Genomic DNA, 52232 nt, shown 5'->3' with positions numbered 1-52232 from the left:
CTGCGTGCCAAGGTCCGGGCGCAGATGCCCCATTGATCCACGTCATCCCGCGGCTTGTCCGTGGGACGCATGTCCAACGCCGCGCTCGCGGAACGATGGGTCCCGCGGACAAGCCGCGGGATGACGAGATCAGTTGGAATGGTTCGGAGCAGGACTCGACGGTCGGCGACTTCCCCGCCACGGTGCCCGCAAAAGCGGTATGGGGGCTGCGCATGGACGGGCGGACGGGATGAACCCGCGCATCTACGTCCTGACCCTGTGCACCTTTGCGTTCGGCTCGGCGGCGTTCATCTTTGCCGGCCTGCTGGAGAAGATGGCCGCGGATCTGGGCGTCTCGACGGCGGTCGCGGCACAGCTGCAGACCGCCTATGTCCTGACCTCGGCCCTGCTGGGGCCGGTGGCGGCGTGGATGCTGGGCCGGCTGGACCGCAAGTTCGTGGTGATCGCCGGCCTGGTCCTGAGCATCGCGCTGCACCTGGCGTGCAGCCTGGCGCCCAACTTCCAGACCCTGCTGGTGTTCCGCGCCTTTGCGGGCCTGGCGGGAGCCATGTCCGGCCCTGCGGCCAGCGTCGCGGCCGCCTCACTGGTCCCGATCGAGCGCCGCGGCTCGGCGCTGGCGATGGTCTCGGGCGGCATGACCCTGGCCTTTGTGGTCGGCATCCCGATCGGCAGCATCGTCGGCTCGATCTTCAACTGGCGCGCCACCTTCCTGGTCGCGGCCTCGCTCTCGGCGATCGCCCTGGTCGGCGTGGCCGTGTTCCTGCCCCGCGTGCCGGCGCCGCCCAAGCGTGAGCGGGGACGGCTGGAGATCGGCGGCATCTGGCCGCTGTACCTGACCAGCTTCCTGACCTTCGCCGCCAACATGACCCTGAACCTCTACATCGCCCCGATCGTGCGGGTGGGGACGGGCGTGACCGGGGCGGGCGTCGCCTTCTTCCAGGCGATGATCGGGATCGGGGCGGCGGCCGGTCTCTGGATTGGCGGTCGCGCCGCCGACCGCGGGGCCGGCAAGGCCTGGGTGCTGCAGGGGATCATGATCCAGGCCGCGGCCATGAGCCTGCACCTGGCCGCCACCCACCACCTGCTGCCGGCCGGCGCGCCCAGCGAAGGGCTCGTCGCCCTGGCCATCTTCCTGGCGGCGACGGCGCTGTTCTCGATCTCGCCGGTGACCCAGTCGCGGCTGATCCAGATGACCAATGGCGCGCCGGTGGCGCTGGCGCTCAACGGCTCGGTGTTCTCCATGGGCCAGGCCCTGGGCGCGACCCTGGGCGGCGTGGCGCTGGCCAGCTACGGCGTCCCGGCGATCCCGGCCGCGGCGCTGATGATGTCGGCGGTGGGCTTGTCGACCCTGATCTTCGTCTTCCCGCGCGCGCCTGTGATCTCGCCGGTCCTCAGCAGCGCGCGCTGAGGTCGGGTCGTCAGAGCAGTTTCGTGAGGCCAGCGCGTGCGGCCTTCAGGAACACGCTGGGCAGGCCGTCGAGGTCGCGGCGGGGGCTCCAGATCACGCCCGTCGCATCGCCTTCCGCGCGGAGCAGCCGCAGAGTCAGGGTGAAGTGGGTGAAGCCGTGCTCCACCTCGCCGACGGTTCGCCAGGCGGCGCTGGAGGGCGCGTCGCGGACGGCTTCGGCGTCGCTCCAGCGCTCGGCGCGCCAGTCCGAGGTGGGGAGCGCCAGCATGCCGCCCAGCAGGCCGCGGGGCGGGCGGCGGACCAGAGCCACCTCGTCGCCGCGGGTCAGGACATAGGCGACGCCATAGCGGTGCGGGCGCTCGGCCTTGGCGGTCCGGCGGGGATAGGTCTCCGGCGCGCCGGTCGTCAGGCCCGCGCAGTGCGCCGCGATCGGGCAGCGGTCGCACAGCGGCGCCTTGGGCCGGCAGACCGTGGCGCCCAGGTCCATCAGCGCCTGGGCCCAGTCCCCCGGACGGTGGTCGCGGACCAGGCCGGCGGCCAGCCGCTTCAGCTCCGGCTTGGCGTCGGGCAACGGCGCCTCGACGGCGAACAGCCGCGCCATCACCCGCTCCACATTGCCGTCCACCACATTGGTCGGCAGGTCGAAGGCGATCGCGCCAACCGCCGCCGCCGTATAGGCCCCGAGGCCGGGCAGGCCGCGCAGGGCCTCCTCGGTGTCCGGGAAGACGCCGCCGTAGTCCACGGCCACCGCGCGGGCGCAGGCCAGCAGGTTGCGGGCGCGGGCGTAGTAGCCGAGGCCCGCCCACGCGGCCATCACCTCGCCGTCGTCCTCGTCCGCCAGGTCGGTGACGGTGGGCCAGCGCGCGGTGAACTTCAGGAAGTAGGGCGTGGCGTGCGGCACCGTGGTCTGCTGCAGCATCACCTCCGACAGCCAGACCCGGTAGGGATCGGCCCGCACGCCGGCGGAATGATCGCGCGGGCCCAGCCGCCAGGGCAGGGACCGCGCGTTGGCGTCGTACCAGGCGAGCAACCGGGCGCGGAGGGTTTCGGGAGCCACACGCCCCGCCTACCACCGCGGGCGGCCGCGCGGTAGGGTGGGAGATGGTCCGCCAGCTTCCCAGCGCCGAGGACGCCGTCCGCATCCTGCGGACCAAGCGCACGCGGCCGCTGCCCCGGCCGCCACCGCCGGCGGGGCGGGCGCTGCGCGGCTACCTGAAGACCATGGACGCCCGTTTCAGCCAGGGCGCCGATGCGCTGGCGGTCCGCTGGCGCGAGATCGTCGGGCCGGAGATCGCCCGGCGCACCGAGCCGGTGAAGCTGGTGCGCAGCCGCAGCCGCGGGGCCTCGTCGCTGGAGATCCGCGTGGCGGGGCCGGCCGCGGCGATCATCCAGCACCAGGCCCATGAGATCCTGGCGCGGGTTAACCTGTTCCTGGGCGCCGAGGCGGTGCAGAAGCTGCGCATCGTCCAGGGCCCGCTGCGCCGGGTCGAACAGCCCCCGCCGAAGCGCCGCTCGGCCCCGCTGGACGCCGCCCTGGAAGCCCGCCTGGCCGCCGATCTCGCCGGGACCCCGGAGGGCAAGCTGAAGGACGCCCTGATGGCGCTCGGCCGTGGCGTCCTGCGCCGGCAGGTGTAGTTGACACATATCCGCCGCCGTCTCATCGGCTGCTGCGCCGGAGGCGTTCACGAAGGGTTTGCGCGCGCCTGAGGGAATCGCGCTTTAATTCCCCGTTCAGACTTGGATCACGCCTCGATGCCGACCCCCAGCTGCCGTGTCCCGATGGTCGCCGCCGCCCTTCTGGCCCTCGGCGCCGCGTCCCTGGCCGGACCCGTCTCGGCCGCCCCGACCGCTGTCGCCGCCGCCCGCGCGGCCTGGCCGTCGGCGCCTGGCGACATGAACCTGGGCAACCCCCGGGCGCCGGTGCATATCGTCGAATATCTGTCGCTGACCTGCCCGCACTGCGCGCACTTCAACGAGGAGGTCTATCCGGCGTTCAAGGCCAAATATATCGACACCGGCCGCGTCTATTACACGATCCGCGAGTTGCTGACCTCGCCGGCTCAGGTGGCGGCGGCCGGGTTCCTGCTGGCCCGCTGCGGCGACGGCTCGAAATATTTCACGATCGTCGACCAGGTGTTCAAGAGCCAGCCGCGCTGGCAGTCGGGACAGATTAAGCCGGTCTTCGTGGAGATCGCCAAGGCCAACGGCATCACCGAAGCCCAGTTCGAGGCCTGCGTCGCCGACGACAAGACCAACGCCGCCCTGGAAGGCCGCCTGCGCTACGCCACCGAGACCGACCACGTGACGGGCACTCCGACCTTCTTCATCAACGGGGTGCGGATGGACAACGCTCAGGTGCCCGCCCTGACCGAACTGGACGCGGCGATCGTCAGCGCGGCGCAGACCCGCCCGGCCGCCAAGCCCCCGGCCGCCAAACCCGCCGCCGTTAAGCCCAAGGGAGGCCACTGACCTCCGTGCACTTCCAGCGCCTCAGGCTCGCGGGCTTCAAGTCCTTCGTCGAACCGACCGAGTTCCGGATCGAGCCCGGGCTCACCGGGATCGTCGGGCCGAACGGCTGCGGCAAGTCGAACCTGCTGGAAGCCCTGCGCTGGGTGATGGGGGCCAACTCCGCCAAGGCGATGCGGGCCGGCGGCATGGACGACGTGATCTTCGCCGGCGCCGCCAACCGGCCGGGCCGCAACCACGCGGAAGTCTCGCTGACTATTGACAACGCCGACCGCCGCGCGCCGGCGGCGTTCAACGATCACCCGGTGATCGAGGTGATCCGCCGGATCGACAAGGGCGAGGGCTCTACCTACCGGATCAACGGCCGCGAAGTGCGGGCCCGCGACGTCCAGCTGCTGTTCGCCGACGCCTCGACCGGAGCCAGCTCGCCGGCCCTGGTGCGGCAAGGCCAGATCTCGGAGTTGATCGCCGCCAAGCCGCAGAACCGGCGGATGATCCTGGAGGAGGCGGCCGGCGTCTCCGGCCTGCATTCGCGGCGCCACGAGGCGGAGCTGCGGCTGCGGGCGGCGGAGGCAAACCTCAACCGCCTGCAGGACGTGGCCCAGGAGCTGGAGGCCAACCTGGGCCGGCTGAAGCGCGAAGCGCGCACCGCGGAGCGCTACAAGAAGCTTTCGGCCGAAATCCGGGCGCTGCAGGGCGCGGTGCTCTACGCCAGATGGGCCGAGGCCAGGGCGGCGGCGGAACGGCTGGTCGGCGAGACCCAGACCGCGATCCGCGCCGTCGAGGAGACCGCGCGCTCGGCGGCGGCGGCCACCACCCGGGCCGCCGGAGCGGACGCTGCGCTGAGGCCCCTGCGCGAAGCCGAGACCATCGCCGCGGCCATCCTGCACAAGCTGGCCATCGACAAGGACCGCCTGGACCGCGAGGCCGAGGCGCACGCCGCCGAGCTGGCCCGGCTGTCGGCCGACCTGCAGCGGATCGACGCCGATCGCGCCCGCGAGGCGCACATCACCGACGACGCCGGGGCGGCGCTGCAGAAGCTGGCCGACGACCTGGCGGCGCTGGCGGCCCAGATCGCCGCGGCCCCGGAGCGCGGGCCCGAGCTGGAAGCCGCGGCCCGCGCCGCCGACGCCGCCCGCGCCGCGGCCGACGCCGAGGTCGAGCGCCTGGCCTCGGAACTGGCCGCCCTGGAGGCCCAGCGCCGCGCCGCCGAGGCCCGGGTCGAGGAGGCCCGCACGCGCCTGTCGCGCACCCGCCGCGCCCTGGACCAGGCCAAGCATGAGCGGGAGGCCATCGGTCCGGCGCTCAATCCGCAGGCCGCCACCGCCAGGGTCGAACTGGCCGCCGCCGACGCCGCGCTCGCCGCTGCCCGCGCCGCGCTCGAGGCGGCCGAGGACGAGCGCTCCCAATCCACTGAGGCCGAGACCGCCGCCCGCGAGGCCGGCCGCAAGGTGGACGAACAGCTGGGCCGGCTGACCGCCGAGGCCCGCGCCCTGGCTGGCCTGGTCGCCCAGGCCAGGCGCGGCGGCTTCGCCCCGGCCCTCGACGCGGTCTCCCCGAAGCGCGGCTATGAGAAGGCGCTGGCCGCGGCGCTGGGCGATGACCTCGACGCCGCCCTCGACCCTGCCGCGCCATCCTTCTGGGGCGGGCGCGAGCCGCAGGCGCCGGCGTGGCCGCCGGGCGCGACGCCGCTGGGGCCACTGGTTAGGGCGCCGGCGGTGCTGGCCGCGCGGCTGGCATACGTCGCCCTGGTCGACCGGGCAGACGGCGACCGGCTGGCCAAGGGCCTGACGCCGGGGGGCCGGCTGGTGTCCAGGGAGGGCGACCTCTGGCGCTGGGACGGCTTCGTCGCCCGCGCCGATGCGCCGAAGCCCGCCGCGGTGCGGCTGGAGCAGAAGACCCGACTGGCCGAGGTCGAGGCTGAGATCGAGGGGCTGGCGCCCCGGGCCAAGGCGTCTCGCGACGTGGTTGAGGCCGCCGCGGCGCGCCTGCGCCAGGCCGAGGAGACGCTGCGCACGGCGCGCCGTGAGCCGCCGGCCCTGGAGCAGAAGGCCGCCCAGGCCCGCGCCGCCCTGGAACGCTTCGACCGCGAGGCCGCGCTGAAGGCCGCCCGCGCCGCGTCGCTCGACGACCTGATCGGCCGCTTCGATGTGGAGTTCGCCGAGCACGAGGGCCAATTGGCCGCGGTGGTCGCACAGGCCGGCGCCGACCAGGCCAGCGGCGACCTTTCGCTGCGCCTGCTGACCGCCCGCGCCGCCGCCGGACCGGCCCGCGAGGCCGCCGCCCAGGCCCGCGCGGCGCACGAGATGGAGATCCGCGAGCGCGCCGGCCGCGTCCGGCGGCTGGAGGCCCTGACCGGCGAGCACGCCGACTGGACCCGCCGCAGCGCCGCGGCCGCCCGACGCGTGGACCAGCTGTCCGACGCCCGCGCCGAGGCCCACGCCGCGCTCACCGCCGCCAAGGTCGCGCCGACCACGCTGGAGAGCCGCAAGGTCGCCCTGCTGGACGACCTGACCGCCGCCGAGGCTCGCCGCGCGAAGACCTCCGACGCCCTGGCCGCCGCCGAGCACGAGCGCGCCGAGGCCGACCGCGGCCTGCGCGCCGTGGAGGCGACCGCCTCCGAGGCCCGCGAGCTGCGCGCCAGCCTCTCGGCCCATTCCGAGGCCGCGGTCCAGCGCCTGGGCGAGGTCGCCGCCAGCATCCGCGAGGCCGCGCGGATGGAGCCGGAGGACCTGGCCAGGAAGCTGACCGAGGAGGCCGTCGCCATCCCCGCCGATGGCGCGGGCGCCGAGGCCCATCTGTTCAACCTGGAGCGCCAGCGCGCGGCGATCGGCCCGGTGAACCTGCGCGCCGAGGACGAAGCCGGCGAACTGGCCGCCCGGGTCGAGACCATGAACCTGGAGCGCGCCGACCTGACGGGCGCCATCGCGCGGCTGCGCCAGGGGATCGACGCGCTGAACGGCGAGGGCCGCGAGCGGCTGATCGCCGCCTTCCAGGTGATCAACGAACACTTCAAGACCCTGTTCGAGACCCTGTTCCAGGGTGGCCAGGCCGAGCTGCGGCTGGTCGAATCAGACGATCCGCTGGAGGCCGGCCTGGAGATCTATGCCTGCCCGCCCGGCAAGCGGATGGCGACCATGAGCCTGATGAGCGGCGGCGAGCAGGCGCTGACCGCCGCGGCCCTGATCTTCGCGGTGTTCCTGGCCCAGCCCTCGCCGATCTGCGTGCTGGACGAGGTCGACGCGCCGCTGGACGACGCCAACGTCGACCGGTTCTGCAACCTGCTGGACGAGATGTGCCGCCGCACCGAGACCCGCTTCATCGTCATCACCCACAACCCGGTGACCATGGCCCGCACCGACCGCCTGTTCGGCGTGACCATGGCCGAGCGGGGCGTCTCGCAGCTGGTGTCGGTGGACCTGCGGCAGGCCGAGGCGATGGCCGCGCAGTAGAGGTTCGGCGGACGCAATGTCGCGACCGTGATAAAACCTTCTTGATTCAAGGTGTTATACAACGCCCGCCCAACCTTGACGCACTGCGGTAGCGTCTATAGGTTCCGCGCGACCTGAAGCCCCCGCCGCGGCGGCTACGTCGCGGCCCGTTAGGCCCCCGACGATGCCGCAGCCGGACGAATCGCACGACGAGGCGCGCAAGCGGCTCACTGGGCGATTGGATGCGTTCGAGGCCGACCGTGCGCCCAAGACCAGCGCCGTGGCCCAGACCTTCTCGGGGGACGGGTTCCGCTTCCTCGGTGAAGTGGTTGGTGGGGTGCTGGGTGGCGCCGGCTTAGGCTGGCTCGCCGATCGCTTTGCGCACACGGAGCCTTTGGGCTTGATCGGCGGACTGCTGATCGGCACGGGGGGCTCGATCTATTACGCCGTGCGGAGCGCCGCGCGGCTGACGAAGACTGCAATGGACCAGGCGGGACCCCTCCCGCCGGTTCCCGACGACGACGAGAACGATTGAGGCCGAACCACATGGCGCAACAGCCCGCCATCGACCCGATGCACCAGTTCCTGATCCACAAGATCGTGGAGATTCCGCCGGTGAATCTCGGCGGCTTCATGCTGGACCTGTCGATCACCAATTCGATCCTGACGCTGATCATCGGCGCCGGGGTTGTGATGGCGTTCCTGGCGCTGACCGCGCGCGGCCAGATCGTGCCCAACCGCGCCCAGGCGGCAGCGGAGGCGCTCTACGGCATCATCGACACCACCCTGGTGACCCCGATAATCGGCCCCGGCGGACGGCCGTACATCCCGTTCATCTTCACCCTGTTCATGCTGATCCTGACGCTCAACCTGATGAGCGTGGTGCTGGCGTTGGGCAATATCGGCGGGCTGGAGTGGACCTTCACGGTGACCGCTCAGCTGGCGGTGACCGCGACGCTGGCGGTGATCACCTTCTTCAGTGTCTTCATCCTGGGCTTCATCAAGCACGGGCCGAAGTTCCTCGGAATCTTCTGGGTCCCGGGCATGGGCGTCATCGGCGGTATCCTGATGGTGTTCATCGAGATGATCTCCTACTTCGTGCGCCCGGTGACCCTGGCGATGCGTCTGTTCGGCAACATGCTGGGCGGCCACGTGGTGATGAGCCTGTTTGGCTCCTTCGTGGTCGGCCTGGGCATCTTCGCTCTATCCGGCGGCCTGGCCACCCTGGGCTGGCTGGGCTCGGGCCTGTCGCTGACCATGATCGTGGCGCTGACCGGCCTGGAGTTGGTGGTGGCGATCCTGCAGGCCTTCGTATTCGCCGCGCTCACCACCGTCTACCTCAACGAGGTCGTGAACTTCGGTCACGGCCACTAACCCAACGCAAATAAGCTCTCTAGAAGGACTATCGAAATGGACGTTCTCTCCGCGAAGATGATCGGCTCGGGCCTTGCCGCCATCGGCATGGCCGGCGCCGGGGTCGGCCTGGGCGTGCTGTTCGGCAACTATCTGCAAGCCGCCATCCGCAACCCCTCCGCCGCCGCCAGCCAGCAGACCATGCTGTTCCTCGGCATGGCGCTGACCGAGACCATGGGTCTGTTCGCCTTCGTCGTCTCGCTGCTGCTGCGTTTCGGCTAAGACCCCAAGCCAGGATCAGCGCCGATGGCGACCGAGACCTCAGCGTCCACCGAGGCGCCCGCCGCGTCCGGCGGCCTGCCGCAGTTCGATTTCCAGTGGTGGCCGGGCCAGATCGCCTGGGTGCTGGTCATCTTCGTCGTGCTGCTGGCGTTCATGCGCCTGTTCGCCGTGCCGAAGCTGGGCGGCACGATCGCGGCGCGTGAGGCCAAGATCTCCGGCGACGTGGCCCAGGCCCGCGCCTTGAAGGAAGAGGCCGACGCCCAGGCCGAAGCCGCAGCCGCCGAACGGGCTCAGGCCCGCGCCGCCGCGCAGAAGCTGGCCGGTGACGCGCGCAAGGCGGCCCGCGCCGGGATCGACCAGGCCCTGGCCGTCGAGGAAGCCCGCCTTGCCGAGGCCGCCGCCACCGCGGACGCGACGATCAATGCCGCCCGCGACCGCGCCATGGCCAATGTCGCCGGCATCGCCCGCGATACGGCAAGCGCGATCGTCGCCAAGCTGACCGGCAAGGCCGCGAGCGCGGCCGAACTGGCTCAGGCCAAGGGATAGTCGATGCCCGAACGTCTCGTTGAACTGATCACGGACGCCCACTTCTGGGTCGGTGTCGCCTTCCTGCTGTTCCTGATCGTGATGGTCGCGGTCGGCGTCCACAAGCTGGCCTGGAACGCCCTGGCCGAGAGTGGGCGCAAGGTGCAGGCCCAGCTGGACGAGGCGGCCCACCTGCGCGCCGAGGCCCAGACCCTGCTGGAGACCATCAAGGTCCAGCGCGCCGAGGCCGAGCGCCAGGCCGCCGAGATGCTGGCCGACGCCGAGGACGCCGCCCTGCGCCTGCAGGCCGACGCCAAGGTCAGGCTGGCCGAGCAGATCGCACGCCGCGGCCAGATGGCCGAACGCAAGATCGCCCAGGCCGAAGCCAAGGCCGAAGCCGACGTTCGCGCCGCCGCCGCCGACCTGGCCACCCAGCTCGCCGAACAGGTGCTGGCCAGACGCCTGGCCGGCGCCAAGTCCGACCCGCTGATCGACAAGGCCATCGGCCAGTTGGCGGGCAGGTTGCAGTAGAGCTTCCGATCGGCCCGCTCTCCCGCCACTCGCGGCGAGGTGGGTCAACGGTCAGGCGCGCGTTGGGGAACGCCGCGCCTTCGACCGGTCCACGAACCTCACGCCAGACGCGAAGATGTCCGGGTCGGTCCACTGGGGGACCTGGCCGGAGAGTCGCCTTCGCCGACGCCGTGGGGTTCGTGGACCATTCCCAAAAAATGCGATGTCATCCCGGGTTTCGCCGCAGGCGAAAGACCGGGACCCACGCCCCCCCCCGAGCCGGACAAGTTCAACCGAAGCTGCCCGAGCCATCGCCGAGCGTGCCCGTGGGTCCCGGTCTTGGGCTGCGCCCAAACCGGGATGACACCGTCGTTTTCTTCAGGTCGCCAGCCTCTCATGCGCGGGCAGCGCGCCGACCCGGCCATCAGCCCCCTCCGCTCAAGACCCTGCGCCGCGAAGCCCGCAGGCCCGCGCCGAGACCGCCCATGCCGACCATCGTCAGTATTCCTTTGTTATTGGCCGGGGTTTCTATCGCGGTATCAGTACATCCAATTCGCTTGTGAAACGCTCACGGCTTCGGCTATTTCGGTGACAGTTTACTTAATTGCTTCGGGCGCGGGCGTTGCTGCCCGTCAGACCCGAAATTAAGTAAACTGTCACCGAAATAGCGAAATGACCGCCGCACAGCCTGAACCCCTGGCGCGCGGCGCGACAGCCTTTCGGGCAGATGACGGGGTCTATTGCGAATCCAACTGCGTACGGACCCTGAGCGCCGCCCTTGCGGACGCCCTCGCTACCCCGCCGCCGCAGCCCACCGCCGCCCCGCCAAACGCCGCCGCAGCGCCTTCATCCACCGCAACCGCTTGGGCAGCAGCAGGCGCTCCACCCGCAGCGTCTGGTGGTAGAACAGCGACACCACCTCCGGGTCGCGGCGCAGGAGGCGGCGGATCGGGTAGAGGGTGCGGGGATAGGCCCGGTTCAGCCGCACGAACTGGCGGCGCGCCTTGAAGCTGTTGCGCAGCACGATCATCAGCCCGACCACGATAACCGGGATCCCGCCGGGGCCCGGAAGGGGGGCGATCAGGATGCCCAGGCCGATCACCGCGAAGCCCAGCACGACCAGGCCGAACCGGCGGATGCGGTTGGCCACCTCGCGGGCGAGGTCGTCCGTGGCGCGATACACGCGCAAAGAAGGCATGGCGAATGACACGGGGTTAGTCCTGGGGGCGCGCACGGCAGAGCGGGGAGGTTCCGCCGTCACCCACCTGATATGCTTACGTCCTTCAAACTCGTAAAGACCACCGCCGGTTAAATATCGATAACCTGGAGCTATTCGGCGGCCAATGGCGCCGGCGCCACACCGATGGGCTCCGGGCGCCACGTGAGCTTGGGCTTGCGCGCCGCCAGCGTCTCGTCCAGGCGGCGAAGTGGGGCCAGATAGGGCGCGCCCTTGAACCGCTCGGCGTCGCCCAGCCTGGCCGCCGCGGCCAGGGCGCTCAGCGCGTCGCAGAACCGGTCCAGCTCGCGCTTCGACTCGGTCTCGGTGGGTTCGATCAGCATCGCGCCGTGGACGACCAGCGGGAAGTACATGGTCATCGGGTGGAAGCCCTCGTCGATCATCGCCTTGGCGAAGTCGAGGGTGGTGACGCCGGTTCCCTCCAGCCAGGTGTCGTCGAATAGCGCCTCGTGCATGCACGGTCCGTCCGGGAACGCCGGGGTCATGATTCCAGTCATCCGCGCCTTGATGTAGTTGGCGTTGAGCACGGCGTCCTCGGCCACCTGGCGGAGGCCGTCGGCGCCGTGGCTGCGCATGTAGGCATAGGCGCGGACGAACATGCCCATCTGGCCCTGGAAGGCGGACATCCGGCCGAACGCCCGGGCGGCCTCGTCCTTGGCCTCCTCGACCAGGCGCAAGCCGTCGGGTCCGCTGACCACCCAGGGCGCCGGAGCGAAGGGGGCCAGGGCGGCGGACAGCACCACCGGCCCCGCGCCTGGCCCGCCACCGCCGTGCGGCGTGGAGAAGGTCTTGTGCAGGTTGATGTGCATGGCGTCGACGCCCAGGTCGCCGGGGCGGACGCGGCCGACGATGGCGTTGAAATTGGCCCCGTCACAGTAGAAGTACGCCCCGGCCCCGTGGGTCAGGCGGCCGATCTCGATCACGTCGCGTTCGAAGAGCCCACAAGTATTTGGATTCGTTATCATGATCGCGGCGACGTGGGGGCCGAGCTTGGCGGTCAGGTCGGCCAGGTCGACGCGGCCGTCGTCGGTCTGGGCGATCTCCTGGACCGAGTAGCCGACGAAGGCGGCGGTGGCAGGGTTGGTGCCGTGGGCGCTGGTAGGGACCAGTACGGTTCGGCGGTTGGCCTGGCCGGCGGCCTCGTGGGCGGCCTTGATGCAGAGCAGGCCGCAGAGCTCGCCGTGGGCGCCGGCCTTGGGGGTCAGGGCGACGGCGGGCATGCCGGTGAGCGTCTTCAGCCAGTGGGCCAGGCGGTCCATCAGCGCCAGGGCGCCCTGGGTGGTCGAGATCGGCGCCAGAGGGTGCAGTTCGGCGAAGCCGGCCAGGCGGGCGGCCTTCTCGTTGAGGCGCGGGTTGTGCTTCATGGTGCACGAGCCCAGCGGGTAGATGGCCAGGTCGATGGCGTGGTTCTTCTGGGAGAGGCGCACATAGTGGCGCATCGCCTCCGGCTCGGAGAGGCCGGGCAGCGGGATGCTCTCGCGGGTCAGGCCGGCCAGGTCCGAGGCGTCATGCTCGGCCGCGGGGATATCGACGCCGGTCTTGCTCCAGCCGCCCAGTTCGAAGATCAGCGGCTCGTCCTGCAGCAGGCCACGGGCGCCGGTGAGGGACTTAAAGCCGGTGTTGGCGGTGTCGCCCTCTGGCCGGGTGGGGCGGCCTATGGTCTGCAGGGTCATTGGCCGAGCCTCCGGGTGAGCGCGGCCCCAAGGGCGGCGATGTCGTCCGACGTGGTGGTTTCGGTGGCCGCCAGCAGCAGGACGTCGTCCAGGCCGGCGCGTGGGTCGAGGCGGGAATAGGGGACGCCCGCGACGACGCTATCGGCCAGCAGGGCCTCGACCAGGGCGGCGGCGGAGCCCGGGACCTTGACCGCGATCTCGTTGAAGAACCGCGGGGTCAGCACCTCCAGCCCGGCCCCCTCGACGGCGGCCTTCAGCTCGCGGGCGCGGCTGTGGTTCAGCAGGGCCAGTTCGCGCAGGCCTGTCCCGCCCAGCAGGGTCATGTGGATGGTGAACGCCAGCGCGCAGAGGCCGGAGTTGGTGCAGATGTTGGAGGTCGCCTTCTCGCGGCGGATATGCTGTTCGCGGGTCGAAAGCGTCAGCACATAGCCGCGCCGGCCGTCGGCGTCCTGGGTCTCGCCGCACAGGCGCCCCGGCATCTGCCGCAGCAACTTCTCGCGGCAGGCGAACAGGCCGACATAGGGGCCGCCATAGTTCAGCCCGTTGCCGATCGACTGGCCCTCGCCGACCGCGATGTCCGCGCCCATCTCGCCGGGCGACTTCAGCAGGCCGTAGGAGATCGCCTCGGTGGTCACCACGATCATCAGCGCGCCGGCCGCATGGGCTGCCTCGGCGATCCTGGTCACGTCGGTCACAACGCCGAACACATTCGGCGTCTGGACGACCACGCACGCCGTTTCGCCATCGATGGCCGCGATCACCGCCGCCTCGGCGTCGATCGCGGCGGCCTGGCGCACGATGGTCATGCCCTCGGCGTGGGCGATGGTCTGGGTGGTGGCGGCATAGTGCGGGTGCAGGCCGCCGGACAGGATGGCCTTCTCGCGCCGCGTCACCCGCTGCGCCATCATCACCGCCTCGGCGCACCCTGTGGAGCCGTCGTACATCGAGCAGTTGGCGACCTCGAGCCCGGTCAGCGCCGCCACCTGGGTTTGAAATTCAAAGAGAATCTGCAGCGTGCCTTGGGCGATCTCGGGCTGATAAGGGGTGTAGGAGGTGAGGAACTCCGAGCGCTGGATGAGGTGGTCGACGCTGGCCGGCACGTGGTGGCGATAGGCCCCGGCCCCGCAGAAGAACGGCCCCGCGCCGGCCGGGCGGTTGCGGGCGGCCAGCGCGGCCAGCTCACGCTCCACCTCCAGCTCACCGGCGTGCAGCGGCAGGTCGAACAGCTCGGCCTTCCGCGCCGCGGCGGGGACGTCGGCGAACAGGGCGTCGATATCGGGCGCCCCGATCACGCCCAGCATCTCGGCGCGGTCGTCGGCGGTGAGGGGGAGGTATCTCATGGGTGTCTATCCAACCGGACCGCAAGGTCGTGAGTTAAGGCGGCTCTGCCCTCTCTCCTCACCCGCTGGGGGAGGGGGACCGCGGAACGCGGTGAAGGGGGACGGCCGCCGCCGAAACCTATCCTGCAAGCCCCCTCCACCATGCTGTGCATGGTCCCCCTCCCCCTACGGGTGAGGAAAGCGGCCTCGGATGGCGCGAACGCGGGGGTCATTGGGTCTGCAGGAAGGTTTCGTAGGCGGCGCGGTCCATCAGGGCTTCGTATTCCGAGGCGTCGGCGACCTTGAGCTTGGCGAACCAGCCGCCGTTCTCGGGGTCGGCGTTGACGGTCTCCGGGGCGTCGCCCAGGACGGGGTTGGCGTCGACCACCTCGCCGCCGATCGGGGCGTAGACGTCCGAGGCCGCCTTGACGCTCTCGACCACGGCGAAGCTGTCGCCGGCCTTGACGGTCTTGCCGACCTCCGGGGTCTCGACGAACACCACGTCGCCCAGCTGTTCGGCGGCGTGGGCGCTGATGCCGATGGTGGCGATGTCCCCCTCGAGGACGACCCACTCGTGATCCTTGGTGAAGCGCATGGGGGAGCTCTCCTAGAGACGGGGAAGGGCGCCGCAGGCGCCGATGTTGTGAACCACTGAAAACACTGAAAACACTGAACAGGTCAGGGGCGCGCCACCTTCAGTGTCTTCAGTGGTTTGAATCCTGGGCGCCTGCGGCGCGTTCGATGGCGCCGTCATCCCACGTTCCTCACGTAGCGGTGCGGCACGAAGGGGGAGGTGACCACCTCGGCCGCCTGGGGCTTGCCGCGGACGATGACCTTGAGCGGCGTGCCGGGGGCCTTGCACGCGGGGGGCACGAAGGCGAGCGCGATGCCGCCCTTCAGCACCGGGGAATAGCCGCCGGAAGTGACTACCCCGACCACGGCGCCGGTGGCGTCGGCCACCTCGGCGCCCTCTCGGGCCGGGGCGCCTTCCAGCACCCGCAGGCAGACCTTCACGCGGGCGGGGTCCTCGGCCAGCTCCCGGGCAATCCGCGACGCGCCGGGGAAGTCGCGCTGTTCGCGGCGGTTCTTGTTGATGGCGAAGGTCAGGCCGGCCTCGACGGGGCTGACCGTCTCGTCCAGATCGTGGCCGTAGAGCGGCAGCCCGGCCTCCAGCCGCAGGGAATCGCGCGCCCCCAGGCCGATCGGCCGCACCCGCGGGTCCGACAGCAGGATGTTCCAGACGTCGTCGGCCGCCGCGGCGGGCACGGAGATCTCATAGCCGTCCTCGCCGGTGTAGCCGGAGCGCGAGACGATCAGGTCGACCCCGAAGGCGGTCATCAGCCGGATGTCCATGAACACCATCTGGGCGGCGGCCGGCGCATAGTGCTGGAAGACCGCCGCGGCCTCGGGACCCTGCAGGGCGATCAGCGCGCGGTTTTCCAGCCGCTCGATGGTGACCTGGCCGGCCAGTTCCTCATCAATGAGCCGGAAGTCGCCATCCTTGCAGGCGCCGTTGACCACCACGAACAGGCCGTCGTCGCCGGTCCCCAGCGCGGTCACCGGGCGGCCGGCCATCAGGTCGTCGACAATGCCGCCGGTGCGGTTCAGCAGCACGGAATACTTCTGCCGCCCGGGCTTCAGGCCGATGTAGTCGCCGGGCACAACCTCCTCGAACGCCGACAGCGGGGCGACCCCGCGCAGGCGCGCCTGGCCCATGTGGCTGACGTCGAAGATCCCCGCGTGCTCGCGGGTCCACAGGTGCTCCTTCATCACGCCGTCCGGGTACTGGACGGGCATGGAATAGCCGGCGAACGGCACCATGCGCGCGCCCAGCGCGATGTGCGCGGCGGTCAGCGGGGTGGTCTTGAGCGGGGTGTCGGTATCGGTGGGCAAGTGGGCGACCTTGGCTGACGACCGCGCGGGCCGGCAGGGCGGAACCCTGACGTCGCGCGCCCCCGCTGTCCTTGGACCTGAGAGATTCCGGACCCCGGGCGGGACCCTTGCTCCTTCGGCGCCCTGCGTACGCTTAAGAGCGAGGCAGAGACTTTCCAGCGTTCATCAGCCCGCGCGGTCCTTTTGCCTGAGCGTTTCCGGGGCGGTTGCGCCTTCGGCGCCGGAAGCTGAGTCCCGGCCTCTCCCGCGAGAGTTGGAGGGGTTGTGTTGGAGAGGGCGGGGGGAGTCAATCTGCAAGTGGGCGGGCTGCGGGCGGCGCCAGTAATTGTCCACGAACGACACGAGTGGGCGCGGCTCTGCGTTTGATCCTCGTGCTTCGGTGACGGTTCATGAAGTTGCGATGACCGCCAGGCTGCGGCGAAGCTTCGGGATAGCTTAGCAAGCTGTCACCGAAACTCGACCCACCCCTTCATCCCCTCCCCCTCCGTTCGCTGCGCTCATACGGGAGGGGAGAGGATTAGGTGGCTTGCGGCGGTCGGCGGGTGGTGCATCCATATGCCTAGCGGTGCGTTGAGCGCGCATGGCGAATGACCCGAACTTGAACCCCTCAGGGGACGGCGAGACGATCGAGGTGACCGCGGCGAGCGGCGGTCAGAAGACGGGCCACATCCGCTGGGTGCTGGTGATCGGCACCGTTCTGGCGATCGTCGCGGTGGTGATCGTCTGGCTGGTAAGCAGCGCGAGCGCGGTTTCCAACTGACGCGCTTCGAGCCGGCCGTTCAGCGCGGCCGTCCCGCCCCGGCGGGCCGGGTGGACGGCATTCGGGGACGGGAGCACCATTGCCGCGGCCCGGTAGTTGGCCGTTGATCCCCCGCCCTCAAGCCTGCCGGCCGCTGAGGCGTCAGCGCCCGCGAGACCCTGGGACTGCGGATCGTCAGTGACCTGTTCGCCGACCAGGACCTCGGGACCATCGCGCCGATCACCGCCCTGCTGGCGTCGCCGCTGCCCTACCTGTTGCTGCGCCGGCGCAAGATACGCACCTTCTACGGGCTGGATTTGCAGTCGGACGAGACTTAGACGCGGCTCATCGACGTCGCGAGCGCCATGGTGGCCGGCGCGCTATTGCGGTGACAGTTGCGTGCCGAAATCGCCGTCCAGGCCGGACGCCATAGGGCGGCATGACGGGATCTTCCCGTTTGCGGGTGGGGGAACTTCTGGGCTCGCGGCTCTCTCAGTCTGGCGCGACGATGCTCGCGCCATGGCTGGCGGCAAGGCCGCCTTGGGAGTTCGTCGCGACATGCAGATTACCAGACCCACCCAGGGGGCGAGCGCCCTCCCCAGCCTCGCGACCAAGGCGCAGCGCCTCGGCCTGGCGGCCGCGGCGCTGTTCGCCGGCGCGGCGATGACCGCAACCTCGGCCCAGGCGACGACCATCGTGGATCCGCGGGGCGACATCCTGGCGTCCTTCAACGCCACGACGGACCCGGTTCCGGACCTCGACGTGGTCTCGGCCAGCGCCACCTTCAACGCCACCGACATCATCCTGTCGGCGACCATGGCCGGGACCATCGGAACGACCGACGAAGGCTTCTACGTCTGGGGCATCGACCGGGGCGCCGGGACCGACCTGCTCGCCCACCCCACCAGCCTCACCGACACCACCCCGCCGGTCGGCCAGGGCGTGACCTTCGACAGCTTCATCACGATCCAGAACGACGGCACGGGCAACGTCGTCCTGCTGGGTCCGGCCGACCCGAGCAAGCCGCTGGATCCCGTGCCGGTGACCGGCTTCTTCAATCTGGATCCGGGTTCGGTGACCATCTCAGGCCGGACCATCAGGCTGACGATCAATCGCGCTCGATTCGCCGCCCAGGGCTTCATCCCCCAGGGCTTTGACGTCGCCGACTACGGCTACAATATGTGGCCGCGGTACCGCGACATCGTCAACAACGGCACCGTCGCCGACTTCGGACCCGACCACAGCACCTTCAAGGCCTCCGCCGCCGTGCCCGAGCCGGCCAGCTGGGCGCTGATGATCGCTGGCTTCGGCCTGGCGGGCGCCAGCCTGCGGTCCCGGCGCCGCGCGACCATGGTCTGAGGTTACGGACTAAGGTGACGGTTTGCTCGGTCGCATCCGGTGCATTGCTGGTGGGCGGCCGAATGCAATCGAGTGAGCTGTCACCGGAAGCTCCTTAACGCCCCGACGGCGCCTTCGCGTCGCTGGGCGCGGCGGGCGCGGGTTTCGGGAAGGTCTTGGCCAGGTAGTCGGAGATGGCGAGCTGGTCTTCCGGGGTCATCTCGGCGCCCGCCGATTGCATCTTGGCGATCTCATTGTCCCATTCGTCGGGTGTGTGGCGCGCGTAGGCGAACTGGGTGGCGTCATGGCAGGCCGTGCAGACCCGCACCACCGCGTCCTTGCCGGGACCGGCCGGAAGCGGGTCGTCGGGCGCCTGGGCCCAGACGGGGCCGACCAGGGACAGGCCGAGCGCCACCGCCGCCGCGACCATGGGGATCCGGAGGTTCATCCCACTAGGCCTTACCCCATGCGGCGGCCGACCGGAACCTGTGGGGCGGTCGGCCACAGCGGGCGCGGCCGTCCAAGTCCGGCCGCGCCCTTTTGTCCACAGTTCCTTAGGGCTGGGTCACCTTGGTGGTCGTGGTGACCTGGGCCGCGGGGGCGGCGGCCGGGTGCGTCGTGCGTCGCGTCACATGCGTCCGCGTCGAGCGATGGGCGCCTGCCTGCTGGGTGGTGACCGTGGTCTCGACCTGGGTCGGGAGCGCGGGCGCCGGCGGCGGCGTCATCGCCGCGGCGGCCGCGGCGTTGCGCGCGGCGGCGGCGTCAGCCGCCGAGTTGGCCGCGGACTGCTGGGCGGCCTCGGCGCGCAGGTTGGCGTCGGCGGCCTGCTGCTGGGCGACCGCGGCCTGCTGCTGGGACGTGGCGGCCTGTTGGCGCGCATCGGCGGCCTGATCGCGGGCGGCGGAGACGCCTTCCCTCTGCGCCGCCTGGGCGGAGGCGATGGTCGCGTCCTTGCGCTGCTGCACCCTGCCGATCGCGGTGTCGGCCAGGGCGGAAGCCCGGATGGCCTCCGCGATGGAGGGCGACTTGTGGCCGGCCGCCAGCGATTCCTTGGCGGTCGCCAGGGCGGCGCGGGCTTCGGCCGTCTCGCGCGGCGCCTCGGCGCCGGAGCCGATGGACTCGGCCGTGTGGATTTTGGCCTCTGCAGCCGCGATGGCTTCCTCCGCACGATCAGTCTTGCCAGCCTGGGCCGGCGTCGTGATGGCCAGGGCCAGGGCGCTCGAGGCGAGGAGCGATACGAAGAACGTTTTCCGAACCATGGTAGTCTCTCTTTCGATTGGCGTGGCGGTGGAACGGTCAAGCGCGGCAATTGTTGCATAGCGACCAGGGCGAGGACGCGCGATGCCGAAGACGATAGTCATCATAGGGTTCGGGCCCGGCGTTTCGACCGGCATGGCCGATTGGTTCGGCGCACGAGGCTTTTCCGTCGCGCTCGTCGCGCGAAACGCCGACCGCCTGGTCGAAGGCCTACAGGCGTTGAAAGCCAGAGGCGTCGTCGCCGCGGCCTTCCCGGCTGACGCGGGCGATCCCGCTGCCATCCGCGCCGCGATCGCGAAGGCGCGCGACGAACTCGGACAGATCACCGTGTTGCACTGGAATGCGTTCCGCGGCGTCGGCGCGGTCGACCTGGTCGCCGCGGACCCGGCCGCGGTGCGCAGCGTCTTCGATGTGGCGATCGTCGGGCTGCTGGCCGCTGTCCAGGAGTCGCTGCCGGACCTGAAGGCCTCCGGCGAGGGCGCTGTCCTCATCACCAACGGCGCGCTGGGGGACCTGTCGCCGATGATGGACCAGTTCGCCATCGGCCTGGATGCCGTGGGGGTGGCGCTCGGCAATGCCGCCAAGGACAAGCTGGCCGGGTTGCTGGCCGCGCGGTTGGCGGGTGAGGGGGTCTACGTCGGGGAGGTGATCATCGCCGGGGCCATCAAGGGTACGCCGACCGGCAACGACCTGGGCATCTCACCCTCAACCGTGGCGGAAGCGTTCTGGACGCTCTACCAGGCCAGGAGCGATCTGCGGGCGCGCGTCTCCTGACGGATGCGCGGCATCCGGATCAGTGCGCGGCGAGCAGCATCGGGCCCACGATCGGAATCGCCATCACGACGACAAAACCGAAACTCATTGCGGCCAAGCCGACCTTCATAACCATGGGGGAACTCCTTCGCTTCCGCGCCAAACTAGAGCCTCGATGGCCCCGCCGCACTGCCCGCTTTCGCAGAACTGTTATGCTCTTTCGGCAGGAGTGGCCGAGGGATCGGATGGCGCAAGCGTTGCCGCCCGCATCGCGGAAGCTTTGTCGGCGACTGGGGGGACGCTTGGGGGACGGCATGAAACGGATCTCTTGCGCGGTGCTGGCTGGCCTGGCGGTGGCGGTCGCCGGTGCGGGGAGGGCCCAGCCGCCGCGCCCGAAGCTTGACGACCCCGAGGGGAATATCGTCGAGGAGTTGGTGGTGACCGCCAAGGAGCGGGGGCCGGCGTGGTGGCGGGTCTCGGACGACGACACCACGGTCTACATCCTCGCGCTGCCCGACGCGGCCCTGCCCGCCGACCTGACGTGGGACATGGCCGGGCTGCAGCGACGGCTGAAGGGTTCCAACGCCCTGATCGGCGGCGGGCGGTCGTACAAGCTGGGGCTGGGCAACATCGGGCTGCTGTTCTCGCTTCGGCGATCCCTGCGCACCAAGGGCACGATGGAGGACGACCTGCCGGAGCCCGTGCGGGCGCGGTTCGTGGCCCTGCGCCAGGGCCTGGGCAAGGACCCGAAACACTATGCCGGCTGGGGGCCGATGGTGGCCGGGTTCATCCTGGTGGGCGACGCGCGCCTGGGCCCCCGCGGGCGTGACGCCGAGGAGGAGGTGCGCCGCGCAGCGCGCAGGTTGCGGGTGCGCGAACGGCGGCTGGAGGCGCATGACGCCGCGCCGTTCATCAAGGAATTCAAGGCCGGGCTGACGGACGACATCCAGGGCGCCTGCCTCGACGCGGCGATGGATGACGTGGAGGCCGGCCAAGCAGCGGCGGCCGAGGCGGCGCGAGGCTGGGCGCGGGGCGACGTGGCCGCCGCCCTGAAGGCGCCGCGCGGGTTCGAGAAGTGCTTCCTGGCGATCTCCGGCGGCGCAGCGGCGTGGAACCAGACCGTCGGCGACCAGGCCGCCGAAATCGCCGAGGCGCTGAAGACCCCGGGCAAGGCAGTGGCGATGGTGCGCCTGCGGCCGCTGATCGCCCGCGGCGGGGTGATCGAGCGCCTGGAGGCCATCGGGCTGGAGGTGGAGGGCCCGGCGGGGCGGTGAACAGGATTGGGTCAAACCTGCCCACGCCGATCGCCAAGCACCCGCTGATCCCGGCGAAGGCCGGGACCAGCGGATCGAGCAGGCCCGCCAGAAAGCCTTCGGCGGGCCAGCCTGTTTCAACGCCGAATCTGTACAGCCCCACGGACACCCCTACGCAGGCGTCGCCGTCCCAGTCAGCGTGAGAGACGGGCGGCCGCCAGCTCGCCGAACGCCTGCCGGAGCTCGCCCAGGTGGGACGCGAACTCGGCGGCGGGGTCGATCTCGCCGGAATTGGCTTCGATCCGCTCGCTGGAGAGCGTCAGCCCGGGCCTTGTCGGCAGGGGCGCCATATGCAGGCCCTCGCAGACCTGCTGCAACTGTGCTGCGCAACGGTCGCCGCCGTGTCCGCCGTAGGTGACGATCATCGCCGGCTTGCCGGCCCATTCCCGGTAGAGATGGTCGAGCGCGTTCTTCAGCGCGGCCGGATAGCCCCAATTGTACTGCGGGGTCACGAACACGAAGGCGTCGGCCGCGGCGATCTTCCGGCTCCAGGCGCGGGTGTGCTCGAACGCGTAGTCGCCAGCGTGCGGCACGCCCGGCTCGTCGTCCATGGGCAGCGGCCGATCCTTGAGGTCGACGACCTCGTAGGCGGCCTCGGTCGTCTCGCGCTCCGGCGTGGCGATACCCAGCAGTTCAGGCCGAGTTGGCGGCGATGGTGGGTTAGGCGCCGAAGTCATCCCGGAAGCGCTCGATCTGGTGCATCCGCTCATGCAGGACTGTGACGATGCCGATGTCACCGTTGGCCAGGGTATTCCAGTAGATGACGTGCGCTTCGTAGCGACAGAGGTAGCCATCGACGCCGAAGGCCGCCGGGATGGGGCGCCATGGGAACCGCTGCGCCGCGATGGCCTCGAACCGCGCGAACAGGCCGCGGATATAGCGCTCGGCCTGGCCCTCGCCCGAGGTCTCCAGCGTATAGCGGTAGATGTCGTCGATCCGGTGCGCTGCGACCGCCTGGACCCGCACGGCGCTCATGCCGACGGGCGCTGGTTCCGCCCGATCACGGTGTCGGCGTCGAGCGGCCGATAGCTGTCGTCAGGCGCGGCGAAGGCCTGCTGCAGTTCCGCCTTGAGACGTTCGAAGGCCTCGGCGTCGGCTCGGGCCATGTCGCGCCGGATCAGATCGCGGATGTACTCGCTGACGTTCTCGTAGGCTCCGCCATCACCGACATTGTCGGCGACGAAATCGCCGAGGCGTCCACTGACGCGAACGTTGAGGGTGGTTGTCCTGGGCACGTGGTGCGCTCCGGGCTGTGGCGTCCTAAACATAAGGAATATTGTGGACGCATCAACGTCAGAAGCGCTGACCTTATGGGGTGAATCCGCGGCCGGTGCGCGCCGCCGGCCCCCAAACCGAAATAGCCGCTACATCCGCTCCGGCGTAGCGATGCCCAGCAGGTCGAGGGCCCGTTCCAGCTGGCGCAGGGCGGCCGTGGCGAGGGTCAGGCGCGAGGCGCGGACGGCCGGCGCGGCGGTCATGATCGGGCAGGCGGCGTAGAAGCGCGAGAAGGCCTGGGAAAGGCGGTAGGCGTGTTCGGCCAGCGCGTTGGGGGCCTTCTTGTCGTAGGCCTCGGTGAGCGCCGCATCGAAGGCGTCGAGGGTCAGAACGAGGTCGCGCTCGGCAGGTTCGCTCACGTTGACGGGGCCGGCCTGGGCGCCTTCCTCGGCGGCGCGGCGCAGGAGGCTCTTCACCCGGACCGCCTGGTAAAGCAGGTAGGGGCCGGTCTTGCCCTCGAAGCTGGTGAAGCGGTCGAGGTCGAAGACGTAGGAGGTGCCGCGGAAGTTCTGCAGGTCGGCGAACTTCAGCGCCGCCACGGCGACCTTGCCGGCGATCTCCTCGAACTCGGCGGGCGGCAGGTCCTCGCCCAGGCCTGCCTCGCGCAGGCGCTCGCGGGCCTTCTCGCGGGTCAACTCGATCATGTCGTTCAACTTCAAAACACCGCCTTCGCGGGTCTTGAAGGGCTTGCCGTCGGTCCCGTTCATGGTGCCGAAGCCGATGTGCTCCAGCTGGCCCGGCGCGGCGTAGCCGGCCTGGATCGCGGCGCGGAAGACGATCTCGAAGTGGTCGGCCTGGCGCTGGTCGACGCAATAGATCACCAGGTCCGGCCCGAACGCGCGCTGGCGGTCCAGGATGGTAGCCAGGTCGGTGGTGCCGTACATGGCCGAGCCCTCGGAGGACACCACCAGCAGGGGCGGCAACTCGCGCTTGTCGCCATCCTGCACCACCCGGATGATCCGCGCGCCCTGGTCGTCCACCAGCAGCCCCTTGGCGTCCAGTTCGGCGACCATGGGCGCGATCAGGTGCTCGACGTCGCTCTCGCCCTTCCAGAGGTCGAAGTCGACGCCCAGCGCGTGGAAATCGCGCTCCAGGGCGACCTTGGTGACGGCGCGGAAGCGCTCCCAGAGTACGTAGTAGCCGGCCTGCTTCACCTGCAGGGCGGCGGTGATCTTGCGCGCCCGGTCGCGGTAGTCGGTGTCGGCCTTGCCGCGGGCGGCGGCTTGCGGATAGAGGCGGTCGAGGTCGGCCAGGTCGACGGTGTCGAACGCGCCGAGGTCCTCGCCGTGGACGCCGGCGTTCAGCCGCTCGACCACCGCGCGGACGGCGAAGTTCTCGTCCATCACCGCGCCGATCAGCAGGCCCATCTGGTAGCCCCAGTCGCCGAAGTGGGCGTCGCCGACCACCTCGTCGCCGCGGAAGCGGTAGATGCGCTTGATGGACTCGCCGATGATCGAGGCGCGCAGGTGGCCGACGTGCATCGGCTTGGCCACGTTGGGGCCGCCGTAGTCGACGATCACCCGCCGCGCGGTTGCCACCGTCTCGGCGCCCAGGCGCGGATCGGCGGCGATGGCGTTCGCGCGGTCGGAAAGGGTGGCGTCGGCCACCTTCAGATTGATGAACCCCGGCCCGGCGATCTCGATGGCGCTGAGCCGCGGGTCGCCGGCCAGCCGCTCGGCCACGGCGGTGGCGATCTCGCGCGGGTTCTTGCCCAGCCGCTTGGCCGCGGCCAGGGCGCCGTTGGACTGGAAGTCGGCGAGGTCGGGCCGGTCCGAGGGCGTCACCCGGCCCAGTTCGGGAGGCGCGCCAATGGCGGCGAAGGCGGCTTCCACCGCCTCGCCCAGCGCCCGCTTGAGGTCGCTCATGGGGTCGGGGCGTTGCTCGCCGTCTGGCCGACGTTCAGGCGGAACCGCTTACCCTCGCGGTTGAATTCCGCCATCTGCGGCGTCACGTCGAAGCCGATCAGCACCTCGAAGTTCGACCCCGAGGTGGCGATCGAGGCGCGCGGGATGACGATCTGGGCGATGTCCTCGGTCAGGTAGACGCGGTCCTGGCCTTCCGGGAAGGTCACCGGCAGCTCGAACGACTGCTTGGCCAGCACCTCCTTGTTCCGGTCGGTGACGGCGATCCAGTAGTGGTAGGTCTTCTGCCGGCCGGTGGCCTGCGGGCCTTTGCCGAGCTCGAACAGGACCTGCATGGTCACCTCGATCGGCTTGTCGTCCTTGTACTGGCAGCCGGCCGAGATGCCCTGGATCTCGCCCGACCAGCCGACGTTGGCGCTGGCCTCGCGGTTGTCCTTGAACTCCACGTAGCGGGCGGCGTCATACAGCGACTTCACGAACGGGCAGGGGCCGGCGTTGCGCAGGGCGGGCAGCGGCGCCTGGTTGTCGCCCCAGTCCTCCTTCTGCTTCTTCTTCTTGGCGGCGTCCGCCTCTTCCTTGCGCGCCTGGGCCTCGGGATCCTGCCCGCGGCCCTGGGCGTAGGACGCCGCGGGAATGGAGGTGGCGGCGGCCAGGAAGGCGGCGGCGACGAGCAGGTGTCGGCGCATGCGAGGCGTCCAGACAGGAAGGGCCGCGAGGACGTCGCGGAGTCAGGGTCTAAGTACAGCCTGACGACTATGGCTGCAACGCGGCCCTGGAGCGCGCCCCGATCGGAGCGGGCGCGTCGGTTCAAAAGAGGGGCGGGCATCCTTTTCGCCAAGCCGGTTCCCACTTTGGCGGGCTGCCCGCTGGCGCAAGGCGGGGTGCGGCACTAGGTTCCGGCCCATGTCGACCCGCCCGCCGCTCACCGTCATGCTCGCCAGCCCGCGCGGCTTCTGCGCCGGGGTGGACCGGGCGATCCAGATCGTCGAGCGGGCGATCGCGAAGTATGGCGCGCCGGTCTATGTGCGCCATGAGATCGTCCACAATCGCCATGTGGTCGACCGGCTGAAGGCGCTGGGCGCGGTGTTCGTCGAGGAGCTGTCGGAGTGCCCGCCGGACCGCCCGGTGGTGTTCTCCGCCCACGGGGTCCCCAAGTCGGTGCCGGTCGAGGCGCGGGCGCGCCGGATGCTCTACCTCGACGCCACCTGCCCGCTGGTCTCCAAGGTGCATGTGGAGGCCAGCCGCCACCACGACGCCGGGCGCGAGATCGTGCTGATCGGCCATGCCGGCCACCCCGAGGTGGTGGGCACCATGGGCCAGCTGCCGCAGGGGGCGGTGGCGCTGATCGAGACGGTGGCGGATGCCCAGGCTTTCCAGCCGCGCGATCCGGCCAATGTGGCGTTCGTCACCCAGACTACGCTGTCGGTGGACGACACGGCCGATATCGTCGACGCGCTGCAGGCCCGGTTCCCGGCCATCGCCGCGCCGCACAAGGAAGACATCTGCTACGCCACCACCAACCGCCAGGACGCGGTGAAGACCATCGCCGACCGGGCCGAGGTGCTGCTGGTGCTGGGCAGCGCCAATTCGTCCAACTCCGTCCGCCTGGCCGAGGTGGGTCGGCGCGCCGGGGCCAGGGCCTATCTGATCGACGACGCCGAGGGCCTGGATTTCGCCTGGCTGGAGGGCGTGGGCCGGATCGGGGTGACCGCCGGGGCCTCGGCGCCCGAGGTGCTGGTGGAGGGCGTGCTGGCGCGCCTGGCCGAGCGGTTCGACGTCTCGGTGGACGAGGTGGACGCCGCACGCGAGACGGTGAGGTTCAAGCTACCGCGGGTACTGGCAGGTTAGCGGCGCCGGAAGAATCCGACCGCCCGACTGTGCAGCCATAGCGTCAGCTGTTCGATGTTGACCTCGCGTCTCGCCACGGCGAGCATGATCTCGGTGGCGTCGTCATCGCTCGCCGTCAGCACGAGCCCGTTGTCGATAAGAAACTGGCCAAGCGCTATGAACGCGATCCGCTTGTTGCCATCGAAGAAGGTGGTTCGAGGCGATGCCGACCGCATATAGGTCGCTCCCAACTCCAGGACATCCTCGACGCCTTCGTACAGGCGCCGGTTGATCGGTCTCGCCAGAGCCGACTCCAGCAGCCCTTCATTGAACAGACCCGCGGCGCCGCCGGACGCGGCAACCACATCGTCGTAGAGCGCCAGCACAAGCGCCTTATCCAGCCAAACCGGTTCGACCATCGCCTTACTTTGCGAGGGCCTGGAAGGTTTTGTCGTAGCGTTCGAGGAATGTGCGACCCCGCTCGCGGCGGGCCTCGAACGACATGTCCCGGGCGCCGATGGTGAGCTCTCCGTCCTGGGAGACCTCGAAACCGGCTTCCTGACCTGCCAGCGCGCCCAACAGCTCCAGGGCTTCCGGGCTCAGGAGGATGGCAAGGCCTTCGTCAGTCTGCGCGATCTTGAGAAAAATCATCTGCGGCCTCCGGCATTTGCTCACCACGCAACCGACGGAACGTCTTGACGCCTTCACCCTGCCTCCCGCATCGGGGGCCCATGGCGGTCTATACGGATATCACCGACGACGAGCTGGCGACCCTGCTGGCCGATTTCGACCTGGGGGCGGCGGTGTCGTTCAAGGGGATCGCCGAGGGGGTAGAGAACTCCAACTTCCTGCTGGAGACCGAGACCGGGCGCTATTTCCTGACCGTCTACGAGAAGCGGGTGCGGGAAGCGGACCTGCCGTTCTTCCTGGGGCTCATGCGCTGGCTGGCCCAGCACGGCTTCCCCTGCGCGACGCCTATCGCCGACCGGCGCGGCGAGGTGCTGAAGCGGATGCGCGGCAAGCCCTGCGCGCTGGTGAGCTATCTCTCCGGCCTGTCGGTGCGGCGGCCCAGCGTCGCTCACTGCCGCGAGGGCGGCCAGAGCCTGGCGGCGCTGCACCTGGCCGGGGCGGGTTTCCCGATGCGCCGGGCCAACGACCTGGGCCAGGCGGCCTGGGCGCCGATGTTCGCCAGCCTGACGGGCGCGGCCGACGGGCTGAAGCCGGGCCTGGCCAAGGCGGTCGAGGGCGACCTGGAGCTGTTGCGAGCCGGATGGCCTGCGGGTCTGCCGGACGGCGTGATCCACGCGGACTATTTCCCGGACAACGTCTTCTTCCAGGCCGGCAAGTTCGCCGCCGCATTCGACTTCTATTTCGCCTGCACCGACGCGCTGGCCTACGACGTGGCGGTGGCGCTCAACGCCTGGTGCTTCGAGCCGGACGGCAGTTTCAACATCACCTCGGCGCGGGCCCTGGTGGGCGGCTACGAGAGCCTGCGGCCCTTGAGCGGCGCCGAGCGGGCGGCCCTGCCGATCCTGGCGCACGGGGCGGCGATGCGGTTCTTCCTGACCCGGCTGCACGACTGGGGCGCGACGCCGGCCGGGGCTCTGGTGAAGCCCAAGGACCCGCTGGAATATGAGCGCAAGCTGGCCGTGCATCGGTCCTCGCCGGACCTGGTGCTGTTCGGGGCCGGCGCATGACGCCGGGGGTGGTGATCTACACGGACGGCGCCTGCTCGGGGAACCCGGGGCCGGGGGGCTGGGGTGCGGTGCTGTTCCATGGCGACAAGCGCAAGGAGATCTGCGGCGGGGAGCTGGCCACCACCAACAACCGCATGGAGCTGATGGGTGCGATCCAGGCGCTGGAGGCGCTGACCAAGCCTTGCAAGGTCGAGCTGCACACCGACAGCCAGTATGTGATGAAAGGCATCTCGGAGTGGATCCACGCCTGGAAGCGCCGCGGCTGGACCACCGCCGACAAGAAGCCGGTGAAGAACGAGGATCTGTGGCGGCGCCTTGACGAAGCGCGCCTGCGTCACGACGTGCAATGGCGGTGGGTGAAGGGCCATGCGGGCCACGAGCACAACGAGCGGGCCGACGAGCTGGCGCGCCGCGGCTTGAAGGACGCACTGGAAGCCGCCGCGGGATGATGCTTCGACCTTGAAATTGACCGTTCAAGATTGAATGGTATCGTCTCTCCTGCCGGATGATTCGGAGGGTTGCGAGATGGCTGCAGTGATCGAGGACCATCCCGAGGTTCAGGTGTTCGACGAGATCAGCCTGATCGAGCACGGCGTGCGGATGGCGATCAGCCGCGCCCTGCCGGTGGGCCTGACCTATCCGCAGTACGAGGTGCTGAACCTGATCGCCCGACGCGGCCAGGACCTGACGCCGGCGGTAATCGCCGGGGCGCTGAAGATGACCCCGGGCGCCATCACCAACACCCTGCAGCGGCTGGAGGCCACCCGGCTGGTGTCGGTGGCGCCCTGCGGCGCCGATCGGCGCAAGAAGCGCGTGGGGCTGACCCCGGAAGGCCGCGAGGCCTATGCCCGCTCGATGGCCGCCATCCGGCCCAAGGTGGAGCGGCTGCGCGACGGCTTCACCCAGAAGGAATTCCGCGAGGCGCTGCCGTTCCTGCGGGCGCTGCGCATCTGGATGACCGAGCTGGCCTAAAGCCCCGCCACCTTCACCAGGTTGGTCCTGGGGATCGCTGCGGTGAAGGCGCCGCCGGTCTTGGCCTTGTCGCCGGCCAGGTCCGCCCAGGCGGCGGCGAAGGCCGTGGGGGTGGCGGACTTCGGGTCGCCGATCGCCAGGGTCCAGGCGCGCCCGGCCAGGGCCTTGGCGAGGGCGGCGCGCAGGTCGAGGTCGTCGGCGGGGGGGTCCTGCGGCGGTTTCAGCAGGGTGTGCAGCACCAGGGCGTCCGGACGGGGCGCCACCACGGCGAGGGACACGCCGGCCGGCTGGTCCTGCAAGGCCGCGGCCAGTCCGGCCAGGGCCATCCGCGACCGGGTGGTCCGCCGCTCGCCGCCGGCCCGGCCCGCGATCTCGCCGTTCGCCCGCACATAGGCCCAGCCGCCGTTGCGGTGCGCCGCATCGTGCGCCGCCGCGATCCAGATCCGCACTTGGCCTCAGTCCTTCCGGTGGAGGGCGACCATTCCACTGCCCGTCGGTCGCGACAAGTTTTGCCGGCCGCGGTTTGACAGAGCCCCGCGGCGGCTTCTACTGATCCACAATGTCATCCCCGTCGGCCCCCGCCGGCGGGGTTTTCCGTATCCGGCGCCGGGCCGGCGGGAGGCCGGGACATGAGCGCAACCGACAGCCTGGCCCTGGACGAGGGCTTCTTCCTAGAAGTGGGCGGCCTGGAGCAGTGGGTCACGGTGCGCGGGCGCGACGCCGGCAACCCGGCGCTCATGATCCTGCCGGGCGCCGGCGCGGGCTTGAGCGCCGTTGCGCCGTTCTTCGCGGCCTGGGAGGCCGATTTCACCCTGGTGCACTGGGACCAGCCCGGGGCCGGCTATACGGGGGCGACCAATCCCGGCGACCGCCAGCCGCTGACCTATGCCCGCCTGGCGCGCGACGGCCTGGCGGTGGCGCAGGCGGTGAAGGCCCGCTGCGGGCTGAAGCGGCTGGCGCTGCTGGCCACCTCCGGCGGGACGATCGTCGCGCTGAAGATGGCCCGGACGCGGCCGGAGCTGTTCAGCGCCTATATCGGCAACGGCCAGATCGTGACCCGGGCGCAGCAGGAGACCCTGAGCTACCGGATGGTCCTGGCGCGGGCCGAGCAGGCCGGGGACGGGACGGCCGTCGACGAGCTGACAGCGCTGGGCCCGCCGCCCTACGCCGACCCAATGGGCGACCTGATCAAGTCCGGCTATGCCAACGCCGCCACCGCGGCCGAGGGCGCGGCCTGGGCCGAGCTGATGGACCTGGCCCCACCGAGCCCCGGCGCCCGCCACGCCCCGCCGAACGCGCCAGCACTGGACACGGCGACGATGGCCTTTTCGGCCTACCGCGCGCTGCGCGGCGAGCTGGCCGCCTTCGATGCGCGCAAGCTGGGGCTGACCTTCGGGCTGCCGATGTATTTCATCCAGGGCGAGGCGGACGCCCACACGGTGTCCTCGGCGGTCGTCGCCTACGCCGCCGAGCTCGCGGCGCCCGACGTGGACCTGGCGCTCATCCCCGGCGAGGGGCATCTGTCGTTCTTCCTGCGCGCGGCGATGCTGGAGCGCCTGTTGGCGCTGCGGGACCGGCTGATGGGTTAGCGGCCATCCAGCAGGTTGCGGAATTCGTGGATGGCGATGGCCGCCGGCGAGCTGCGCTGGCGCCAGACCAGCAGGCCGACCGCGCCCAGGGTGACGCCCACGAAGGCCAGTGGACCGAACAGCCAGGCCGCCGCCGCCAGGGCGAAATAATAGCCCCGGACCCCGGCGCTGAACGAGCCCAGCGCCGGGTTCATCATCCGCGCCAGCACAGCGCCGAACGCCATCCGCTCGGGCTCCGGCAGGGGGTCGGGCGTCGCCCCCAGGGCGGCCAGGCAATAGTTGATCTGGCGGATCGCCCAGATGAAGTCGAGCAGGCCACGGGCCAGCGCCGCCAGCACCAGCGACAGCTGCAGCTCGAACAGCAGGCGCGAGGAGGTGTGCACCACCTCCAGCGCCGAGACCGAGGCGAAGGTGCGCTGGCCGCCGAACAGCGCCCCCGCCGCGCCGGCGATCAGGATCAGGTTGGAGGAGGCGAAGAACGAGCAGGAGTTCAGGGTCTGGCCCAGCAGCTGGCCGTCCATCAGCCGCACGTCGCGGCTGGTCATGTTCTGCATCCACACGGTGCGGATCACCGCCAGGTCGGTGTTCAGCACCCCGCCGCGCCGCTTGGCGAACGCGTGCAGCAGCGGCTCGTAGAACACCCAGGCGAAGATGAACACGGCCAGGGCCGCGATGTTCGGCACGCTCACGGCGTCAGTCCTCGAGGATCAGGCTCGTCTTGTTGGTGTCGCGGATGCGCAGGCTGATGACCAGGGCCACCGCCATGATCGCGGAGACATAGATGTAGAAGCCGGTCTCCACGTGCTGGGTCTTGAACCACAGGGCCACATATTCCGCCGTGCCGCCGAAGATGGTGTTGGCGATGGCGTAGGGCAGGGCCACGCCCATGGCGCGGATCGCTGTGGGGAACAGCTCGGACTTCACCACCGCGCTGACCGACGAATAGCCGGAGTGGATCAGGCACAGCGCGGTCGCCAGGCCGAAGGCCGGCAGGATGCTGGTCGAATGGGAGAGCGCCGACATGATCGGATAGGTCAGCGCCGTGCCCAGGGCGAAGGCGAAGATCAGGGTCGTGCGGCGGCCGAACCGGTCGGAGAGATGGCCCATCAGCGGCTGGGCGCACATGTAGACCAGCAGCGAACCGGCCGAGACCACGGTGGCCGCGTCCTTGGAGAAGTGGGCGGTGTTGACCAGGAATTTCGGCATGTAGGTGGTGTAAGTATAGAAGGCGAGCGAGCCGGCCGCGGTCAGGCCCGCCACCATCAGGGTCTCGCGCGGGTGCTTGCCCAGCAGCGGGGCGGCCAAGCTGAGCTGCCAGACGACCAGCACCGCCACCGACAGGCTGAGCGCGTTGGGATTGTCGCTGGCGAACAGGGCCGCGCAGATCGCCAGGGCGACGCCCAGCAGGATCATCACCCAGCGCATGTGGACGGGGTCCAGGCGGGCGCGGTCGGCGGCCTCGACCTTCACGAAGGAGGGGCTCTCCTCCAGGCGCCACTGCACCCAGAACACCGCGATGGCCAGGACGCCGCCGATGGCGAACGGGATGCGCCAGCCCCAGTCCTGCAGCTCGCCCTTGGTCAGGGTGTGTTGCAGCACCAGCAGAACCACGGTGGCGGCCAGCTGGCCCATCACCAAGGTCACGTACTGGAACGATGACCAGAAGCCGCGCCGGCTCTTGCCGGCCATCTCCGACATGTAGGTGGCGCTGGCACCGTATTCGCCGCCCACCGACAGGCCCTGCAGCACGCGGGCCAGCATCAGCGAGATGGGCGCCCAGACCCCGATGGTGGCGTAGCTGGGGATCAGGGCGATGGCGAACGAGCCCAGGCTCATCAGCGCCACGGCGAACGCCAGGGCCGCGCGGCGGCCGATCCGGTCGGCGTAGAAGCCCATGGCCCAGGCGCCGATCGGCCGCGCCAGGAAGCCCACCGCGAAGATCGCCGCGGCCTGCAGCAGCTGGGCGGTCTGGTCGCCCTTGGGGAAGAAATGGTCGGCGAAATAGAGGGTGAAGGCGGAATAGGCGAACCAGTCGTACCACTCGACAAGGTTGCCGGCCGAGCCGCCCAGGATCGCCTTGATCCGGCGCAGCGGGGTCAGGGGTCCGCCAGACCTCTGAACGCCCGCGCCGTGAACCGTCTCGCCGACCGCCATTCTTCCCCCGAACCGTTCGGGCGATGCTAGGCGATCCGAGCCGGACGCGTCGACGCTATATCCGTCCCAGCAGCACCAGGATGATCAGCACCACCACCACCAGGCCCAGGCCGCCGCTCGGGAAATAGCCCCAGTTGCGGGAGTGGCCCCAGGTCGGCAGGGCGCCGACCAGCAGCAGGATCAGCACGATAATTAGAATAGTGCCCATGGACGCGTTCCTCGTAGCTGCCCGACCTCGACCGTAGCCAACGTGTGCTGCCAGGCCGGGTTCCGGCGGCGGCCCGTCCCCGGCGCGGCGGCAGGATCAGTCGGCGGCGTCGGCCGTGTGCAGGTGCTCGTCACGGCGGGTCACCTGCAGGGCATACATCAGCCCGATCCAGCCGCCCTTGATGCGCGGCAGGGCGCTCAGCGCCACCACCAGCAGGGTGGTCAGCATGATCGGCAGCGAGATCTGCGGCGGGCTGCGCCAGATGATCGGGAAGAACAGCAGCGGCGCGATGATCAGGTGGCCGATCAGCAGGATGGTCAGATAGGCCGGCCCGTCGTCGGCCGGATAGTCGGCCAGCTCATGGTTGCAGTTGGCGCAGTGCGGCTCGACCTTCAGGTAGCGGCCATAGAGTCGCCCCTGGCCGCAGTTCGGGCAACGATGCGCCAGCCCCCGGCCGATGGAGCGGAACAGCGGATAGACGATCTCAGCCATGCCGCTCATATGGGCCTGCCGCGGCCCCGGCGAAAGGGCGTGCGCGGCTGGGCCGCGGTCGAGGCGGCGCGGCTACTGCTTGGCGGCCTTGGAGACCGTCTTGCCGGCCGACTGCGCGTCGCGCCCCACGCCGGCGATGGTGTTGCAGGCGGCGCCCAGCAGCATGGCGGAGGCGACGGCGAGGATGATCAGCTTGCGCATGGGAAGAGCCCTAGTCAGAAAGCGCCTAGGTCGGCTGAGCCAGGGCCGCCGTCAAGCTTGCCGCAGCGGCCGTTGACTGAAACGTTCGTTTCATGTAACGGTCGTTCCATGGATATGCCCCTGGATCGCCGCGCGGAGTTGCTCGCGCAGATCGTCACGGCGCTGCTGGACAACGGCGCGGGCGACCTGTCGCTGCGGCCGCTGGCCGAGCGGGTGGGCACCAGCGCGCGGCTGCTGATCTATCACTTCGGCTCCAAGGAGCAGCTGATCGCCTCGGCCCTGGCCGAGGTTCGCGGCCAGGTCGCCGCGTCGCTGAGCGCGCGAGCCGCGCGTGAGGCGCCGGAGTCCCAGCGCGGCCTGCTGACCATGTTCTGGGACTGGGCGACCGAGACCCCCAACCAGCGATACTTCCGGCTGCTGTTCGAGATCGACGGCCTGGCCATGTACGACCGGATCAGCTTCTCGGAAGAGGTCCGGCGGGCCAACAGCGCCGCGTGGACCACCCTGATCGACCGGGCCGCCGGGCGCTTGCCGCAAACCGGCGAACAGTCTGCCGCCCGGTCCACCCTGATCGTCTGCGCCATCAGCGGGCTGCTGCAGGAGTTCCTGTCCAGCGGCGATCGGCAGACGACAACGGCGGCGCTGTCCGCCCTGATCGCTCTCGTCGCCCCTGACGCGCCCGCGTCCCCTCACGTCCCAGGTTCCAGCCGATGACCGACGCTCCACTATCGAAGGGCTGGCAGGCAAAGTGGCCGCCATGAGATCTATGGCTCAGAGTGGCCGACGCCACCCGAACTTCCACCGATGACCGCGATCCTCGGCCAGCTGGTGCTGGCGATCCACCTCGTGGTGATCAACTTCAATATCGCGGGCCTGGTCCTGATCCCGCTGGGCGCCGCGCTGGGCTGGCGGTGGGTGCGGGTGCTTTGGTGGCGGCTGCTGCACCTCGCCTCGCTGGCGGTGGTGGCGCTGCAGGCCGCGCTGGGCCGCGCCTGCTTCCTCACCGATTGGCAGGATGCGCTCACCGGCAGCGGCGCCCACGACCCGCTGATCGTGCGCTGGGTCAACAGCGTCATCTACTGGCCCCTGCCGATGGGGGCGTTCACGGCGGGGTATCTGGCGGTGCTGGCCTATGTGGTGGCGCTGTGGTGGTTCGTGCGGCCGCAAGCGCGCATACTCGGTGAACAACGATCCGGGAACCGGGAGGAAAGACCATGACGGCTTCGAGCATTCGGGTTCGGGCGGCGGTCGCGGCGTGCGCGCTCGCCTGTGCGATGCTCGCCGGGGCGGCTGGGGCGGCGGGCTACAAGGCGCCCCGCAACGCCTTCGGCCAGCCCGACCTCTCCGGCGTCTGGACCAATGCCTCGATCACCCAGCTGGAGCGGCCGGCGCAGTTCAAGTCGCTGGTGATCACCCCCGCCCAGGCCGCGGCCATGGAGCAGGGCTATTCGCGGATGCGCACCTCCGACGCCGGGCCCACCGACCCGAACGCGCCCGCGCCGTCCAAGGGCAAGGACCCCGGCGGTTACAACGCCTTCTGGATCGATCCGGGCACGAAGGTGGGCGCCATCCGTGGCGAGCTCCGCTCCTCGTGGATCGTGGAGCCGGCGGACGGCAAGCTGCCCTACAGCCCCGAGGGCCGGCGGCTGTTCCAGGCCGAGGTGACCAAGATCCAGAGCAACTTCGACGGGCCCGAGGGCCGCCAGCTGGCCGAGCGCTGCCTGCTCGGCTTCGGTTCCACGGCCGGGCCGCCGATGCTGAACGTGCTCTACAATAACACCTACCAGATCCAGCAGGACCGCGATCACCTGGTGATCCTGGTGGAGATGAACCACGACGCGCGCATCGTGCGCCTGGGCGACCGCACCCATCCCAAGGCCGACATCCGCACCTGGATGGGCGATTCGGTCGGCTGGTGGGAGGGCGACGCCCTGGTGGTCGAGACCACCAACTTCAACCCGGGCGAACAGCTACGGCCGGGCATCCCGACCACCGTCTTCGTCTCCCAGGACGCCAGGGTGACGGAGCGCTTCACCCGTGTCTCGCCCACCCAGATCCTCTACGAATTCAAGGTCGAGGACCCCAAGGTCTATACCAAGACCTGGCGGGGCGAGATGCCGATCAACGCCGCCAAGGGTCCTGTCTATGAATACGCCTGCCACGAGGGGAACTACGCCCTGCCGGGTATCCTGCGCGGAGCCCGGGTGACCGAGGCGGCGGGCAAGAAGGTCGAGGCGGCGGACGTGGCGGAGTAGGGCCTCGCCTGACGCCGCGTCGGGGCGCCAGGATCCTCCCTCGATCGATCGGAGGACACGATGGCGGGACGGATGGACGGTAAGGTGGCCCTGATCACGGGCGGGGCCTCGGGGCTCGGCGCGGAGAGCGGCCGGCGGCTGGCGCGGGAGGGGGCCAAGGTGGTGCTCACCGACCTGGCCGAGGACGCCGGCCTGGCCCTCGCCGACGAGATCGCCGCGGCGGGCGGTACGGCGCACTTCCTGCCCCAGGACGTGACCGATGAGGGCCGCTGGACCGAGGTGGTCGCGGCCACGCTGGCGCGTTTCGGCAAAATCGACGTGCTGGTGAACAGCGCCGGCGTGGCCGCGGGCGGAGAGCCGATCCTGGAGGCGACGCTGGCGGCCTGGCGCCGCATCGTCGGCATCAACCTGGAGGGCACCTTCCTCGGCGTGAAGGCCGTGGCGCCGGCCATGGTGGCGGCCGGCCGCGGCTCGATCATCAACCTGTCGTCGATCCTGGGAAAGGTCGGCCTGCCCGGCGCGGCGGCCTACTGCGCCTCCAAGGGCGGAGTGCTGATGCTGACCAAGGCGGTCGCCCTGGAACTGGCGCCGCTGGGCGTGCGGGTGAACTCGGTCCACCCAGGCTTCATCGACACGCCCATGGTGGTGAACGCCTTCCGGGCTTCCGAAAACGAAAACGAGATGCGCGACAATATCACCTCCCGCCACGCCATGGCCCGCCTGGGCGTGCCCCGCGAGATCGCCGACGCGGTGCTGTTCCTGGCGTCGGACGAGTCAAGCTTCATGACCGGGTCGGAGCTGGTGGTGGATGGGGGCTACACGGCGGCTTGACTCCCACCGCCGCTCATCCCCGCGAAGGCGGGGACCCATGCGGCGTCTCGGTGCTGGCGCGGCGGGTCGAACGAGAATCGGCTTGGGTCACCGCATTCGCGGGGATGAGCGGGGTTTTGGTCGGCCGCGTGGCAAGCGCCGGTCCAGCCCGGGCACGACGATCCGGAGGAACTGGATTTCGGAATAGCGCCGCGCGGCGCTGTCCGTCCATAGATCTCACGGCAGGCAAACTGGCTGCCATGAGATCTATGGCTGGGCGTGGCCGCGACGCGGTTCAGGCCTAGATCCGGGAGGTCCGAGCCTCAGAAAACGCCGAACAACGTCAAGGTTGCCGGATGAGCGGGCCGATAGGTCCAGTCGCTTCGATCTCCGCCCTTGTACACCGCGACGCCGATTCGGAGGTTGCGAGGCACCTTCCCCGCGCGCTCCATATCTATGAGGTGAGCGACCGTCTCCGGCACGTGATCCGTATAGAGATAGACGTTGAAGTAGCCGCCGCCGACGTCATTTCCGTCCTCAAAGTAGAGGCCTTCACTCGCCTTGGCGATTTGTGACTCAGCGGCGAAGTAGGGGCCAGTACGGTCGGATGTCATGACCCATTGAGCGACGACCTGCGTGTCGCCGGGCCTAAGGCCGCGCTGCTCCGCCGCGTTAGGGGCGCAGCCGGCAAGCAGACCGGTCATCGGCGCCCACATGCGGCTTCGGACCGTCATCCCCATCCCCTAATCCGCGTCCATCTTCAACGCCGCGATGAACGCCTCCTGCGGGATGTCCACATTCCCGTACTGCCTCATCCGCTTCTTGCCCGCCTTCTGCTTGTCCAGCAGCTTGCGCTTGCGGCTTGCGTCGCCGCCGTAGCACTTGGCGGTGACGTCCTTGCGCAGCGCGCGGACGGTTTCTCTCGCAATGATCCGGCCGCCGATCGCCGCCTGGATCGGGATCTGGAACATGTGGGGGCTGATCAGCTCCTTCATCTTCTCGACCATGCCGCGGCCTCTCGCCTCCGCGCGGTCGGCGTGGACCAGCATCGAGAGGGCGTCCACCGGCTCGGCATTCACCAGGATCGACATCTTCACCAGGTTGCCGACCCGGTAGTCCTCCAGCGTGTAGTCGAAGGAGGCGTAGCCCTTGGAGATCGACTTCAGGCGATCGTAGAAGTCGAACACCACCTCGTTCAGCGGCAGGTCGTAGACCACCATGGCGCGGGAGCCGACGTAGCTCAGTTCCCGCTGCTGGCCGCGGCGGTCCTGGCAGAGCTTGATGATCGGCCCCAGGTACTCGTCGGGGGTGAAGATGGTGGCCTTGATCCAGGGCTCGGCGATGGTGGCGATCTTCACCGGATCGGGCAGGTCGGCCGGGTTGTGCAACTCGACCGTCTCGCCGTTGATCAGGCCGATCTTGTAGACCACCGACGGCGCCGTCGCGATCAGGTCGAGGTCGAACTCGCGGGAGAGGCGCTCCTGGATGATCTCCAGGTGCAGCAAGCCCAGGAACCCGCAGCGGAAGCCGAAGCCGAGCGCCGCGCTGGTTTCCATCTCGTAGGTGAAGGAGGCGTCGTTCAGGCGCAGGCGCCCGATCGCGGCGCGCAGGTCCTCGAACTTGGCGGCGTCCACCGGGAACAGGCCGCAGAACACCACCGACTGCACCGCGCGGAAGCCGGGCAGGGCCTGGGCGGCCGGCTTGCGCTCGTCGGTCAGGGTGTCGCCGACCGCGGCCTGGGCGACTTCCTTGATCTGGGCGGTAATGAAGCCGATTTCGCCGGGGCCGAGTTCGTCCACCTCGGTGCGCTTGGGCCGGAAATAGCCGATGCGGTCGATCAGGTGGGTGGAGCCCTGCTGCATCATGCGGATGCGCTGGCCGGCCCGTAGCACCCCGTCGACGACCCGCACCAGCACGACCACGCCCAGGTAGGCGTCGTACCAGGCGTCGACCAGCAGCGCCTTCAGCGGCGCGTCGCGGTCGCCCTTGGGCGGCGGCAGGCGCTTGACCACCGCCTCCAGCACGTCGTGGATGCCCAGGCCGGTCTTGGCCGAGGCTAGCACCGCGTCGGAGGCGTCCAGGCCGATGACGTCCTCGATCTGCTGGCGCACCCGGTCGGGCTCGGCGGCCGGCAGGTCGACCTTGTTGAGCACCGGGACGATCTCGTGGTTGTTGTCCAGCGCCTGGTAGACGTTGGCGAGGGTCTGGGCCTCGACCCCTTGCGAGGCGTCCACCACCAGGATCGAGCCCTCGCAGGCGGCCAGGGAGCGGGAGACCTCGTAGGCGAAGTCCACGTGGCCGGGGGTGTCCATCAGGTTGAGGATATAGGTCTCGCCGTCGTCGGCCTTGTATTCCAGGCGGACGGTCTGGGCCTTGATGGTGATGCCGCGCTCGCGCTCGATGTCCATGTTGTCGAGCACCTGCTCGGTCATCTCGCGCTGGGTCAGCGCGCCGGTCTCCTGGATCAGCCGGTCCGACAGCGTGGACTTGCCGTGGTCGATGTGGGCGACGATCGCGAAGTTGCGGATGTGGGAAAGCGGGGTGGTCATGGCGCGCCGCGTTTAGCACATCTCGCGACGCAACATAGGCTGCCGCTTTGTCGCCCCGCGGCCGTGGTTAATGCTGCGTTAAGGCGACGCCGCCCATCCCTGACGGCTGGGCGGGCTCGATCTTACTTGGAGGCACTGCAGCGCCATGGACCGTCGCACGCTGATCGTTTCGGGGCTCGTCAGCCTGGGCGCCCCGGCGCTTGTCGGGATCGCCGGCGCGCGCGCGCAGCCGGTTCCCGGCGCGCCGCCCTCGGCCGGCGCGACGCCCACCACCGCCGACAACACCTATGGCGAGGACGAGATCGTCCACAATGTCTCCGACTTCCTGGGCGTGACGGCGGAGTCGGCCGGCGGGGCGGTCGAGAAGCTGTTCGCCAAGAACGGCCGGCCCACCGCCTATATCGCCGGCGAGGAGGGCTCGGGCGCCTTCGTGATCGGGGCCCGCTACGGCCGCGGCCTGATGTACATGAAGAACCACCAGCCGATGGAGGTGTTCTGGCAGGGCCCCTCGGCCGGCTGGGACTTCGGCGGCAACGCCAGCCGGGTGTTCACGCTCTGCTACGGCCTCGAGGTTCCCGAGCGGATCTTCCAGCGGTTCCCGGGCGTCGAAGGCTCAGCCTACCTCGTGGGCGGCCTGGGCGTGAACTACCAGCGCGCCGACGAAATCACCCTGGCCCCGATCCGCGCCGGCGTCGGCCTGCGGCTGGGCGCCAATGTGGGCTACCTGTCGTACTCGCGGAAGCGGCATAAGATTCCGTTCTAAAACCGCACACCGCATTGGGTATTTAGCCGCCGAACGCCGTACGGAGCTTGTCCATGTGGGACAGCACCGGGTTGGCCGGTTCGCCGGTTCCGCTTTCCAGGTACATGCGCTTGTCCAGGTGGCGGACGCGCTCATAGAGGCGCTCGGCGCGGTCGGTCAGGCGGGTCAGGCCGCGGGGCAGTTCGCCCCGCGCAGCCTCGGCCTCGGCAGCCTTGGCGATATCCTGGGCGTTTAGCCGGTAGCGGTCCTCGCACGCCGAGGCCGGGGCCATGTCGCCCTCGCGCACGGCGCGCTGGACCAGCAGCCACGAGGCCACCTGCATCAGGCGCGTGGTCAGCCGCATGCTCTCGGCCGCATAGGCCAGCGCGGCGTTGCGCGACAGCAGCTTGCTCTCCTGGCGGCCTTCGCCGTCCAGGTAGCTGGCGGTCTGCTCGACCAGTTCCATGCCCTCCTGGAAGGTTCGCTCGAACAGCTCGGAGCGGGCGAAATCCTGGATGACGTCGTCGCGCCAATCGGGGCTTTGGGTATCCTGCATCAACTCAACTCTACATCAGTATCGGTTTCCACGCCCTGAACGAATGGACGCGGCATCGTGCGGGCTATGCAACCGCTGTGCCAGCGCCCGCATCGTCCCCGTCGGGGTCGAGTCGAGGATTTCAGCTCGAACGAGTCGAGAAGAAGGAGTCGGCGGCGGCGCGGCTCGATCGCTTCTTGCCGATCTGCGCCTCCACCCGGGCGGCCTCCGCCGCCAGGATCTCGAGCCGCTCCTCAAGCTCCGCCACACCATAGAGCTCCAGGTCCTCGCGGACAGCCTCCAGCAGGCGTTGCCCGCGACCGGGCCGGACTTCAGCAGGTTCATCCATCGCCGAACCCTCCTATGCGTCCCCCGACTTGGGGTTTATCTGAACCCGCGTTGCCGATCCGCGCAAGTTTCAGGACCTTTTCGATGACCAGCCCGATCGAAGCCGAGACCATGACCGCGGTCGTCATCGAGGGGGGCAAGGGCCCGGCCTCGGCGCTGAAGGCGGCGCAGATCCCGCGGCCGCAGCCCAAAACGGGTCAGGTGCTGATCCGGGTGAAGGCGGCGGGCGTCAACCGGCCGGACATCATCCAGCGCCTGGGCATGTACCCGCCGCCGCCCGGGGCGCCGGACACCATGGGCCTGGAGGTCGCCGGCGCGGTGGTGATCGGCGCCGGGCGCTGGAAGGCCGGCGACCAGGTCGTGGCCCTGCTGGGCGGCGGCGGCTATGCGGAATATGCCGTCTGCGACGCGCGCCACGCCCTGCCGATGCCGGCGTCCCTGAGCTTCGTCGAGGCGGCGGGGCTGCCGGAGACCGTGTTCACCGTCTACGCCAACGTCTTCGAGCACGGGTCGCTGAAGGCCGGCGAGACCCTGCTGGTGCACGGCGCGACCTCCGGCATCGGGGTCACCGCCATCCAGATGGCCAAGGCCGCCGGCGCCAAGGTGATCGCCACGGCGCGGGGGGCGGACAAGGCGAAGACCGCGCTGGCGCTGGGCGCCGACGTGGCGGTCGACGCCACCGCCGAGGACTTCGCCGAGGTCGCCAAGCGCGAGGGCGGGGTCGATGTGGTGCTGGACATGGTCGGCGGCGACTATTTCACCAAGGACCTGGACGCCATCCGCACCGGCGGCCGCATCGTCTTCATCGCCGCCCAGGCCGGCGGCGAGGTGGCCCTGCAGATCTTCCGCATCATGCAGAAGCGCGCCGTGATCACCGGCTCCACCCTCCGCCCCCGCGACGCCGACGAGAAGGCGCGGCTGGCCGGCGAGGTCGAGCGGGTGGTCTGGCCATGGATCGCCGCCGGCAAGGTCAAGCCGCAGGTGGATCGGACGTTTCCGCTGGAAGAGGCCGCCGCGGCCCACGCCCACCTCGAAAGTGGCGCGCACGTGGGCAAGGTGATCCTCACCGTCGGTTAGCGCTCGTCCAGGCTCGCCCCGACCCGCTGGGTCTTGGTGTCGAACAGGCCGCGGCCGGGGACGTGGTTGACCTCCAGGCGGATGCCGTCGGGGTCTTCGAAGAGGACGGAGTAGTAGCCCGGCGCGAACTGGTCGACCTGGGGCGGGTGGACGATCGTCGCGCCGATCGAGACCATGAAGGCGTGGACCGCGTCGACATCGGCCAAGTCGCGCACGCGCCAGCATTGGTGGTGCAGGCTGCCGACCCGGTATTGCGCGTAGGCCGCGCCCGCATGCGCCGGGTCCGGCCGGCGGATGCCGAAGCCGGTGCGGCCGCCGACGCAGTAGTAGGTGTCCGGACTGTCGGCGACCTCCTGCAGCCCCAGGAACGGCAGCAGCTGGCGGTAGAAGGCGACTGAGGCCTCGAAGTCGCCGGCGGTGATGAAGGTGTGCGCGACGCCGTTGATCTCGACCATGCGGGTCCTCAGTGCTTGTCGGTCTTGCTGGTCAGCCAGTCCATGAGGGCCAGCAGCACGCCGGAGGTGACGAACGTGAGGTGGATGCCGACCAGCCAGCTCAGGCGCCGGTCGGTGATCTCCTGGCCCTCGGCCAACTGCATGAAGGCCTTCAGCAGGGCGATGGCGCTGATCGCGGCGATGGAGGCCATCAGCTTCATCTTCAGGCCGGAGAAGTCGACCTTGCCCATCCAGCCGGGCCGGTCTTCGTCGTCGCCGGTGTCGATCTTGGAGACGAAATTCTCGTAGCCCGAGAAGATCACGATCAGCAGCAGGTTGCCGGCCAGCGACAGGTCGATCAGCGACAGCACCATCAGGATCGCCTGTTCCGGCGACATGACGAACAGGTGGGAAAGCTCGTGCCAGGCCTCGTTGACGAAGACGACGAGCAGCGCGGCCAGCGCGACGACGAGCCCGACATAGAAGGGCGCCATCAGCCAGCGGGAGCGGAACAGGCCCAGCTCCAGGATCCGCTCGGCGTTGGGCTTGGGGCGGGTCGGGGAAGGCTCGCTCATCCCTCCTAGGTAACGGCTGGAGGCGCCGGCGCAAGGCGCCTCCGCGCGTCAACGCGGCGAGCGGGCGAACAGCCAGAACACCACATTTTTGCCGACCGCCAGGGCCAGGAACGGCGCCGCCGCCAGTCCGGCGCGGGCGTGGAAGCCCGGCGTAGAGCAGATCGCGTAGGCGCCGGCGCCCACGGCGAAGAAGGCGCCCAGGCGCGCGGCTGGGCCCTGGGCTGGTCGCGCAGCAGCACCGCGGCGATCAGCGCCAGCAAGCCCACGATCCCGCCGCGCAGCAGCAGGTTGAACTCGGCGAGGGTCAGGAGGTCCGCCATCGCCCGATCAGACCCCGATCGCGGCCCGCGGTCTAGCTTCGCAGTTTCGCGCCTACGGCCTTGGACGCCGCGGCGACGATCCGGCCGGAGAGAGCTTCGATCTCGCCCTCGGTCAGGGTCTTTTCGCGGGGCTGGACGACCACCTCGACGGCGACCGACTTCATCCCGTCCGGCACGCCCTGGCCCTGGTAGACGTCGAAGATCCGGGCGTCGGCGATCAGGGCCTTGTCGGCGCCCAGGATCGGGCGGACCAGGTCGCCGCCCGGGGTGTCGGCGGCGACCAGGAAGGCGAAGTCGCGGCTGAGCGGCATCAGGGGCGAGAGGTCCAGCGCCGGCTTGGTCTTCACGCCCTTGCGCTTCGGCTCGGGAATGGCGTCGAGGTTCAGCTCGAAGGCCAGGATCGGGCCGTCGGCGTCCAGGGCCTTGAGGATGCGCGGGTGCAGTTCGCCGAACTCGGCGACCACCACCTTGGGGCCGAGCTGCAGGCGGGCTGAACGGCCCGGATGCCACCAGGCCGCATTCTGGCCCTGCACCACCTGCAGGCCGGGTGCGCCCAACTCGTCCAACAGAGCGAGCAGGTCGCCCTTGAGCGCGAACAGTGGGTCGGTCCCGCCCTTGATCCACGACTTGGGCGCATGCGGGGCCAGCAGCGCGGTGATCGCTGTCCACTGGTCGCCGGGCTCGTCGCCGCGGAAGTTGGGGCCAACCTCGAACAGGGCCGCGTCGGCGAAGCCCTTGCGGGCGTTGCGTGCGGCGGCGTCGACCAGGTTGCCCAGGGCGGTCGGGCGCATGGTGTCGAGGTCCGAAGCGATCGGGTTGGAGAGCACCAGCTTCGCGTCGCCGCCGCCGAACAGGGCCGCCCACTCGCGGCGCATGAAGCTCCAGGTCAGCGCCTCGGCATAGCCGCGCGCCGCCAGCGCGCGGCGGGCGTCGCGCATGCGGCGCTGGCGCAGGGTGAGCACGCCGCCGGCCGGCCGGGCAATCGGCGGCAGCGGCGTCTCGGGGAGGTTGTCGAAGCCCTCGATGCGGGCGACTTCCTCGACGAGGTCGGCCTTGCCGCCCACATCGCGTCGCCAGGACGGCGGGGTGACGTGGGCGCCGTCCACCTTGAAGCCGAGCCTGGTGAGAATTTCGTCGATCCGCGCCAGGCCGACGTCGAGGCCGGACAGCTTCTTCACATAGGCCCGGTCGAAGGCGATGGCGGTCGGCGGGGCGGGCGCCTGGCCGGCGACCCGGACTTCGGAGGCCTCGCCGCCGCACAGCTGCAGGATCAGGGCCGTGGCCAGCTCCAGGCCGGGGACCAGCGAGGCCGGATCGACGCCGCGGGCGAAGCGGTACTGGGCGTCCGAGGCGATCCCAGTGGCGCGGCCGGTCTGGGCGGTGCGGATCGGGTCGAACCAGGCGCTCTCGACGAACACCTCGGTCGTGGCCTCCGAACAGCCGGTGGAGACGCCACCCATGACGCCGCCCAGGCCGATGGCGCCCGAGCGGTCGGCGATGACACAGATCTCCGGGCCGGCCGGATAGGTCTTGCCGTCCAGCGCTTCGACGGTCTCGCCGTCGCGCGCCAGGCGGGCCTCGATGACGCCGCCAGCGATCTTGCCCGCGTCGTAGACGTGCAGCGGCCGGCAGCGATCGACCGAGATCAGGTTGGTGACGTCTACCAGGGCGTTGATGGGGCGCAGGCCGACGGAGATCAGCCGCTGCTGCAGCCAGGCCGGGGAGGGGCCGTTCTTCACGCCGCGGATCAGCCGGCCGGCGAACACCGGGCAGGCGTCGCCGTCGACCTTGATCGCGATGGGGCAAGGGAAGGCGCCCGTGGCCGGCGCGGTGGTGTCCGGCTTCAGCGTCCCTAAGCCCGCGGCGGCCAGGTCGCGGGCGATGCCGCGCACGCCCAGCCAGTCGGGCCGGTTGGGCGTTACCTCGAAGTCGATCACGGCCTCCAGGCCCAGCGCCTCGGCGGCGTTGGCGCCCACGGCGAGGCCATCGTCCAGCTCCAGGATCCCGTCGGACTCCTCGGCCACCTCCAGCTCCCTGGCCGAGCAGAGCATGCCGTTGGAGATCACGCCGCGCACCGGCCGCGCCTCCAGCGTCACGCCGGAGCCCGGCACGTAGGCGCCGATCGGAGCGTAAATGGTGGTCAGGCCTGCGCGCGCATTGGGCGCGCCGCAGACGATCTCCTGGCGGCCGTCTATCGTGTCCACCTGGCAGACCCGCAGGCGGTCGGCGTTGGGGTGCTGGTGGGCCTCGACGATCTTCGCCACCGTGAAGGCCGCCAGCTTGGCGCCCGGGTCCGCGACATGCTCGACCTCGAGCCCGGCCATGGTCATGGCGGCCACGACCTCGCCGACCGTCGCGGTGGTGTCGAGGTGTTCCTTAAGCCAGGACAGGGTGAACTTCATGGCGCGAGCTCGCACATTTGAAGCCTTCTCCCCTTGCGGGAGAAGGTGGCAGCCGGAGGCTGACGGATGAGGGGTTGCGCCAAGGCCACAAGCCCTGGCGGCGCGTGTGTCGAAGCGGATTGAGCGTCGAGAGGCCGGCGCGACCCCTCATCCGACCTGCTCCGCCGGCCACCTTTTCCCGCAGGGGGAGAAGGATGGTGCAGGGACGTCATGGCTGGCCGTCCTCGATAATCTCGACCAGCCGGAAGCGCTCGCAGTTGAGCAGCATGGTCGGGGCGAAGCCGCCGTTGCGGGTGAAATAGCGCCGATGGGCGGCGCGCCAGGCGGCCAGGGTGCGGTCGTCCTCGCCCTCGTGGTGGGCGAAGGCGGCGTCGACCTCGTCGAACCGGCGCTGGGTCAGCTCGACGGTCTCCAGCACGGCGCGCGGCCGGCCTGCGCCGTCCTTGGCCACCATTGGCTTGCCGACCTCGGCGCCCTTCAGGCCCTCGGCCGCGGCCCAGCAGGTCGCGGTCTTCTTGCCTCCCAGCACCAGGGCCAGAAGTTCATCGGCCAGCGCCGGCCCGTCGCCGAAGCTGAACGACTCCAGGCTCCGCCAATCGACGCCGGTCATGACAGCCCCGTTGCCGGGTTCGGCGCCTGGAAGGCCGAGAAGCCATAGTGCTCCAGCCAGCGGACGTCGCTGGCGAACATGTCGCGCAGGTCGGGCATGCCGTACTTCAGCGTCCCCAGCCGGTCGACGCCGAAGCCGAAGGCGAAGCCCTGCCACTCGTCGGGGTCCAGGCCGCAGTTGGCGAGCACGTTGGGGTGCACCATCCCGCAGCCGACGATCTCCAGCCAGTCGTCGCCCTGGCCGATCTTCACATCGCGGCCGGAGCGGTCGCACTTCACATCCATCTCGGCCGACGGCTCGGTAAACGGGAAGTGGTGCGGCCGGAAGCGGGTCTCGACCACCGGGGTCTCGAAGTAGCGGCTGATGAAGGTGTCCAGGGTCCACTTCAGGTGGCCCATGTGGATATTGCGGTCGATCACCAGGCCTTCCAGCTGGTGGAACATCGGGGTGTGGGTGGCGTCGCTGTCCGAGCGATAGGTGCGGCCGGGCACGATGATGCGGATCGGCGGCGACTGGCTGGTGGCGATCCAGCCGGGCAGCTTGTGGTTCTGGCCCTGCTGCATGACGCGGATCTGCACCGGGCTGGTGTGGGTGCGCAGCAGCTTGCGCTGGCCGGCTTCGTCCTCGGGCAGCCAGAAGGTGTCGTGCATCTCCCGCGCCGGATGCCTGGGCGGGAAGTTCAGCGCGGTGAAGTTGTGGAAGTCGTCCTCGATGTCCGGGCCTTCGGCCAGCGAGAAGCCCAGGTCGGCGAAGACGGCGATCATCTCGTCCATCACCTGCATGGTCGGGTGCACCCGGCCACGGCGTTCGGGCGGCGGCGGCAGCGAGAGGTCGACCCGCTCGGCAGCCAGCCGGGCGTCCAGGGCGGCGGTCTCCAGGTGGTCCTTGCGCGCGGCGATGGCCAGGGTGACGGCGTCGCGCAGGCCGTTGATCTTCGGCCCCTGCTCGCGGCGCTCGTCGGGCGACAGGCGGCCCAGGGTCTTCAGCAGTTCGGATATCGAACCGGTCTTCCCCAGCGCCTCGACACGGACGGCTTCGAGGGCGGCGAGGTCCTGCACGGCGGCGACGCGGGCCGACAGGTCGGCTTCGAGTTGGGAGAGGTCGGTCATCAGGGGGCTGTCCTAGATGAGGTTCTTCAGGAGCGAGCAGCAAAAAGCCCCCCGGCGGTTCGGCCGGAGGGCTCTTGAGGCTTCGGGATCTGTCGATCCCGGGCCTTAAGCCAGCGCGGCGCGAACCTTGTCGGCGATGGCCTTGAACGCGACCGGATCGGCGCCGGCGATGTCGGCGAGGACCTTGCGATCCATTTCGATCCCGGCCTGGTCAAGGCCGTGAATAAACTGCGAGTAGGTGAAACCCTCGGTGCGGGCCGCGGCGTTGATCCGCTGAATCCACAGCGACCGGAACATCCGCTTGCGGATCTTGCGGTCGCGATAGGCGTATTGGCCAGCCCGGTCCACGGCCGCCTTCGCGGTGCGGATGGTGTTCTTGCGGCGCCCGTAGAAGCCCTTGGCCTGCTCGAGAACCTTCTTGTGCCTGGCGTGGGCGGTGACGCCCCGTTTGACGCGTGCCATCTGTCAGCTCTCCCTAAGCGAGGCCGTAGGGGATCCAGAGCTTGATGATCTTCGCGTCGGACGCGCTCATCACCTTGGTGCCCCGGTTCTGACGGATGTACTTGGCGTTGTGGCTGATCAGGCGGTGCCGCTTGCCGGCGACGCCGGCCTTCAGCTTGCCGGAAGCCGTGAGCCGGAAGCGCTTCTTCACGCCCGACTTGGTCTTCAGTTTGGGCATTTCACGTCGGGGCGTGAACACCCCGTCCTCTAGGTCGTGTTGATGAACCGCCCTGGCATGCCTTTGGGCCAGGCGGTTCCGAAGGGGCGGGTGAATACGGGAAAGAGGCGGGGAATGCAACTCTCCGCTGCCTTGCGGGTCGCGCTGCCCAGGTCCCTCTCCTGTCGGGGGAGGTGTCGGCGGAGCCGACGGAGGGGGTCCGCTCAGAACGTCGGGCGCAACCGATCTCGGCGCCGCTGATGTGTCCGGTCGGACGGTCGTGAAGGACCCCCTCACCCGCTTCGCGGGAGCTCTCCCGAAGGGGAGCAACTTGAGCGTCACGCCAGCCGCGGCGAGCGTTTCACCACCATGGCGGCGAACCACAGCGCCGGCAGCACCAGCACCGCCGAGAAGGCGAACGGCGCCCCCACCGAGACCATCGAGAACAGCGCGCCCGCCGCCACCGGTCCGCCGATGCGGGCGGCGGCCATGCCGCTCATGTTCAGGCCCAGCATCTCGCCCTGGCGGTCGGGTGGCGCGGCGCGGCTGATCAGGGCGGAGATGTTGGGGAAGCAGATCGACTGGCCGATGCAGACCAGGGCGAAGCCCACGATGGCGATCGGCCAAGTAGGCGCCAGGCCTTGGGTGGCGATTCCGACGCCCATGAACGCCAGGCCGCCCATCAGGGTGCGCGCCTCGCCGTAGCGCCGCGCCAGCCGCCCGGACAGCCACCCCTGGCAGACCGCGCCCAGCAGGCCGATCCCCATGAACGCCGCGCCGATCTGCTTCGGCCCCCAGCCGAAGCGGGCCTCGGTCCACAGGCCATAGGTGGCCTCGATGCCGGCGAAGCCCACCACGACGATGAAGCTGATCATCACCACCCGGCCGATGATCGGATGGCCGAAGCCTTCCTGCAGGCGCGGGGTGCGCACCTGGCCGCGCGGCGGGACGGCGGTCTTCGGCCGGGTCTCGCGCACCAGGAAGACCACCGCCAGCGCCGAGGCCAGGGCGAACCCGGCCGCCACCAGCAGCGGCAACTGGAAGCCGAGCGCGCCGCGGCTGGGCTGGGCCAGGAAGCCGCCGATCGCCGGGCCGGTGGTGAAGCCGGCGCTGAACGCGGCGCCCATGATCCCCATCCGCTGGGCGCGCTTCTCCGGCGGGGTGATGTCGGCCATCGCCCCCTGCAGGGTGGAGATGTTGCCGGCGAAAATCCCGGTCAGGAAGCGGATCGCGAAGGCCACGGCGATGTTGGGGGCGAAGGCCAGGGCGGCGTAGCTGACACCGACCATGGCGATGGTGGCGATCATCACCGGCCGCCGGCCGATCCGATCCGACAGCTTCCCCCAGATCGGCTCGCCGATGAACTGGCCGACCGAGAAGGCCGAGAACAGCAGCGTGACCTGCCAGGCCGAGGCGTGGAACGCCTTGGCGAAGAACGGCAGCAGCGGGATCACCAGGCCGAAGCCGGCGATCATCAGATAGATCACCGCCAGCAGGACGATCAGCGCGCGGCGCTCCTCGGCGGGCGCGAGCACGCTGGGGATCATTGCGCGACCCGCGCGATCCGCCAGGCGGCGGCCCGGCGCGCGGCCATCACCGCCAGCCAGATCGACGGCGCCACGATGATTGCGCCCAGATAGAACGGACCGTCGATACTGATGTGGGTGAAAGCCAGACTGGCGCAGAACGGCCCGGCGACGCGAGCCAGCGCCCCGGTGGCGTTGTTGAGCCCGAGGAACTGGCCCTGGCGGTCGGCCGGCGCGGTCTCGCTGACCAGGGCGCTGACGTTGGGCCAGGCCACCGACTGGCCGATGGCGGTGACGCACATCAGGGCGATGACCATGGCGGCGTGGGTCGACAGCGGCTGCAGTAGCTGACCCACCAGGGTGAGCCCCATGCCGACCGCCAGCATCCGGCCCTGGCCGTAGCGCTCGGCCAGCGGGCCGGTGACGAAGGTCTGGGTGAAGGCCGCGGTGATGCCGATGAAGGCGAAGCACAGCCCCACCTCCTTAGGCCCCCAGTGGAACTTCGCCTCGCTCCACAGGCTGAAGGTGCCCTCGATGCCGGTGAAGGCGAAGCCGACCAGGAAGGTCAGCAGCATCAGGCGGCCGATCACCGGATGGCGCACGGCCTCGCCGGTGGCCTCCCAGCGGCTGGGCTGGCGTTCAGTGCTGCGCCCGCGGCTCTCGCGGATGAACAGCAGGATGGCCAGCGCCGCGGTGGCCGCCAGCCCCGCGGCGATGAACATCGGGATCTGGAAGCCGATGGGGCCGACGCCGGGCTTGGCGAACACCCCGCCGACGCTGGGCCCGACGATCAGGCCGATGTTCCATGCCGAGCCCATGTAGCTCATGGTCCGCGTCCGGCCTTCCGGCGGGGTCACGTCGGCGATGTAGCCTTGCACGACGGAGCCATTGCCGCTGAACATGCCACCCAGGAAGCGGATGGCCAGCGCCGCCCAGACGTTGGGCGCGAAGGCCAGCGCGAAGTAGCAGAGGCAGGTGCAGCACAGCGTGGAGATCAGGATCGGCTTGCGCCCATAGCGGTCCGACAGCCGGCCCCAGAACGGCTCACCGAAGAAGCTGCCGGCGGAAAAGGCCGAGAACACCAGCGCGATCTGCCAGGGCGCCGCGTTGAACGACTGCCCATAGAACTGCAGCAGCGGGACGATGATCCCGAAGCCCAGCATGTTGATGAAGATGACGGCGATCAGCGACAGCGCGGCCAGGGAGGGCGGCGCTGCCTCCCGTGGCGGCGTTTCGGACATGGCGGGGTGTTAAGGCGTGGCGCCCGGGCGGGCAAGGCTGGCGGAGAGGCGGGCGGCCGATGGCGGGTCAGCGTGGCAAGTTGGGGACAGATCAATCCCTCCGCCCCGTCATCCCGCGACTTGTTCGCGGGAGGCGTTTATATACTTTGCAAACGCGTTAGCCGTGACTGACTAGGCTGATAAACCACACGACCGGTGCAGCCAGAACGGCGGACCAGACGAGCAGCCAGATGTAGGCGCGCTTGCTGATTGGGCCGGGCGTTCCCCAGAAGCGGAGGACCACCGGGCCACCCATGGCTCCCCTGATCATGCCCGCGATAACCAGAGACACGCCCAGCCATTCGAGCAGGACGATCATTTGGGCTTTTCGGCCTTAGGCTTTCCTGGCGCCTTAGCCAGCTTCTTCAGCCGCTCGTCAAAGGCGTCTTCGTCCTCGTCGCACTCTAGCTCGCGGGCCAGGTCGCGGAACTTGTCGAGCTGGGGCTTGGGCTCGTCGGACATCGTTAGTCCTTCATAGAAAGAAGGCTCTCGTACATTGCGGGCCAGTATTCGCTCATTACCATGTTCGTGTATCGCTGCGGTAGATCGACAAGCCGCGACACCTCCAACGCGCTGACTCTGTCCGCCGCTCGCGCCTTGATAAGGATTTCTCTTGCGGCCCACGGAAAGAGAACCGCGACGGCCTGGAGGATTCCGATACGGTCACTGACGGTCGGCAACCCGTCCTTTAATCCATCTTGGTACTCTGGGGGGAGGACGATCTTGTCCGTGAGGTTCTTAACCTCGGCAGGGGTCGACGCGCGCCATTGATCCGGATCGAGGATGTGTAGCAACTCTTTGCAGCAGACTAGCCTTTGCCAGTCGTCGGTAAGGCTCTTGGCGTAGAAGATCCCGGCTACGGATTTCGTGACCGCCTGGGTCGCGTCGGTGGGGTACTCAAAATCGTTGATCTCGTCCCAATGGACGAACTGCCCCCTGAGAACCGCATCTTTGATGTCTACGGGGAAAAAGTAGACTTCATCTTTTACGCCACGCGTCCGCAGTGACGCCAGGACATCATTGACATCCACAGGCGCGCTTCGGCGCCCGGAATACTCTTCAATCATGTTGCCGATAGCCATTGGTTTTCCACAAAGAAAAAGGGCTCGGTTTTCACCGAGCCCTTCCAATCTGGTGCTCTGATTCTTTTACAAATCAGCGAAAATCACACCCAAGTCAACGGTGGGTTGCTTGCTGCGGGGTGCCTCCAGGGACCCGGCGGAGGCGC

The 52232-nt window shown here is 69.8% G+C and carries 63 protein-coding genes and 1 riboswitch (1 of these 64 running past the window's edge); of the genes, 25 read left to right on the top strand and 38 right to left on the bottom strand.

Going from position 1 to position 52232, the window contains the following annotated elements; genetic code table 11:
* Positions 1–36, top strand: the end of a protein-coding gene (locus tag Q0R13_RS18495; protein ID WP_293906708.1) for a site-specific DNA-methyltransferase. Its footprint begins 1044 nt before the window's first position; the window shows 36 of its 1080 coding nt (coding positions 1045–1080); its start codon lies off the left edge, out of view; it ends in the stop codon at positions 34–36.
* 193 nt (positions 37–229) lie between these two features.
* Positions 230–1408, top strand: coding sequence for an MFS transporter (locus Q0R13_RS18490; RefSeq protein WP_293906706.1), 1179 nt, complete (start codon positions 230–232; stop codon positions 1406–1408).
* A gap of 10 nt (positions 1409–1418) precedes the next feature.
* On the opposite strand, the gene mutY is transcribed toward Q0R13_RS18490, so the two are convergent.
* Complete coding sequence (gene mutY / locus Q0R13_RS18485) at positions 1419–2465, bottom strand: A/G-specific adenine glycosylase (RefSeq protein WP_293906704.1); 1047 nt, start codon at positions 2463–2465, stop codon at positions 1419–1421.
* A 44-nt stretch (positions 2466–2509) separates the two neighbouring features.
* Between mutY and Q0R13_RS18480 the strand changes: the two genes are divergently transcribed.
* The 8 genes from Q0R13_RS18480 (at position 2510) to Q0R13_RS18445 (ending at position 9996) form a co-directional block, all read left to right on the top strand.
* Positions 2510–3043, top strand: coding sequence for a DciA family protein (locus tag Q0R13_RS18480; protein WP_293906702.1), 534 nt, complete (start codon positions 2510–2512; stop codon positions 3041–3043).
* A gap of 117 nt (positions 3044–3160) precedes the next feature.
* Entirely contained in the window at positions 3161–3877 is a 717-nt protein-coding gene (locus tag Q0R13_RS18475) for a DsbA family protein (RefSeq protein ID WP_293906700.1), read from the top strand.
* 5 nt (positions 3878–3882) lie between these two features.
* The gene (locus tag Q0R13_RS18470; protein ID WP_293906698.1) at positions 3883–7326 is read left to right on the top strand and encodes an AAA family ATPase; all 3444 of its coding nucleotides are present in this window, start codon (positions 3883–3885) and stop codon (positions 7324–7326) included.
* Positions 7327–7489: 163 nt separating this feature from the next.
* Entirely contained in the window at positions 7490–7840 is a 351-nt protein-coding gene (locus Q0R13_RS18465) for an AtpZ/AtpI family protein (protein WP_293906697.1), read from the top strand.
* Positions 7841–7851: 11 nt separating this feature from the next.
* Positions 7852–8679 (top strand): F0F1 ATP synthase subunit A, encoded by an 828-nt coding sequence (locus Q0R13_RS18460; protein ID WP_293906696.1) that lies wholly within the window; start codon positions 7852–7854, stop codon positions 8677–8679.
* 36 nt (positions 8680–8715) lie between these two features.
* Positions 8716–8940, top strand: coding sequence for a F0F1 ATP synthase subunit C (locus tag Q0R13_RS18455; protein ID WP_293906695.1), 225 nt, complete (start codon positions 8716–8718; stop codon positions 8938–8940).
* A 24-nt stretch (positions 8941–8964) separates the two neighbouring features.
* On the top strand, positions 8965–9486 hold the full coding sequence (locus tag Q0R13_RS18450) for a hypothetical protein (RefSeq protein ID WP_293906693.1): 522 nt from the start codon (positions 8965–8967) through the stop codon (positions 9484–9486).
* Between the two features lie 3 nt (positions 9487–9489).
* Positions 9490–9996: an ATP F0F1 synthase subunit B gene (locus Q0R13_RS18445; protein ID WP_293906692.1), complete on the top strand. Its 507-nt coding sequence runs from the start codon at positions 9490–9492 to the stop codon at positions 9994–9996.
* Positions 9997–10768: 772 nt separating this feature from the next.
* Here the strand turns inward: Q0R13_RS18445 and Q0R13_RS18440 are convergent.
* The 5 genes from Q0R13_RS18440 to gcvT form a co-directional block, all read right to left on the bottom strand.
* Positions 10769–11173, bottom strand: a complete 405-nt coding sequence (locus tag Q0R13_RS18440) for a PGPGW domain-containing protein (protein ID WP_293906690.1) — start codon at positions 11171–11173, stop codon at positions 10769–10771.
* Between the two features lie 131 nt (positions 11174–11304).
* Positions 11305–12885, bottom strand: a complete 1581-nt coding sequence (gene gcvPB, locus Q0R13_RS18435) for an aminomethyl-transferring glycine dehydrogenase subunit GcvPB (protein WP_293906688.1) — start codon at positions 12883–12885, stop codon at positions 11305–11307.
* A complete protein-coding gene (gene gcvPA, locus Q0R13_RS18430; RefSeq protein WP_293906686.1) occupies positions 12882–14225 on the bottom strand; it encodes an aminomethyl-transferring glycine dehydrogenase subunit GcvPA in 1344 nt (447 codons plus the stop codon). Before gcvPA ends, gcvPB begins: the two co-directional genes overlap by 4 nt.
* Before the next feature lie 208 nt (positions 14226–14433).
* Entirely contained in the window at positions 14434–14799 is a 366-nt protein-coding gene (gene gcvH, locus Q0R13_RS18425; RefSeq protein WP_293906684.1) for a glycine cleavage system protein GcvH, read from the bottom strand.
* 155 nt (positions 14800–14954) lie between these two features.
* A complete protein-coding gene (gene gcvT / locus Q0R13_RS18420) occupies positions 14955–16097 on the bottom strand; it encodes a glycine cleavage system aminomethyltransferase GcvT (protein WP_293906681.1) in 1143 nt (380 codons plus the stop codon).
* Between the two features lie 165 nt (positions 16098–16262).
* Positions 16263–16354, bottom strand: a riboswitch (glycine riboswitch).
* Positions 16355–16677: 323 nt separating this feature from the next.
* Between gcvT and Q0R13_RS18415 the strand changes: the two genes are divergently transcribed.
* Together Q0R13_RS18415 and Q0R13_RS18410 are read left to right on the top strand one after the other, a co-directional pair.
* Entirely contained in the window at positions 16678–16857 is a 180-nt protein-coding gene (locus Q0R13_RS18415) for a hypothetical protein (RefSeq protein WP_293906679.1), read from the top strand.
* Between the two features lie 537 nt (positions 16858–17394).
* Positions 17395–18195 carry a PEPxxWA-CTERM sorting domain-containing protein gene (locus tag Q0R13_RS18410; RefSeq protein ID WP_293906677.1) on the top strand — a complete coding sequence of 267 codons (801 nt, stop codon included), beginning with the start codon at positions 17395–17397 and terminating at the stop codon, positions 18193–18195.
* Between the two features lie 94 nt (positions 18196–18289).
* Here Q0R13_RS18410 and Q0R13_RS18405 read toward each other — a convergent pair whose 3' ends face one another.
* Both Q0R13_RS18405 and Q0R13_RS18400 read right to left on the bottom strand, forming a co-directional pair.
* Positions 18290–18622 (bottom strand): hypothetical protein, encoded by a 333-nt coding sequence (locus Q0R13_RS18405; RefSeq protein ID WP_293906675.1) that lies wholly within the window; start codon positions 18620–18622, stop codon positions 18290–18292.
* Positions 18623–18728: 106 nt separating this feature from the next.
* Positions 18729–19433 carry a hypothetical protein gene (locus Q0R13_RS18400; protein ID WP_293906673.1) on the bottom strand — a complete coding sequence of 235 codons (705 nt, stop codon included), beginning with the start codon at positions 19431–19433 and terminating at the stop codon, positions 18729–18731.
* An 82-nt stretch (positions 19434–19515) separates the two neighbouring features.
* Between Q0R13_RS18400 and Q0R13_RS18395 the strand changes: the two genes are divergently transcribed.
* A complete protein-coding gene (locus Q0R13_RS18395) occupies positions 19516–20205 on the top strand; it encodes an SDR family NAD(P)-dependent oxidoreductase (RefSeq protein ID WP_293906671.1) in 690 nt (229 codons plus the stop codon).
* Positions 20206–20498: 293 nt separating this feature from the next.
* Positions 20499–21458 carry a TraB/GumN family protein gene (locus tag Q0R13_RS18390; RefSeq protein WP_293906669.1) on the top strand — a complete coding sequence of 320 codons (960 nt, stop codon included), beginning with the start codon at positions 20499–20501 and terminating at the stop codon, positions 21456–21458.
* A gap of 173 nt (positions 21459–21631) precedes the next feature.
* On the opposite strand, the gene Q0R13_RS18385 is transcribed toward Q0R13_RS18390, so the two are convergent.
* The 5 genes from Q0R13_RS18385 to Q0R13_RS18365 form a co-directional block, all read right to left on the bottom strand.
* Positions 21632–22174, bottom strand: a complete 543-nt coding sequence (locus Q0R13_RS18385; RefSeq protein WP_293906667.1) for an NADPH-dependent FMN reductase — start codon at positions 22172–22174, stop codon at positions 21632–21634.
* Positions 22158–22472, bottom strand: a complete 315-nt coding sequence (locus Q0R13_RS18380; protein WP_293906665.1) for a type II toxin-antitoxin system RelE/ParE family toxin — start codon at positions 22470–22472, stop codon at positions 22158–22160. The genes Q0R13_RS18385 and Q0R13_RS18380 overlap by 17 nt, the downstream gene beginning before the upstream one ends.
* Positions 22469–22732, bottom strand: a complete 264-nt coding sequence (locus Q0R13_RS18375; protein WP_293906663.1) for an addiction module antitoxin — start codon at positions 22730–22732, stop codon at positions 22469–22471. Before Q0R13_RS18375 ends, Q0R13_RS18380 begins: the two co-directional genes overlap by 4 nt.
* 129 nt (positions 22733–22861) lie before the next feature.
* A complete protein-coding gene (argS, locus tag Q0R13_RS18370) occupies positions 22862–24637 on the bottom strand; it encodes an arginine--tRNA ligase (RefSeq protein WP_293906661.1) in 1776 nt (591 codons plus the stop codon).
* On the bottom strand, positions 24634–25320 hold the full coding sequence (locus tag Q0R13_RS18365) for a Tat pathway signal sequence domain protein (RefSeq protein ID WP_293906660.1): 687 nt from the start codon (positions 25318–25320) through the stop codon (positions 24634–24636). Before Q0R13_RS18365 ends, argS begins: the two co-directional genes overlap by 4 nt.
* 217 nt (positions 25321–25537) lie before the next feature.
* Between Q0R13_RS18365 and ispH the strand changes: the two genes are divergently transcribed.
* The gene (ispH, locus tag Q0R13_RS18360; protein ID WP_293906658.1) at positions 25538–26482 is read left to right on the top strand and encodes a 4-hydroxy-3-methylbut-2-enyl diphosphate reductase; all 945 of its coding nucleotides are present in this window, start codon (positions 25538–25540) and stop codon (positions 26480–26482) included.
* On the opposite strand, the gene Q0R13_RS18355 is transcribed toward ispH, so the two are convergent.
* On the bottom strand, positions 26479–26880 hold the full coding sequence (locus tag Q0R13_RS18355) for a type II toxin-antitoxin system death-on-curing family toxin (RefSeq protein WP_293906656.1): 402 nt from the start codon (positions 26878–26880) through the stop codon (positions 26479–26481). The genes ispH and Q0R13_RS18355 overlap by 4 nt on opposite strands.
* A gap of 4 nt (positions 26881–26884) precedes the next feature.
* Positions 26885–27112: a hypothetical protein gene (locus Q0R13_RS18350; RefSeq protein WP_293906653.1), complete on the bottom strand. Its 228-nt coding sequence runs from the start codon at positions 27110–27112 to the stop codon at positions 26885–26887.
* Positions 27113–27192: 80 nt separating this feature from the next.
* Between Q0R13_RS18350 and thrB the strand changes: the two genes are divergently transcribed.
* The 3 genes from thrB (at position 27193) to Q0R13_RS18335 (ending at position 29130) form a co-directional block, all read left to right on the top strand.
* A complete protein-coding gene (gene thrB, locus Q0R13_RS18345; protein ID WP_293906651.1) occupies positions 27193–28158 on the top strand; it encodes a homoserine kinase in 966 nt (321 codons plus the stop codon).
* Positions 28155–28607 (top strand): ribonuclease HI, encoded by a 453-nt coding sequence (gene rnhA, locus Q0R13_RS18340; protein ID WP_293906649.1) that lies wholly within the window; start codon positions 28155–28157, stop codon positions 28605–28607. Before thrB ends, rnhA begins: the two co-directional genes overlap by 4 nt.
* Positions 28608–28683: 76 nt before the next feature.
* On the top strand, positions 28684–29130 hold the full coding sequence (locus tag Q0R13_RS18335; protein ID WP_293906647.1) for a MarR family transcriptional regulator: 447 nt from the start codon (positions 28684–28686) through the stop codon (positions 29128–29130).
* On the opposite strand, the gene Q0R13_RS18330 is transcribed toward Q0R13_RS18335, so the two are convergent.
* A complete protein-coding gene (locus tag Q0R13_RS18330) occupies positions 29127–29579 on the bottom strand; it encodes a ribonuclease H (RefSeq protein WP_293906645.1) in 453 nt (150 codons plus the stop codon). The genes Q0R13_RS18335 and Q0R13_RS18330 overlap by 4 nt on opposite strands.
* 180 nt (positions 29580–29759) lie before the next feature.
* Here Q0R13_RS18330 and Q0R13_RS18325 point away from each other — a divergent pair, with 180 nt between their 5' ends.
* Positions 29760–30719, top strand: a complete 960-nt coding sequence (locus tag Q0R13_RS18325) for an alpha/beta hydrolase (protein WP_293906643.1) — start codon at positions 29760–29762, stop codon at positions 30717–30719.
* On the opposite strand, the gene Q0R13_RS18320 is transcribed toward Q0R13_RS18325, so the two are convergent.
* The 5 genes from Q0R13_RS18320 to Q0R13_RS18300 form a co-directional block, all read right to left on the bottom strand.
* On the bottom strand, positions 30716–31408 hold the full coding sequence (locus Q0R13_RS18320; protein WP_366853216.1) for a DUF599 family protein: 693 nt from the start codon (positions 31406–31408) through the stop codon (positions 30716–30718). The two genes, Q0R13_RS18325 and Q0R13_RS18320, sit on opposite strands and share 4 nt — an antisense overlap.
* Positions 31409–31412: 4 nt before the next feature.
* Complete coding sequence (locus Q0R13_RS18315) at positions 31413–32873, bottom strand: MFS transporter (RefSeq protein ID WP_293906641.1); 1461 nt, start codon at positions 32871–32873, stop codon at positions 31413–31415.
* A 55-nt stretch (positions 32874–32928) separates the two neighbouring features.
* Positions 32929–33081 (bottom strand): DUF3309 family protein, encoded by a 153-nt coding sequence (locus Q0R13_RS18310; protein ID WP_293906639.1) that lies wholly within the window; start codon positions 33079–33081, stop codon positions 32929–32931.
* 96 nt (positions 33082–33177) lie between these two features.
* Positions 33178–33573, bottom strand: coding sequence for a DUF983 domain-containing protein (locus Q0R13_RS18305; RefSeq protein WP_293906637.1), 396 nt, complete (start codon positions 33571–33573; stop codon positions 33178–33180).
* 72 nt (positions 33574–33645) lie between these two features.
* A complete protein-coding gene (locus Q0R13_RS18300; protein ID WP_293906635.1) occupies positions 33646–33774 on the bottom strand; it encodes an entericidin A/B family lipoprotein in 129 nt (42 codons plus the stop codon).
* 108 nt (positions 33775–33882) lie between these two features.
* On the opposite strand from Q0R13_RS18300, the gene Q0R13_RS18295 reads away from it, so the two are divergent.
* The 4 genes from Q0R13_RS18295 (at position 33883) to Q0R13_RS18280 (ending at position 36860) form a co-directional block, all read left to right on the top strand.
* Complete coding sequence (locus Q0R13_RS18295) at positions 33883–34488, top strand: TetR/AcrR family transcriptional regulator (RefSeq protein ID WP_293906633.1); 606 nt, start codon at positions 33883–33885, stop codon at positions 34486–34488.
* Positions 34489–34578: 90 nt separating this feature from the next.
* Positions 34579–34992 carry a DUF2784 domain-containing protein gene (locus Q0R13_RS18290; RefSeq protein ID WP_293906631.1) on the top strand — a complete coding sequence of 138 codons (414 nt, stop codon included), beginning with the start codon at positions 34579–34581 and terminating at the stop codon, positions 34990–34992.
* A complete protein-coding gene (locus tag Q0R13_RS18285; protein ID WP_293906629.1) occupies positions 34989–36029 on the top strand; it encodes a hypothetical protein in 1041 nt (346 codons plus the stop codon). The genes Q0R13_RS18290 and Q0R13_RS18285 overlap by 4 nt, the downstream gene beginning before the upstream one ends.
* Positions 36030–36089: 60 nt before the next feature.
* Entirely contained in the window at positions 36090–36860 is a 771-nt protein-coding gene (locus Q0R13_RS18280; protein WP_293906627.1) for a glucose 1-dehydrogenase, read from the top strand.
* Between the two features lie 302 nt (positions 36861–37162).
* Here the strand turns inward: Q0R13_RS18280 and Q0R13_RS18275 are convergent, their stop codons facing one another.
* Both Q0R13_RS18275 and lepA read right to left on the bottom strand, forming a co-directional pair.
* On the bottom strand, positions 37163–37579 hold the full coding sequence (locus tag Q0R13_RS18275; protein WP_293906625.1) for a hypothetical protein: 417 nt from the start codon (positions 37577–37579) through the stop codon (positions 37163–37165).
* A 3-nt stretch (positions 37580–37582) separates the two neighbouring features.
* Positions 37583–39388 (bottom strand): translation elongation factor 4, encoded by a 1806-nt coding sequence (gene lepA, locus Q0R13_RS18270; RefSeq protein ID WP_293906623.1) that lies wholly within the window; start codon positions 39386–39388, stop codon positions 37583–37585.
* A 145-nt stretch (positions 39389–39533) separates the two neighbouring features.
* Between lepA and Q0R13_RS18265 the strand changes: the two genes are divergently transcribed.
* Positions 39534–40151, top strand: a complete 618-nt coding sequence (locus Q0R13_RS18265) for a DUF1134 domain-containing protein (RefSeq protein WP_293906621.1) — start codon at positions 39534–39536, stop codon at positions 40149–40151.
* A gap of 22 nt (positions 40152–40173) precedes the next feature.
* Here Q0R13_RS18265 and Q0R13_RS18260 read toward each other — a convergent pair whose 3' ends face one another.
* Together Q0R13_RS18260 and Q0R13_RS18255 are read right to left on the bottom strand one after the other, a co-directional pair.
* A complete protein-coding gene (locus tag Q0R13_RS18260; RefSeq protein WP_293906619.1) occupies positions 40174–40686 on the bottom strand; it encodes a DUF1465 family protein in 513 nt (170 codons plus the stop codon).
* 121 nt (positions 40687–40807) lie between these two features.
* A complete protein-coding gene (locus tag Q0R13_RS18255; protein WP_293906617.1) occupies positions 40808–41014 on the bottom strand; it encodes a DUF1192 domain-containing protein in 207 nt (68 codons plus the stop codon).
* 83 nt (positions 41015–41097) lie between these two features.
* On the opposite strand from Q0R13_RS18255, the gene Q0R13_RS18250 reads away from it, so the two are divergent.
* A complete protein-coding gene (locus tag Q0R13_RS18250) occupies positions 41098–42090 on the top strand; it encodes an NAD(P)H-quinone oxidoreductase (RefSeq protein ID WP_293906615.1) in 993 nt (330 codons plus the stop codon).
* On the opposite strand, the gene Q0R13_RS18245 is transcribed toward Q0R13_RS18250, so the two are convergent.
* From Q0R13_RS18245 to Q0R13_RS18185, 13 genes are all read right to left on the bottom strand, one after another.
* The gene (locus Q0R13_RS18245; RefSeq protein ID WP_293906613.1) at positions 42087–42545 is read right to left on the bottom strand and encodes a VOC family protein; all 459 of its coding nucleotides are present in this window, start codon (positions 42543–42545) and stop codon (positions 42087–42089) included. The two genes, Q0R13_RS18250 and Q0R13_RS18245, sit on opposite strands and share 4 nt — an antisense overlap.
* 8 nt (positions 42546–42553) lie before the next feature.
* On the bottom strand, positions 42554–43099 hold the full coding sequence (locus Q0R13_RS18240) for a TIGR00645 family protein (protein ID WP_293906611.1): 546 nt from the start codon (positions 43097–43099) through the stop codon (positions 42554–42556).
* Positions 43100–43147: 48 nt separating this feature from the next.
* Positions 43148–43282, bottom strand: a complete 135-nt coding sequence (locus Q0R13_RS18235; protein WP_293906609.1) for a hypothetical protein — start codon at positions 43280–43282, stop codon at positions 43148–43150.
* Between the two features lie 169 nt (positions 43283–43451).
* Entirely contained in the window at positions 43452–45821 is a 2370-nt protein-coding gene (gene pheT, locus Q0R13_RS18230; protein ID WP_293906607.1) for a phenylalanine--tRNA ligase subunit beta, read from the bottom strand.
* Positions 45822–46029: 208 nt separating this feature from the next.
* Complete coding sequence (locus Q0R13_RS18225) at positions 46030–46431, bottom strand: ASCH domain-containing protein (RefSeq protein WP_293906605.1); 402 nt, start codon at positions 46429–46431, stop codon at positions 46030–46032.
* A complete protein-coding gene (gene pheS, locus Q0R13_RS18220; protein WP_293906603.1) occupies positions 46428–47540 on the bottom strand; it encodes a phenylalanine--tRNA ligase subunit alpha in 1113 nt (370 codons plus the stop codon). Before pheS ends, Q0R13_RS18225 begins: the two co-directional genes overlap by 4 nt.
* 105 nt (positions 47541–47645) lie before the next feature.
* Positions 47646–48002, bottom strand: a complete 357-nt coding sequence (gene rplT, locus Q0R13_RS18215) for a 50S ribosomal protein L20 (RefSeq protein ID WP_293906601.1) — start codon at positions 48000–48002, stop codon at positions 47646–47648.
* Positions 48003–48015: 13 nt separating this feature from the next.
* A complete protein-coding gene (rpmI, locus tag Q0R13_RS18210; RefSeq protein WP_293906599.1) occupies positions 48016–48219 on the bottom strand; it encodes a 50S ribosomal protein L35 in 204 nt (67 codons plus the stop codon).
* Positions 48220–48536: 317 nt separating this feature from the next.
* The gene (locus Q0R13_RS18205) at positions 48537–49745 is read right to left on the bottom strand and encodes an MFS transporter (RefSeq protein ID WP_293906597.1); all 1209 of its coding nucleotides are present in this window, start codon (positions 49743–49745) and stop codon (positions 48537–48539) included.
* Positions 49742–50965: an MFS transporter gene (locus Q0R13_RS18200; protein WP_293906595.1), complete on the bottom strand. Its 1224-nt coding sequence runs from the start codon at positions 50963–50965 to the stop codon at positions 49742–49744. Before Q0R13_RS18200 ends, Q0R13_RS18205 begins: the two co-directional genes overlap by 4 nt.
* 157 nt (positions 50966–51122) lie before the next feature.
* Positions 51123–51323 (bottom strand): hypothetical protein, encoded by a 201-nt coding sequence (locus tag Q0R13_RS18195; RefSeq protein WP_293906593.1) that lies wholly within the window; start codon positions 51321–51323, stop codon positions 51123–51125.
* Positions 51320–51466, bottom strand: a complete 147-nt coding sequence (locus tag Q0R13_RS18190) for a hypothetical protein (protein WP_293906591.1) — start codon at positions 51464–51466, stop codon at positions 51320–51322. Before Q0R13_RS18190 ends, Q0R13_RS18195 begins: the two co-directional genes overlap by 4 nt.
* Before the next feature lie 2 nt (positions 51467–51468).
* A complete protein-coding gene (locus Q0R13_RS18185; RefSeq protein ID WP_293906589.1) occupies positions 51469–52086 on the bottom strand; it encodes a hypothetical protein in 618 nt (205 codons plus the stop codon).
* Positions 52087–52232: the final 146 nt, after the last annotated feature.

It is taken from the genome of Phenylobacterium sp., from assembly GCF_025351295.1.
Taxonomy (GTDB): domain Bacteria; phylum Pseudomonadota; class Alphaproteobacteria; order Caulobacterales; family Caulobacteraceae; genus Phenylobacterium.
This window is presented reverse-complemented; position numbering and strand designations above follow the sequence as displayed.

What these genes read in the sequence shown, in the direction of transcription:
- Q0R13_RS18295 (WP_293906633.1), top strand. Translation starts at nt 33,883, where the DNA reads ATGGATATGCCCCTGGATCGCCGCGCGGAGTTGCTCGCGCAGATCGTC.
- Q0R13_RS18335 (WP_293906647.1), top strand. Translation starts at nt 28,684, where the DNA reads ATGGCTGCAGTGATCGAGGACCATCCCGAGGTTCAGGTGTTCGACGAG.
- Q0R13_RS18185 (WP_293906589.1), bottom strand. Translation starts at nt 52,086, where the DNA reads ATGGCTATCGGCAACATGATTGAAGAGTATTCCGGGCGCCGAAGCGCG.
- gcvH (WP_293906684.1), bottom strand. Translation starts at nt 14,799, where the DNA reads ATGCGCTTCACCAAGGATCACGAGTGGGTCGTCCTCGAGGGGGACATC.
- Q0R13_RS18265 (WP_293906621.1), top strand. Translation starts at nt 39,534, where the DNA reads ATGGACCGTCGCACGCTGATCGTTTCGGGGCTCGTCAGCCTGGGCGCC.
- Q0R13_RS18385 (WP_293906667.1), bottom strand. Translation starts at nt 22,174, where the DNA reads ATGACTTCGGCGCCTAACCCACCATCGCCGCCAACTCGGCCTGAACTG.
- ispH (WP_293906658.1), top strand. Translation starts at nt 25,538, where the DNA reads ATGTCGACCCGCCCGCCGCTCACCGTCATGCTCGCCAGCCCGCGCGGC.
- Q0R13_RS18250 (WP_293906615.1), top strand. Translation starts at nt 41,098, where the DNA reads ATGACCAGCCCGATCGAAGCCGAGACCATGACCGCGGTCGTCATCGAG.
- Q0R13_RS18450 (WP_293906693.1), top strand. Translation starts at nt 8,965, where the DNA reads ATGGCGACCGAGACCTCAGCGTCCACCGAGGCGCCCGCCGCGTCCGGC.
- Q0R13_RS18240 (WP_293906611.1), bottom strand. Translation starts at nt 43,099, where the DNA reads ATGAGCGAGCCTTCCCCGACCCGCCCCAAGCCCAACGCCGAGCGGATC.
- Q0R13_RS18405 (WP_293906675.1), bottom strand. Translation starts at nt 18,622, where the DNA reads ATGAACCTCCGGATCCCCATGGTCGCGGCGGCGGTGGCGCTCGGCCTG.
- Q0R13_RS18350 (WP_293906653.1), bottom strand. Translation starts at nt 27,112, where the DNA reads ATGATTTTTCTCAAGATCGCGCAGACTGACGAAGGCCTTGCCATCCTC.
- Q0R13_RS18245 (WP_293906613.1), bottom strand. Translation starts at nt 42,545, where the DNA reads ATGGTCGAGATCAACGGCGTCGCGCACACCTTCATCACCGCCGGCGAC.
- rnhA (WP_293906649.1), top strand. Translation starts at nt 28,155, where the DNA reads ATGACGCCGGGGGTGGTGATCTACACGGACGGCGCCTGCTCGGGGAAC.
- Q0R13_RS18410 (WP_293906677.1), top strand. Translation starts at nt 17,395, where the DNA reads ATGCAGATTACCAGACCCACCCAGGGGGCGAGCGCCCTCCCCAGCCTC.
- Q0R13_RS18255 (WP_293906617.1), bottom strand. Translation starts at nt 41,014, where the DNA reads ATGGATGAACCTGCTGAAGTCCGGCCCGGTCGCGGGCAACGCCTGCTG.
- Q0R13_RS18380 (WP_293906665.1), bottom strand. Translation starts at nt 22,472, where the DNA reads ATGAGCGCCGTGCGGGTCCAGGCGGTCGCAGCGCACCGGATCGACGAC.
- Q0R13_RS18355 (WP_293906656.1), bottom strand. Translation starts at nt 26,880, where the DNA reads ATGGTCGAACCGGTTTGGCTGGATAAGGCGCTTGTGCTGGCGCTCTAC.
- Q0R13_RS18310 (WP_293906639.1), bottom strand. Translation starts at nt 33,081, where the DNA reads ATGGGCACTATTCTAATTATCGTGCTGATCCTGCTGCTGGTCGGCGCC.
- Q0R13_RS18490 (WP_293906706.1), top strand. Translation starts at nt 230, where the DNA reads ATGAACCCGCGCATCTACGTCCTGACCCTGTGCACCTTTGCGTTCGGC.
- Q0R13_RS18200 (WP_293906595.1), bottom strand. Translation starts at nt 50,965, where the DNA reads ATGTCCGAAACGCCGCCACGGGAGGCAGCGCCGCCCTCCCTGGCCGCG.
- Q0R13_RS18280 (WP_293906627.1), top strand. Translation starts at nt 36,090, where the DNA reads ATGGCGGGACGGATGGACGGTAAGGTGGCCCTGATCACGGGCGGGGCC.
- rpmI (WP_293906599.1), bottom strand. Translation starts at nt 48,219, where the DNA reads ATGCCCAAACTGAAGACCAAGTCGGGCGTGAAGAAGCGCTTCCGGCTC.
- Q0R13_RS18260 (WP_293906619.1), bottom strand. Translation starts at nt 40,686, where the DNA reads ATGCAGGATACCCAAAGCCCCGATTGGCGCGACGACGTCATCCAGGAT.
- Q0R13_RS18365 (WP_293906660.1), bottom strand. Translation starts at nt 25,320, where the DNA reads ATGCGCCGACACCTGCTCGTCGCCGCCGCCTTCCTGGCCGCCGCCACC.
- Q0R13_RS18395 (WP_293906671.1), top strand. Translation starts at nt 19,516, where the DNA reads ATGCCGAAGACGATAGTCATCATAGGGTTCGGGCCCGGCGTTTCGACC.
- pheS (WP_293906603.1), bottom strand. Translation starts at nt 47,540, where the DNA reads ATGACCGACCTCTCCCAACTCGAAGCCGACCTGTCGGCCCGCGTCGCC.
- Q0R13_RS18205 (WP_293906597.1), bottom strand. Translation starts at nt 49,745, where the DNA reads ATGATCCCCAGCGTGCTCGCGCCCGCCGAGGAGCGCCGCGCGCTGATC.
- argS (WP_293906661.1), bottom strand. Translation starts at nt 24,637, where the DNA reads ATGAGCGACCTCAAGCGGGCGCTGGGCGAGGCGGTGGAAGCCGCCTTC.
- Q0R13_RS18400 (WP_293906673.1), bottom strand. Translation starts at nt 19,433, where the DNA reads ATGGTTCGGAAAACGTTCTTCGTATCGCTCCTCGCCTCGAGCGCCCTG.
- Q0R13_RS18455 (WP_293906695.1), top strand. Translation starts at nt 8,716, where the DNA reads ATGGACGTTCTCTCCGCGAAGATGATCGGCTCGGGCCTTGCCGCCATC.
- Q0R13_RS18460 (WP_293906696.1), top strand. Translation starts at nt 7,852, where the DNA reads ATGGCGCAACAGCCCGCCATCGACCCGATGCACCAGTTCCTGATCCAC.
- Q0R13_RS18445 (WP_293906692.1), top strand. Translation starts at nt 9,490, where the DNA reads ATGCCCGAACGTCTCGTTGAACTGATCACGGACGCCCACTTCTGGGTC.
- pheT (WP_293906607.1), bottom strand. Translation starts at nt 45,821, where the DNA reads ATGAAGTTCACCCTGTCCTGGCTTAAGGAACACCTCGACACCACCGCG.
- Q0R13_RS18390 (WP_293906669.1), top strand. Translation starts at nt 20,499, where the DNA reads ATGAAACGGATCTCTTGCGCGGTGCTGGCTGGCCTGGCGGTGGCGGTC.
- thrB (WP_293906651.1), top strand. Translation starts at nt 27,193, where the DNA reads ATGGCGGTCTATACGGATATCACCGACGACGAGCTGGCGACCCTGCTG.
- rplT (WP_293906601.1), bottom strand. Translation starts at nt 48,002, where the DNA reads ATGGCACGCGTCAAACGGGGCGTCACCGCCCACGCCAGGCACAAGAAG.
- Q0R13_RS18300 (WP_293906635.1), bottom strand. Translation starts at nt 33,774, where the DNA reads ATGCGCAAGCTGATCATCCTCGCCGTCGCCTCCGCCATGCTGCTGGGC.
- Q0R13_RS18285 (WP_293906629.1), top strand. Translation starts at nt 34,989, where the DNA reads ATGACGGCTTCGAGCATTCGGGTTCGGGCGGCGGTCGCGGCGTGCGCG.
- Q0R13_RS18190 (WP_293906591.1), bottom strand. Translation starts at nt 51,466, where the DNA reads ATGTCCGACGAGCCCAAGCCCCAGCTCGACAAGTTCCGCGACCTGGCC.
- Q0R13_RS18480 (WP_293906702.1), top strand. Translation starts at nt 2,510, where the DNA reads ATGGTCCGCCAGCTTCCCAGCGCCGAGGACGCCGTCCGCATCCTGCGG.
- Q0R13_RS18305 (WP_293906637.1), bottom strand. Translation starts at nt 33,573, where the DNA reads ATGGCTGAGATCGTCTATCCGCTGTTCCGCTCCATCGGCCGGGGGCTG.
- Q0R13_RS18225 (WP_293906605.1), bottom strand. Translation starts at nt 46,431, where the DNA reads ATGACCGGCGTCGATTGGCGGAGCCTGGAGTCGTTCAGCTTCGGCGAC.
- Q0R13_RS18440 (WP_293906690.1), bottom strand. Translation starts at nt 11,173, where the DNA reads ATGCCTTCTTTGCGCGTGTATCGCGCCACGGACGACCTCGCCCGCGAG.
- Q0R13_RS18315 (WP_293906641.1), bottom strand. Translation starts at nt 32,873, where the DNA reads ATGGCGGTCGGCGAGACGGTTCACGGCGCGGGCGTTCAGAGGTCTGGC.
- Q0R13_RS18475 (WP_293906700.1), top strand. Translation starts at nt 3,161, where the DNA reads ATGCCGACCCCCAGCTGCCGTGTCCCGATGGTCGCCGCCGCCCTTCTG.
- lepA (WP_293906623.1), bottom strand. Translation starts at nt 39,388, where the DNA reads ATGACCACCCCGCTTTCCCACATCCGCAACTTCGCGATCGTCGCCCAC.
- Q0R13_RS18325 (WP_293906643.1), top strand. Translation starts at nt 29,760, where the DNA reads ATGAGCGCAACCGACAGCCTGGCCCTGGACGAGGGCTTCTTCCTAGAA.
- Q0R13_RS18290 (WP_293906631.1), top strand. Translation starts at nt 34,579, where the DNA reads ATGACCGCGATCCTCGGCCAGCTGGTGCTGGCGATCCACCTCGTGGTG.
- gcvPA (WP_293906686.1), bottom strand. Translation starts at nt 14,225, where the DNA reads ATGAGATACCTCCCCCTCACCGCCGACGACCGCGCCGAGATGCTGGGC.
- Q0R13_RS18275 (WP_293906625.1), bottom strand. Translation starts at nt 37,579, where the DNA reads ATGGGGATGACGGTCCGAAGCCGCATGTGGGCGCCGATGACCGGTCTG.
- Q0R13_RS18465 (WP_293906697.1), top strand. Translation starts at nt 7,490, where the DNA reads ATGCCGCAGCCGGACGAATCGCACGACGAGGCGCGCAAGCGGCTCACT.
- Q0R13_RS18195 (WP_293906593.1), bottom strand. Translation starts at nt 51,323, where the DNA reads ATGATCGTCCTGCTCGAATGGCTGGGCGTGTCTCTGGTTATCGCGGGC.
- gcvPB (WP_293906688.1), bottom strand. Translation starts at nt 12,885, where the DNA reads ATGACCCTGCAGACCATAGGCCGCCCCACCCGGCCAGAGGGCGACACC.
- Q0R13_RS18415 (WP_293906679.1), top strand. Translation starts at nt 16,678, where the DNA reads ATGGCGAATGACCCGAACTTGAACCCCTCAGGGGACGGCGAGACGATC.